Below are 57,382 nucleotides of genomic sequence, written 5' to 3' on the forward strand. Positions count from 1 at the left end.
TGAAGGGCCGTTGAAGACTACAACGTTGATAGGCAAGATGTGGAAGCATAGTGATATGTTAAGCTAACTTGTACTAATTACCCGTGAGGCTTAACCATACAACGCCAAACGCGTTTTATGTGATAGTGAAACAAGCGAAGAAGTTAATAGACTAAAGTAGATACTTGAAGACTTTATTATCAGAAATTCCAAATTTATGAGGTGACTCTTAGCGCGTAGCGTTAACATTGAGGCACCTTGCGCAAAGGAAATGTAAGCACTACGTGCTTTGTCATTACTCCTTTGCACCATATTTGCTTGGTGACAATAGCGTTTTGGACCCACCTGACCCCATGCCGAACTCAGTAGTGAAACGAAACAGCGCCGATGATAGTGTAGCATTTGTTATGTGAAAGTAGGTCATCGCCAGGCTCCAAATAAGAGAAACCCGTTACAGCGATGTGACGGGTTTTTTGTTGTCTGGAATAAAATTAGCGCTCTCAGCTTTAAGCCGTCAGCTGCACAGCGTCAACCTATACACCGTAGCGTGGGTTGAGTATGTGATACCCACGGAGAAAAGAACGCGAAGACCACCTCAGAGTCCAGTGAGTCCTTTTTAAATAATATTAAACGTACACTGTTATGTGTCTCTTTACCGCTGTGGGCACCATGGACTTCCCAGCTTTCACTAGACAGTTTTTAATTCAGAATAATACGCTTCTTCAAACTTAGCAGGTGAAACACCCCCTGTATGTGAGTGCGCTTTTTTGGATTGTAAAACATTTCTATAAAATTGAATATCTCACATTTCGCATCTTCGCGTGTCGAGTATATCTTACGCTTAACTATTCGCTTTTTAATTGTCGCAAAAAAGCTTTCAGCAACCGCATTATCATGACAGTTCCCAGCGCGGCTCATCGAAGGTACAAGATTATGTTCTTTCATAAATGCGAGATAGTCTGCGCTATCGTATTGACTACCTTGATCACTATGCACCATTACCTCAGCCTTCGGTTGACGTTGATATACAGCCATCAACAATGCGTTTATAACAAGGTGCTTATCCATATTTTTATCCATCGACCAACCCACAATACGCCGAGAGAATAAATCCATTACTGTTGCCACATATAAAAAACCTTCATAAGTTCTTATGTAAGTTATGTCGCTCACCCATGATTGATTCGGCGCAGGTGGGTTAAATTGACGCGCTAATAAGTTATCTGCAATCCGCGATGTCTTACCGGCTTTAATATGGCGACGCTTATACCCAATTTGCGCTTTAAGCCTATGTTGTCGCATGATCTTAGCAACACGATTTACGCTGCATTGCTCACCGGCTTCACGCAAGTCTGCATGTATCCAAGGGCTACCATACGTGCCGCCACTGGCTACATAAAACTCTTTAATGAGCTTCAACAAACGATTATCTTCAGCGCTCTATTGCTTAAAGGCTTTTTTAACCACGCATAAAAACCACTACGATGCAGTTTAAAAAGGCGACACATCGTCGTGATGGAAAACTCATCTCGGTGATCACGAATGAAGCCGTACTTTACTCGGGGTTGCTGGCAAAGTACCTTGCGGCCTTTTTTAAAATATCCCGTTCCTCCGTGACACGTTTCAATTGTGCCTCTAATTTAGCGATCTTCAATTTTTTATCGGATGATTGAACGGATTTAGGTTTATCTGATAACTGACTCTGCCAGTGATATAACGTTTTGGTGCAAATATCTAATCGCTCAGCGACTTCTGCAACTGAATATCCACGCTCAGTAATTTGTTTAACAGCCGCTTCTTTAAACTCTTGGGTATACCGTTTGCCTTTGCTCATAAAACACCTCTTATTAGAAGTTATAATGTAACTTATTGGGTGCCTAGCAAACTATGGGAAGTCCACCATGTCATTCTACTTCGTAGCGCACCATGGCTCCAAATAATACCAATGCTAGTTATTAAGTGATCAAGTTTGTCCATTCTCTCGAACAGATACGCTTAACGTTATCAATGTATGAGCGAAATACATTCCACGCCATAGTTACTTGTTCAACAATATCGTCATAACTTGCAAATGTGCGATTTGATAGCGCTCTGCTTCTCATCCATGCCCATACTTGTTCAATGGGGTTCAGCTCAGGTGAATAAGGAGGAAGTGGCATCACTGATACATTTTGAATGAACATTACCCATATGCCAGCTTGCGTGATCAACTATGATTACAGCGTGCTGTCCATAGCGCGTCGCATCCGTAATGTGTCCTAGAAGGTTGTTAAAATAAATTCGACTTCAATCAGCAAGCCATTGAAATAGAGTGTTATTTTCGGTTATATTGTTGACTCTGAGTTCTAAAAGGGAGCTTATTGAGTTAGATTTAAGATCTAATATTGGATTACCTTTATTTTCCTCTAAAGTAACATTGTTTTTAAGGCCTTTTTCGGTTACTTCACAGGTACCATTTTTACAAATAACATCAGGTTCTGGCCTAATTAGCCGCTTATCAGAAGTCGTGATAACATATCGATCATCAACCCCTGAAAAGCCTTCAAAAACCTTAAAATTTTCAGTTGAAAGACTTGGCTCTATTCCCGCTTTTATTTCTATCATATGTTGTAGAAATTGGTAACTACCCCGATGAGACAATGCACTTAAGCCTGGCTCAGTCATAAACGAAATGAACCCCTCATCTATACCAGATGAAGATAGTTTTTTTTGACTATCAAGGATATTATTTATGGTAGTTTGATCTTTATCCGTAAAGCTGACAGCAAGCTGGTATCCTTCACCGTTGAAGTGGCCATTATTAAAATTACTAAGTATCTTCCCATCGTCATGCATTCTGTAACCACCAAGATCACTGGCAAACTGACGTATATACTTAAAATCTATATTATTATTATCAGCATATTCATAGATATCAGCTAATTGTTCTCTATCTCCTTGTGTCAAAAACTCATAAGAACTTCGCATTAAGTTAGATAAGGACATCCCATCAGTGCCGCTTAAAATTTCTGATTCAGTACCACCAAAAATATCCGTCACCATAGTTTCATAATAATGCTCAGACCGGCTTATATTTTTGCTTTTTTCTAAATCCCGTTCATCTAAAATAGACTCGAACTGTGATGTTACTTGTGAGCTATATCCATCGGAAACCATCGCTTTACTAAAGGAAGAAAAAGAGTTCGTATGAGATGATAGTAATTCTTCAAATGATGCTAGTGCGGTAACGTTACTTTCGTACTTAAGGCTGTCTCGTTTTAGGTTTGATAGGTTTTGCTGATCAAGTGTGTGCCATCTTTCATATGCAGCTACTCTCTCTGAGCTGCTAAATGTATTACTTGTGTCTAATGCTATCGTCTCAAGTTTTGATTGGGATAAATGTTCAAATTCCCATTTTGCTGTGGCAACCTCATCACTATTTATTTCTGCATTTGAAGAGAGTATTTCCTTATGTAAAGATAAATTTTGCTGACTTAATTTAGAAATATCAATAGAGCTTTTTGCTTTACCTAATTTCGACGCTAATGAAGAAACTGATGCTTGTATTTCTATATCCTTACTTTTTTTGGGATCAGATTGTGGCTGAGGAAAAGCTTTTCTCGCATTTAACAAACTTCTCTTGATATCAGGTAGATCCATACAATTGACCCTCTAAACGAAAATAGACTCCTTTGATTAAATTTGGAGTCTAAGGTGTTAATTAGTTAGTTGTGTAGTTAAAAGTTATACTTTCTATTCTATTTGGTGTTGAATAATGGAAAGTACCAGTTGCTTCAACTCTATGAACAATTGATACTTGAATACCTGGTTTGAAGCTCTCACCATTAAATACTGTTACCTCTCCAGTAGAGTTTGCCACAATTGGTTCGCACTTAACGGGATTGTTGTTATATGCTCGATAAAAGCACAATTCAACAATCTCGCCAAAAGAATCTGGGTAATTTGCAGATGTGTAATTAATCCCAGTAATTTTACCTGTTTTACTCTCAAATGGAATATCTCTTAAATCGCCATGTAATATAGAAAATAGAGATGATGACAGACCACCGGCAGAGCTTAATACTAGCATCCTGCTAGGTTGCTTCTCTTTAGTTATACTGAAATCAGCGGCGAATGCTTGAGTGCTTAAAACTAGTGAAGACATTAGAAAAGCGGCAATAGACATTTTCTTCATTAAAACTTCTTTATTATATAATTGGAGAGTTTTCATTCTCTGTTTTGTACCTTTTTTACATTATTTTAATGAGGCAACATTGTCAATGTATTAAGAACAAATTATACAGTCTCGTTAGCTAGGGTCATACTATGTAATGGATATTTGTACGTTTAAGTATCCATTATTAAATGAGCACTTTTTTAAATTCAAATGAGAGGGCACCCAACTAAATTACAAAAACTATTTATAGGTTTACTCGCTGATCTTATGCTTATAAAGCAGAAGAGCTGAGCGCTTCATGTTTGTGTGGGAGTTTGTCGACTATGAATGGGGATCCCGTGTAGAGACTGTAGCTGTCATCTAGCTAATTAAAAGTTGAGTGCAGTAAAGCATAGCCTTTGACCCTTAGAAAATATTATCTTGTTGCAATTTCATTCTTGGTTTAATAAGTAAGCTGTGTAAAACTAGCTGAGTTAATTTAGTAAATCAGGTGACATGAATGTCGGATATAAAAGCTTGGAAACTTATAAGCCTGTTTTGTTTGATAAGCTTGCTTATGGGCTGCCAATCGAAAGAAGAGCAGTTACAACAAACAATTCAACAATCTATAACTAAAGCAGAGGTTGAACTAGATGGGCTTGGTAAAGCCTTAGATAATGGTTCAATGCGTAATGCTGTCTTATTGACTGAATATGCCCGCATAATCAGCAATGAAAAACCTCAGTTATCGCAAATCGCTTCTGTAATGGCTCAAGATGCAACGCGAAATGGTGCGCTTTATTCTGGCTTGCAGCAACGCTTGGCTGATATTAAAAGCACGTACCTTATACCGCCCTATGAAGAAACATTACGAAACTTAGATTTATTAAGAGATGCAGCAAAACCCACTCTGTTTTCTGATGCATTGACCGATCCTATCAATATGCTAGCTGATATGTCAGGTGGCTCACTTGCCCGTGTTGGGGCTATAAGCCAACAGGCTGAGGGTGCTGGTGAAGGCAATCAATTAGTTGGTAATCCAAATTACGGTAACTGGCAAACTAATAGTAATGGTATTAGTTTTTGGCAGTGGTATGGCATGTACCGTATTTTAGGTGATGTATTTGACCGTGTTGAATATGGTAGTTGGAGTAAACGCCGTAAGTACAGTTATTACAATGATTATGGTAGAGCGCGTTACACCAGCCCTAAACAAATGAAAGCGCAAACTGCAGTTGAAACGAGAACTCGTCAGTCTTATCAGCGTCAGGGTAAACAATTTACAAGTCCGTACGCGACGAAAAAAACAGGTGCTTCAGGGCTTAGTCGTAGCAGTTACACACCACCTAAAAGCAAGAGTAGTTACTCAAAAACGAGTAGTTACAGTAATAGCTCAGGATCGGTAAGAAACAGTAATAGTCGCACTTCTCGTGGTGTTAGCCGCGGTAAATAAACTGCCTCGTAAAGAATTAAGTGTTGGAGTTAAAAGAATATGTACGAATTTAATGGAATAACTATGTGGTCTCTGCAAGCGTTGGCAATTGATTTTGCAATTATTATCGCTTTATTTGTCAGTCTTAAATTTATTAAAGGTTGGGTATCTAACTTACATGCCAATGATGAAATCACAGAGCGCGATAACTTCGCCTTTGGTATCAGTTTTGCGGCGGGTCTGGTTGCATTGGCAATTGTACTCACTGGTGTAAGTAGCGGTGCATTTGCTGCAACCCTACAGCAAGAAGCACTGCAAATGCTAGCCTACGGGGTGTTGGCAATTGTCCTAATAAAACTAGGTCACTTTTTTCAAGATAAAGTAGCACTACGCAAAGTGAGCCTACATGACGAAATAGTTAAAGGTAATGCCACTGCCGCAATCATCGACTTTGGTCATGTTGTGAGTGTTGCAATAGTGATTCGCTCAGCGCTATTTTGGGTTGCAACAGAAGGGTGGCACGGCATACCGATTGTTATTGCAGCATTCATTATTGGTAGTCTCGCTCTGTTACTTGTTAGTCAGTATCGTGTGCAGTTATTTAAACGCACTAATCGCAGTGGTGACTGCTTACAGCAAGCTATCATTGATGGCAATTTAGCTGTTGGTATACGTTACGCTGGCTTTTTAATCGGCAGCGCACTTGCTATTACTGCGGCTTCAGGTATTGCGCCTTATGTTGCAGACAGTATTAATGCTAGCCTAGTGTATTGGGCTATTAGTGCGGTTGTGTGCTTAATTGCCTTTATCTTATTACATTTAATAACGATAAAAATAATCCTAACGGGTTGTGATATTTCTGATGAAGTTAATCGCCAAAAGAATGTTGGCGTAGCAACAATTTCGGCTGCAATCTCGTTTGCAGTAGGTATTACGATGGCTACGTTATTAGGCGCATAAGATTTGTCACACACAACAACGGCCCCAAGTAAGCACGCCTTACTTGGGCATGATTTTTTATTAATAACTGTTATGGCCGTACTCGCTGGGTGCGGCCTTATTTATGAATACCTCTTATCACATTATGCTGGGCGTGTACTAGGTTCGGTTGAAAGCGCTATTTATGCCATGATTGGTACTATGATAGTCGCAATGGGCATGGGGGCATTTTTAGCTCGTTGGTTTAAGGATCCATTTACTGCTTTTGCATGGCTTGAAAGCCTTATTGCGTTAGTTGGTATGGGCTGTATTTTAGCCATTGCTAGCGTGATTGCTGTGAGTTATTCATTACCACATATATTTTCCGAAATTTTTAACCTTCCCGCTGACACTATATTAAATGGCTATGTTTTTCAAAAGCTGCAAGAGTGGTCGCGTTTTCTTCCCTATGTATTCGGTTTGTTACTTGGTTTATTAATCGGCATGGAAATACCGCTTATTGCCCGAATTCGTCAACATGTATATGGGCGATTTTTAGAAAACAACGCAGGGACAATTTATGGCGCAGACTATATCGGCGCAGGGATAGGTGCGGCTATTTGGGTAAGTATTATGCTTGCTATGCCCATAATGCAAGCTGCGGCATGGACTGCTCTTTTTAATATAATTGCTGGCCTGGCATTTTTATGGCGTTATCACAGCTATGTACGCTTTGCTAAATTACTTTTAGTATGCCATGTAGCGCTGTTAGTTTTATTCGGCTTTATCTTAGTATTGGGTAGTAGTTGGATGAAAGATTTAAGCAACGTGCTGTATAAAGATAAGGTTATCTATTCTGAAGCAACTAAATACCAGCATCTCGTTTTAACTGAACGTTTAAGCCGTAATCAACCAGACCCAATAACTGACCTTTACTTAAATGGTCGTTTGCAATTTTCAAGTGTTGATGAACAAATCTATCACTCTATGTTGGTCTACCCTGCGCTATTAGCATCTAACCGCCATGATAAGGTATTAATCATTGGAGGCGGTGACGGCTTAGCGATGCGTGATGTACTTAAGTGGCCAGTTGATGAGGTGACGCTAATAGACCTTGACGCTCAGCTACTTAATTTATTTGGTCATCGTGATGAGGTATTTAATGCGCCTGCACATATAGTCAGTCGATTAACTAAATTGAACGCCGATTCGATGAATGATCCTAGAGCGAACGTGATTGTAGGTGATGCATTTATAGAGGTGGAACGATTACTTGATCAAGGTAAGCGATTCGATACGATTATTATCGACTTGCCGGATCCGAATCACCCAGATCTAAACAAAATGTACAGTGATTACTTTTATAACCATATTCGCCAGCTACTTGCAGCAGATGGTGCAATGGCTGTGCAATCGACTTCACCGTATCATGCAAAAAAAGCATTTTTAAGTATAGGTAAAACAGTCAAAGCGGCGGGCTTTAAACATGTTGAACAGTATCAACAAAATATTCCGTCATTTGGACAGTGGGGGTGGACAATAGCTACCACTAATGGCAAATCAGCCAGTGCACGAATACAAGATGTTACGAGTCTGCCTGTTACTTCAAGGTGGATCAGTCAAAAGTATTTACTGGCGACATTCGCTTTTCCAAACAGCTACTTTGAACAAATAAAAGATATTGAAGTCAATAGATTAGGGTCAGGCACTTTGTATGATTATTACCGTAGTGCATGGCAAGTAGAAAGCGAATTGTATAAAAATTAATAAAACCGGGTTGACATAATATGTCGCTCGTGCGAATCTTAACTCAGACATAATATGTCAGATAACAAAAAGGCAGAGACATGGAATTAAACGAACTTTCAATAAAGCTAGCATCTTTTGAAACTGAAGGCGCTAATTTTGAATCTTTCTTGATCGCCAACCAAGACGAGCAAGATGTGTTACAAGTTATTGTTGATGGAAATGATGAACTTCCAATTTTTGTTACGCAAACACAAGAGCAATTGTTATGTATTAGCTACTTGTTTGCAGATGACGAAGTAAAACCAGATTTACGTAATGAGCTAAACGAAACGTTATTACGCTTGAATGTACCAATTCCATTGAGTGCATTTGCCAAAATTGACGACAAATATGCAATTTTTGGCGCTTTGTCGGTGAACTCATCATTTGATGACATCACCCATGAGTTAGTAACATTAGCCGATAACGCTATCGATGCCCTAGAAGCTGTTACTTTGTATTTGAATGATTAATATCTCATTTATCAGTGCAATTAAATAACAGTTAGCTATTTTAAGTGGAGTTAAGATTATGAGTATATTAAAGAAATTATTTACAGCAGTTCGTGGCGGTGCGCGTGAAGCCGGTGAAGCAATCGTTGATGCTAATGGTATCCGTATATTTGAACAAGAGATTGCTGATGCGCAAAACGCACTGCAACGCGCTAAAAAAAGCTTAACAGAAGTTATGGCTAAAGAAATGCAAACTAAGCGTGCTTTAAGTGCACTTGATGCCTCAATTGCTGAGCACGAAGCCTATGCAGGTCAAGCACTTGAAAAAGGTAACGAAGCACTTGCTTTAGAAATTGCTGAAAAAATTGGCGACTTCGAAAACGAAAAAGCTGAACACGAGCAAGTGTTGGCAGGTTTTAGTAATCACATCGTGACATTAAAGCAGCAAGTAAAAGATGCTGAAAAATCGATTAAAGAAAATCAACGTCAGCTTACTATGGTTAAAACCACAGAAAGTGTGCAACAAGCGACTATGGCTGTTAATAGCACTTTAAATACGAATAGCTCGTCGATGACCAATGCTCGTCAATCGCTTGAGCGTATTAAAAAGCGCCAACAAGATCGTAGCGACCAACTAGGTGCTGCAAAAGAACTTGAAGCTGAAACCAGTGGCGGCGATTTAAAAGCTAAAATGGCTGAAGCAGGTATTGGTGATAGCAGCCCGAAAAGCGCAGATATATTAGCGCGCATTAAGGCTAAACAAAACGGCTAATCATCAGCTATAAATTTTAAAAGGTAACGCAGCACCAGCGCGTTACCTTTTTTGCTTAAGAGGCAGTCTATGTTTAATTTCTTTAAATCTAAAAAAGCCCCAGAACGTCAATTAACTCATGCTAGTGAGCTGCAAAAAGGCGATATGCTAAGCATCATTGATTCGTTTGCTTACCCTAGTTGGTTAAAAGGGCAAACGGTGCGAGTGATTGATGTGCAAACCTATCAATACCAGCACAGTAGCGATACCGAGTTTGTTTTAGAAACTAACAGCGGACAAGTTGTTTTTTTACAAATTGAAATGGAAGATGGCGAGCAGTGGGCTAATTTTTCAATAAAGATTCAACGTGATGAAGTAGATGATATTTTTACCCTCGACGAGTTTGCGCGTATTTTTGACGAAGAGTCTCTCACTTTTATAGAAGTAAAAAATACACCCGAGCGCTTTATGCAGTTTTTAGGCAAAAGTTATCAGCAAAGTGAATCGCCGTATGTTTGTTATTTTCATAAGCAAGATTATCGCAAGCAGCCATTACCGCGATATGAGCAAGAAGGTGGCGAGCCCTGTGAGATGATATGCTTAGCCTCTGACGATGAAAGCCACAGCTTAAATATTGAAATTTGGGATGGTGGTGAAACCGAAGTATCACTTACACTGACGAGACCAATTTCCGATATTGTGGATTTATTCCCTGGAGATGCAAAGTGAGTGATGCTAAGGCTAAATGGCAACGCCAAGAGCAAGCTGTAAGAGCAACGCAAATGGCCTTTGATTTAAGTAGCGAAGTGCAAAAATCAATCAAAAAGCAGGCGATTGATCAGGAGCTAACCCCTTCAGATATGATCCGTAAAATTTTAGCGCTCGATGTTAAATCAAAAAAAACGCGTCAAAGGTTGTCATTTAATCTCAATGATGAAGAAATTGCATTACTAGCTGAACGCTTTGGTGTTGCAGTCGATGACAAACGAGCAGTTAAGCAACAAGTCGCTGAATTACTTATTGCCCACAGTAATAAAAAATAGCCACAGTTTTGCCTTCTTAAATATAAGCCCTTACACTGAGGGCTCATATCCTAATAAAAAATGAGTTGCCGTGAATATCGTTTTAATCGCTTATTTAATTATTTTCGCTTTATTTGGTACTGCTGCGAGTTACTTTGTGCGATTTATTTACGCTTACTGGGTAAAAAAGCAAATGCCAATGCAGCATATATTTAAAGCGGGTGTGTGTATTATTGGCGTATTAGTAATATCAGCGCTAATCCCCTTGATGGTTTAGCGCAGTAAGAAAAGCGTTATTTAATTTCAAATGCTTGGCATTGTTGATTAATACACAGAGCTTGTACTGGTAAAACCGGTGAGCAATCGCTTGCTCCACTCGCTTGATTCTCAAGTGCTTCTTGTTCAGTTACTTGTTGAGCTAACTGCTCTGCGGCTTCTTGCTCAGTATTTAAAGCTGAATATACCAAGTACCTGCTGGGCCCGCCACACGCTCGTTGACCTACCTCAAGAACTTTACACTGAAAGCTTGCTGTACAGCTGGTATCTTCAACTAGCTTAGATAATGCGCTGTTTGCTTTAGACAAACTAACTGAACCTGATGAACTAGTATCAAACGTACTTTCACAGCCGGTAATAATAAATAGGCTGGCTGCAATTGCCAGCGCTCTAGAATATGAAACGCACTTCATATTAATTCCTTTAATAAACACTTGTTGCATTGCCAGTAACTTTAACACATTTATTGCTACTACACTGTGCTGCTGGTTTAGTTAAATGCTGGCATATACTGACCATGCCGGTTTGGGCATTAAATTGGCTTTCGAGGGTTGTTATGTGTTTTGCTGCTTGTTCAACTTTTTGACTATCGTTGTTTTTAGTTGAAAAAACAAGGTAGCTACTTGGCCCACCACAGGCTCTACTCCCTACAGGCAATACCTTGCATTGTGCGCTAGTATCGCAGCTAAGATCTTCGGTGAGTGTTTTTAATTGTCCGTGAGCTGCTTGAATTGCTTCTCCTGACGCGGCTTTGCTTTTATCACCTATAGCCACGGCATGATTATTTTTGGCTAAAGCGGTGGGTGCTGGTTTTAATTGCTCAGCCTCTGGTGTTGCAGCATCAGAGCAGCCAACAATAAAAAGAGGCAATATAACAACACATAATGAAAAGCGCATAACGAACCTTTATAGTGATTAACAAGTAATCACTATCATACACTTTGCACATAACACAGCAATAAAAACTATTACATTCAAAAGGTAAACCCGTTACTTAAATAAAATAACGGGTTTCATAGGTAGATTATAAACCGCCTTGGGTTAGCTTGGTGGGGTTGAGTAATTCTTCTAAATCAGCGCGAGATAGCTGCGTTTCTTGCTCTGCGACATCAATGATTGGCTGACCACTTTGATACGCTTGCTTGGCAATTTTAGCGGCTTTTGCATAGCCAATAACAGGGTTTAGGGCTGTGACTAAAATTGGGTTTTTTGCCAATGCTTTGTCAATGTTTGGTTGATTGACCTTAAACGTTCGAATTGCTTTATCAGCTAATGCGCGGCTACTATTTGCAAGTAACTCTATACTTTGCAATATATTGTAGGCAATGACTGGCAACATGACATTAAGCTCAAAGTTGCCAGATTGTCCTGCAACAGTAATCGTGGCGTCATTACCAATAACTTGCGCGCTGACCATTGCTGCGGCTTCTGGGATCACAGGGTTTACTTTACCAGGCATAATTGAAGAGCCTGGTTGTAATGCTTCAAGTTCAATTTCACCTAGCCCAGCGAGTGGTCCTGAGTTCATCCAACGTAAATCATTGGCTATTTTCATTTGTGCTACGGCAAGTACTTTTAGTTGCCCTGATAATGAAACAATGGCGTCTTGTGAGCCAATGTTATAGAAAAAGTTTTTACTGGGCACAAAGCGTATGCCTACATTAGTGCTTAAGTTTTTACAAAATTGCTCAGCAAATTGGGGATCTGCATTTACACCAGTACCAACGGCTGTTCCACCCTGTGCAAGTGCTGATACGCCATCTAAGCTATGGCGAATAGCCGCCATAGCGGTATCAATTTGATGTTGCCAGGTATTTAGAGTTTGACTAAAAGTGACAGGCATTGCATCCATTAGGTGGGTACGTCCAGTTTTAACTATATCGCCTACTTCAGCTTTTTTACGCTCTAGCATCTGTGATAGCTGATCAAGGGCTGGAAACAGCTCATAAACAACATTAATCACACTGCTAACAGCGATAGTCGTTGGGATCACATCATTTGAACTTTGACCCATATTCACATCATCATTTGGGTGAATTAGCTCGTCATTATAGCGACTAGCAAGTGTTGCTATGACTTCGTTGGCATTCATGTTGGTACTGGTGCCTGAGCCGGTTTGAAACACATCAATTGGAAAGTGATCTAAATGTTGGCCATCAATTATTTCTTGGCAGGCGCGTTCTATTGCCTGTGCTTTTTGTTTGTCTAAATGACCTAGTTCGCAGTTGCTTTGTGCGGCAGCTTGTTTAACGTATGCCAATGCCGTAATAAATTGTTTTGGCATGGCTAAACCACTAATACTAAAATTATTAACCGCACGTTGGGTCTGTGCTTGGTAAAGCGCATCGGCTGGTACTTGTAATTCGCCCATGCTGTCGGTTTCAGTTCTATACTCGCTCATAAAAGCTCCTAAAAAGGGTTGAATTCGTGACTGAGAATACGTGCTTCTCGTTCAAGGATAAGATATTTTTCGTTACCGTTATGGGTTCTATAAAAACGTTTTAACGCCAATAAGGGTTTGTATAGTTGCTCTGAACATTGCTTACGTATTGCGCAATGAATTAAAGAATCGCACATTTTGTTGAGAATTTCATGAAAAGTGCGTCTTAAATAGAGTTCTTGGAGCAAGACACTTTGGCTTTTTTCGTAATAGCGTGCGGCATTGAGGCCAGCTTCAATATAGTTTGCAACTAAAGCGGGGGCATGTAGTCCTGGACGTTGGCAAATACACTTCATTTGTTGTTGATAATAAAGCATTGCTTGGTGTTCGTGCATAATAAAACCGAATAGCTGTAACGATAATTGTTATCATTACAGCTATTCGGTTTTGGTGCAAGTTTGAATGTGTAAAACTTGTCGAAATTTTAGGGTATTAATTATAACCAAGAATGAAAATTTGATCTGTTTCATGCTTTTTCTGAGCCTTATTTAGTTGATTTGTTTGTGATAGTAAATCAATTACGGTAGCTCTTTCGTCACAGTTTGTTTTTTCGCTTACGGGCTTTTCACTCGCGGCGATAGCAGCATCGAGTGCGGTGTAGGGTGATATATACATTGTCTTCTCCTATTTATGGGTTCACATTACTTGTAGCATAAGCTATACCAACTTGAGTAATAACATATAACCGCATGATTTTTATGTGTTAAAAATAAATATCGTTTTTTTGACACGACAAAAGTAATTAAATTTGCTTTACTATTGTGCATAAATTCCTGATTGTGGTGCGTAAAAAAGAATGAATAAACCATTTTCTCAAGCTTGTGAAAATAATAAAGGGCCTATCTTGGCTGTTTTACAGCAATACCTAAGTGACACGCAAGATGTGTTAGAAGTGGGATCGGGAACGGGGCAGCACAGTGTGCATTTTGCGACGCATTTAACTCATTTGCAGTGGTACACCAGTGACCGTCCAATTAATCATGCTGGAATATTGCAGTGGTTAGATGATGCTAAACTAAGTAACTTACACTCACCTTTAACATTAGATTTAAATCATGATTGGCCAGTTGAAAAAGTGGAGGCTATTTACACTGCTAATACGCTGCACATTGTAAGTTGGTCATTAGTCGAGCAGTTCTTTGCAGGTGTAAAAAAGCACTTAGCGCCTGCGGGTATACTGTGTATTTATGGCCCATTTAAGTATCAAGGCCAATTTACCAGTGATAGTAATCAGCGCTTTGATGAGTTTCTAAAACAGCAAGATAGTCAAAGTGGTATTCGCGACGTTGAACTCATTATTAAACTTGCGCAGCAAGCTGGTTTAACACTTTTGAGTGATAACCAAATGCCTGCTAATAACCAATTATTAGTGTTTAAACATCTTGTTTAAAAGGTAATAGGGTCTCACAGTGTTGCTGGTAAGCTAGAGTGTGCCGTCGTTCTCGCTTTAAAAAATCAGCAATCGCGAGGCTAAAGTCTTGGTCTATTATAGTGTGAATCGAATGCGTAACAACAGGCTCAAAACCGCGGGCTATTTTATGTTCGCCTTGAGCACCTGAATGAAAGCAATTTAATTCATTGCTAATGCAGTACTCAATGCCTTGATAGTAACACAGCTCGAAATGCAGGCAATCTACTTCTTCACTGGCTCCCCAATATCGGCCATATAACGTGTCATCACTTTTAAAGCTCAGCGTTGCTGCGATTATTTTTTCGTCTTTCAGAGCGTGCATGATCACCAATTTATCTAACATTAAAGCATGTAATAAGATAAAAAATTCATGGTTTAAATAGCCCATGTGGCCAGAGCGTTTTAGATATGTACGCTGATAAAACTCACAAAATTGACTGACTACTTCGCGCGTAATCTGATTGCCTTGTAACCATTTAATCGTTATACCTTGCTGAGTGATTTTGTTGCGTTCTTTTTTGACTGCTTTGCGCTTTCTGGCGCTTAAGTTTTGTAAAAAGTCAGTAAAGCTTTTATAGCGGCGGTTAAACCACTGAAACTGTACACCGATACGGGCCATTGCATTAAGGTCTACAAAGTCATTAACTTGTTGTTTCGGGCAAAAGTTAATATGCCAACCAGACCAGCCATTTTGTTGGCAATGCTCGTTAAGTAACTGCGTAATGTACTCATTCACAGCATCTGAATCATTCGCATGTATCGCAATACGCTCCCCTTCAATAGGGCTAAACGGTGAGCCGCATAACCATTTAGGGTAATAGGCTATGCCATGTTGCTGATAGGCTTCTGCCCATGCCCAATCAAATACATATTCACCATAAGAATGACCTTTTAAATAACCAGGTGCGAGCGCGACGATTTCGTCATTTTCGTAAATAGCTAAGTGCATAGGCTGCCAACCACTGGCTTTACTCACGCAGTGGCTTTGCTCTAATGCAAATAAAAAGGCGTGATCAGTAAATGGGTTATCGCCAAAAAAAGACTGCCAAACGCTGGCATCTATTTCACTAATAGCGCTAAACCAATGGTGACGAAAACGTGACATAAACGGCTCTATTGTTGTTCAACTGCGTGTAAAAACTGCTGAATTTGCTGACTTAGTTCGTCAAAATAAGGATTATACGTTAAGCGCTGAAAAGGTTTATATTGAGCTAAGTTATCAGCTGTGCGTTCACCTATGTTAGGTTTCTCTATCGTTTTACATTGTTGGTAAAGTATTTCATCATCAAGGTGGCTGCCGCAATTACGATAAGCCCCTTTACTGCCATAATGTGGGTTATTCGGAGAATTAACCACAGCAATATGTGATATTCCACGAATGTTTTTACAATTTTTATTTACGCACTGAGGATTATAAATAGTGTAATCTTCAGCAAAGCTTGTCGGTATTGCTTGCTTATCACCGTATAAAATAAGGGTGTCTAAGTCGTTTTGAGGACGAGCTTTTTTATCGTGTAGTGTGTTAAGTAATGCCAGGGTTGCTTGGCTATCAATAGTGGTATCTATATCACTTAAAACACTAAAAACAGGAATGTTAGGTAAATTGCGTTTTTTAATACTTGTTAACTCAATCGTTGCCATTGCATCATCTGCGGCAGCAGCAGCATTCCAAGGGAACGACTCATACTTGGCAAAGTCGATGTCAGCGTCTTCATCTATCCAATCAACAAATGGAATTAAATCAATCCATTTTGCTAACCAACCATTTTTGTTATGAGGCTCACTTGCAGGAGAAAAGAGCATGAGCGCTTTGATTTTCTCATCAACAGAGTGAGTGGTTAAGTAGTTTATAAGTAATGCCGCACCCGTCGAATAACCACCTAGTACTACGTTTTCATAATCTTTTAACGTGCGTTTAATCGCGTAGTCAGTAGCGTCTTGCCATTGCTGTGCATTGATAGTTTGTAGGGCATCTGCAGCAGTACCATGGCCAGGTAATAGTATGGTTCTAACACTATAACCTTGTTGAAAATAAATCTGCGCTAGATCATGAAAAGTAAAAGGCGAGTCCGTTAAGCCATGAATTAGTAGGGCGACTTTATCATTATTCGGTTGGCGTAATTCGAAAGGGGCAATAATATCGGCAATATTTGCTTTTTCTGGCCGTGAACCTTGCTCTACAAGTTGTTTATAGGTTGGTGTTAACACAGGACAGGGCATTTTTGCTCGTGGGTTACTTTGTGTAATATATTGATAGGCAAAATCTAAATATTCTGAAAAGCTGATGCTAGATTGATATGAAAATATTTGCTCGGGTTGTTGCTTGGTAAAACGCAATAAACCTTGTTCTTTACTTTTTGCTATAAAGTCGAGATCTGTTAACTGGTTTACACAATTATCATTACTAGTTGCCAGCACTGGGCTGCTAAAACTGAGTGAAATGAATAAACCAAGTGAGCTGAAAAATCCTTTAATTTTCATCATTATCTACATATTGAGTAAGGCACAGTGTTAGCTTATCGAGTTCAAGCGGTTTTGCAAGGTGTTGATTAAAGCCGATGGCTAACGCATGCGCTTTATCTTGAGGCATTACGTCAGCTGTGAGCGCTATTATAGGTAGCTGCTCAACTGTTTTAAATTGGCGAATTAAGGCGGTGGCTTTGTAACCATCCATCACCGGCATTTGGCAGTCCATTAAAATAATATCAAACTCATTATTTTTTACTTGCTCAACGGCAAGCTCACCATTTTCAACTAAGGTCGGTTTTATATTTAACGAGTCGAGCATTGCTTTTATTACGAGTTGATTTACTGAGTTATCTTCAGCAACAAGTACTTTTAGCTTACTTAAATCAATATCGCTTTTGATTTGTTGTAATTTCATTTGTGCTGGACATGTTACAAGCTCAAGATTCAAAGTAAATGTGGAGCCTTCACCTTCCTTACTGTGCAAAGAAATATCACCAGACATTAATAAACTAAGTTCTTTAGCAATTGTTAAACCAAGACCTGTTCCACCAAAGCGCCTAGAAGTTGAATCATCCGCCTGAGTAAAAGCATCAAAAAGTTTGTCTTGTTCTGAATCTGGGATACCAATGCCACTGTCTTTTACACTGATAGAGATACCCATTTTATCATCGATTGTTTTGAAAACAGTTGCATTAATACTTACTTCACCTTGATGAGTAAACTTAATTGCATTACTACATAAATTTAAGAGTATTTGCTCAATCCGCATTGCATCACCTTCAAACCATGTGTCATGAGGTAGATTATTATTGCAATGCCAGCTGATACCTTTATTTTCAGCTGTGGATTTGAACATGCTATTAATACGCTCTAGCAGCCCATTTAAATCAAAAGGGCGGCTCTCTAAAACTAGCTTTTGAGATTCAATTTTAGATATGTCTAATACATCATTTACTAAGTTCAAAAGTGACTTTGATGCTAAATTAATTTGATTAAGGTAATGAGTTAAAGTCTCTATATTGTCTTCTTTTTTCGCTAAACTTGAAAAACCAATCACTGCATTTAAAGGTGTACGAATTTCATGACTCATATTTGCTAAAAAGCGACTTTTCGCTTTATTGGCTTCATCGGACTGTTTTTTCGCATTTTCAAGTGAACGGGTGCGCTCAGATACTAACCGAGAAAGTGCGATATGCTGGTGGTTAAACAACAATAAAACCATGAGGATAAGGCTACAAACCACGACCTGTAATACAAGTAAAAATAAAGTCAGTTGATTCGTGTAATGGGGGATAAACTCATCTTTTATGGTTAAATCGATAAACCAGGTTTGTCCAGAAAAGTTAACCTTAATCGTTGAAAATATGGCGTTCTTTTTATTGCTCTCTTGCCCATTAATAAAAAAAGCAGGGTGTGCTTTATCTTCATAAATAACGATATTGAACATATCGACTTGCTCTTGGGTAATTGCTTGCTCAATGATATTTCTTACTAGAAATACCCCTGTTGCATACCCTTTTATAGTCGCTTGTTCATTGTTTTGTTTAAACACGGGAGCAAAAAGTAAATAAGCTGGCTCAGGTTGATCCGTTTGCACCAGTTTTATTATTTTAGTTCCTACAGGCTGATATTTAATACTGGGATCTAATAACGTTTGACGCCTATCGGCACGCGAGAACACATTAAAACCAAGTGCAGATTGATTTTGAGTAAAAGGTGCTATGTACTTTACCACTACAAGTGGGTCGTTTGTGGATAAGGGGTCACCTTTGATTTCAATATCCACATGATAAATATCTTTTAACTCACTACGGAGTTTAGGTATTTGTTGTTGGTTGATTTTTTCATTCCAAGACAATGCTTTTATAAAAGCATGTTGTGAGAGTAACTCTGATGCATAACTATAAAATTCTTGTAATGTTAGGTTAGGATCAGATTGCATCTGGCTTGCGAGGCTTTGCACTGCAATTTGACTACGATTTAAATAGCGAAATAGGCTATTTTCAATGATCAGCGCTTCTCGATTCGCTATTTGTAACGCGTTAGAGCTACTTTCTTGATTATAGAGTTTTGTCGTCATTGCAACCGACACTAGCAATACCGAGCATACTAAAATGGTAGGGAGGGAGGTTAGGTTGTATCGCTTATTTTTAGTTTGTAGTAAAGCAAGTAATAAAGGCGTTGTTATTAACACACCTAAAGCATCACCCAGCCACCAGTACAATACATTACTCCAGTGATTATTAATGCTGTAAGCGGGGTTAAAGATACTTAGAGCGTATACGCCAATATTGGCAGAAATGAGGCTTACGACTATACCTACGATAAAGATAAAGAAGATGATCGCTTTTCGAGTTTTAAGGTAAAGAGGATGCCCTAACCAATACTTTAACAAGCTAGCCCCTACCATGGCTTGTAGCACTACTCCTAAGCCTATTAATAAAACCTCATTTAATGTATTACCAACAAGCACATTATCATTGATGCTGCTTTCTCCAGCACTGAGGTTAAATGCAACTGAGGCAATAAAAAGGGCGGGGATAAATCGCCACCACCAAATAAAGCAACCCACAAGTGCAATACCCGCTGGTAACCAGATAGGAATGACCTGAGATTGGAATGCGAAATTCGTGAGTAATTTTCCGCTCAGGAAATAGGCAGCGCAGAGAATGACGTAAAAGCATAAAGAACTTATTTTAGACTGAAATACTTTCACGTGCATCCTGTTGTATTTATTTTTATGTTCGTTTCAGTATAGCTAAATAGTACAAAAAAGGGGGCTTTTTATAATGGTAATTGCTTTTTACTAAAAGCTTGCTTTAAAACAATAGTTGACTCAATATTTGCAATACAATCAATGCTTCCAAGCTTATATTTAACAAAGTGTTCGTAGCTTTCTAAATCAGTAGCGACTATTTTTAGTAAATAATCATAGCTGCCAGAAATCACCCCACACTCTAAAACATAGCTTAGCTTTTCCACCTGCTCTTCAAAAGCATTGGCTGCATTGACAGAGTTTTGGCTTAATCTAACAAATGCATACACTAAAACATTTAAGCCAACCTTTTTTGGATTAATTGCGCCATGGTAGCCACTAATAACCCCAGTGTTTTCGAGCTTTTTTATGCGTCTTAAACAGGGAGTATCAGACAGGTTTACCTCGCTGGCCAATTGTGAAATAGGGCTACGCGCATTATCTTGCAGGCGAATTAACAGCTCTCTATCTTTTTTATCTAAACTCATAAATTGTAGGATTTCTTTGAAATTTCATTATTAAATGGTTAAAACCACTAATTTTACTAGTAATTTGTAGGGGTTTTGCTGATTACTACTCTATGCTATCTGTTAACATAAATGCAATAAAAAATACTGGATAAAGTAAATATGAGTAAAAATACTCAAGCATTTGACGAGTGGCTCAGAACTCGGTTTGTTGAAATAAATACTAACTTGGAGAAGTTATATTGGCAGCAAGATGATAAAGCTAATGTGGAGCTTGTAGGGGAGCAATATAAGCATCAACTAGAGCTTGAAGGGAATACTCATATAAGTAAATTGTTAGCTGAAGGCAATACAGATGAAGGCTTTGACAGCGCATTTGATTTACTCGGCAATGTGGGCTTATTTATGGCAGCGTGTCGTCGTCATGAAATCACTGAGCCGTCACGAGAAACAACATCGCCACTTGTTGAAGCGTCGGCTTTAGCAATGCACATAGGCGCTTCGATTGGGGTGACTCCACGTTTTGCTACTGCGCATTTAACTACGCACAATAAAGCCGTGAATGGTTTATATAAACGCTTTACAGACTTACCTGATGAGAAACTGTTTATTGATTACAACACGAAAGGTATCTTGGCGTATAAGCGAGCAGCCGATGCATTGTTAAAGATACAACCTTTAGGTATTTCACACCCTTTGTGCGGTGATTTACTTAAAGTTGCAAAAGCGGCACTGCTAGATGTTATTGAATCAAATAACGCGTTATATACACAGCTCGATACTGAGCGCTTCTTTTTTTGCGTTCGCCCTTATTACAAGCCGTACCGAGTTGGCAAGGAAGTTTATCGCGGCGCAAATGCGGGAGATTTTGCAGGAATTAATGTAATTGATATGCTGTTGGGGTTATGTTTTGCAAATGAGCCAAGTTACTCTCAAATGCTAGTGGATAAATTTTTATATATGATGCCAGAAGATCAACAAATACTTCGTGAATCAATGCGCATGCCAAGTATTATGGATGATTTTTTAGCCGCATCAGAAATGCATGAAAATGATTGGTTTCAAACCAATGTAAAACTGTTTATTCAGGTCTGTAAGCTTCATGGTGATACGGCAATTGGCCATCATAATCAGTTGGTTAGTAAATTTATAGCGCAACCTGCTCAGCAAATGCAGCAGCAACACATGCAAAAAGTGACGGCGAGTGGGCCACCACTGCATGTTTTGTTAGATTCACTTGAAAAACTGAGAGATCGCCGTGCTGCGGCTAAGCGAGACGATATAAAAACTCGCTATGATGATTTATCGCAGCTAAAAAAGTGGGTGAAAAAATAAATGTATAAAGAGGATTTTAACCTTAGCGCTGGGTGTTACTTATTAAATCACTCGGTTGGCCGCGCATTGAAAAGCAGTCAAAGCGATTTCAACGAGCACTTCTTTTCACCTTGGCAAACGACTAACAAAGAGCCATGGCAACAATGGTTAAGTGCTATTGAGCGTTTCACTCAGGCTTTGAGTGATTTATTTAACAGTAATCAAGCGCTTTTTTGTCCGCAGGTTAATTTATCCAGTGCATTAACTAAAATATTAATGTCGCACCCAAGGTTAAAGCAAAGTAAATGCAGAGTATTAATGGCGCAAAGCGATTTCCCGAGTATGGGTTTTGTTATGCAAAAAGCGTTGGCTGCAGACGCTCAGATTGACTATATACCCAGTGAGTTAGACTTAACAGATATTAATGTTTGGCAGCAATATATAAAATCAGATACTGACTTAGTGTTTATTAGTCATGCTTACTCCAACACCGGCCAACAAGCTCCTGTTAGCGACATTACACAGTTATGTAAGCGCAATAACTGCTTAAGTTTAGTGGATGTAGCACAATCTGCGGGTGTCTTAGCGCTCGACTTAGCAACCGTTGAAGTCGATTTTATGATTGGCTCCAGTGTAAAGTGGTTGTGTTCAGGGCCTGGCGCGGCCTATTTATGGATCAGTGAAGCGCAACTCGAACTTTGCCAACCGACAGATGTAGGTTGGTTTTCACATCAAAACCCCTTTGAGTTTGATATTAATCATTTTGATTATAATGCGACGGCACTTCGTTTTTGGGGGGGAACCCCTTCGATTGCTCCTTATGTGATCGCAGGACATAGCATTGCATACTTTGCAAAATTGGGCGCTGCATTTGTTCGTGAGCATAACCTTAAGTTGTTAGCCCAGCTAAATTTGGCTTTGAGTGAATATCAGGTTTCACCCAGTTCAGCACAAGCCTCTAGTGGTACAGCAATTCTTCATTTTGCACAGCAACAAACTGATGTGATGCATGCCCTCACAGCTGCGAATATCAGTGTTGACGAAAGAGCGTATGGGATCAGAGTTTCACCGCATATTTATAATGATGAAAAAGACATTGAGCAGTTTGTCGCAGTTGTTAAAGGCGTTCTAGAGACCTGATTGTTGACGTAAGTCATCTTTTAATGCGCTGAGAGCTTTAATTTGTTTTTCATGGCTGTTTATTTGTGGCTCAAAATAACTTTTTAACTCATCAGTGCGTTGAGCAATTGCAGCTGCAATGGAGCTGGCACCCATGCGATTGGCGGTGTCTTGGGTCATGTAGTTAATTTTTTGCTTTTTCTTTGCAACCGTTTCTTTTAGTTTTTTTATTGCCTGTTGATGCTCAGCAATCTCACGATCAACTTTTTGTATTGTGAGATAGCTATCCACAGAGTCTAGAGTGTTTTTTTGAGCTTGTTCATTTTGAGTTTGCGCTATATTAGGCGTTTTAATATTTACTTTTTTGGCATTTTCATCACATGGGAATTGACTAAATATAGCAATACCATTTTTTTCACATTGGAACACGGTGGTTGCAGCTTGGCTTGAGCCAGCTATGGTTAACACAAAAAAACATAACAACGCTCGCATTATTAATCCTTAGAATACACAAAACATAAATTTAGTTTACTTGGTGGTAGTTTAGCAATTGAGTAATTTATGTAACTTATTTATTGGATATATTTCGATTATTCTTAAGGCGAAAGTAGAGCCCTCGATATGAGCTATTAGCTGTAACATATTAAAAGAGTCTAATTCTCTGTTAGAATAGCGCTATTAAATCAAGCTGTGGCTGGTAAATGTCTTCAATTACTCCTGTAATTCTCGCTGGTGGAATAGGATCAAGGTTATGGCCTTTATCTCGCCAAGCAATGCCAAAACAATTTCTTCCTTTGTTAGATGAGCAATCACTATTACAAAATACCTTAACGCGGGTTAGTGGCGATAGCTTCAGTGACGCTATTTTGGTGTGTAATGAACAGCATAGATTTATTGCCAGTCATCAATGTGAAGCCATAGGCGTAGAACCCAGAGCGATTTTATTAGAGCAACAAGGAAGAAATACGGCGCCAGCTATCGCACTTGCTGCACAGTATGCATTAGCCCAGGGAATTGACTCACCTATTTTTGTTATTCCTGCCGATCATTATATCGTTAACTTTGAACACTTAGTGCAACAATTCCCAGATGCAATCGCAATGGCCGAACAAGGGAAACTGGTTACTTTTTCAATCAAGCCAGATACGGCGAATTGTGGTTATGGGTATATTAAGCAAGGCGTAAAAATAGCGAATTCAAATTGCTATCAAGTTGATGAGTTTAAAGAAAAACCAGATCTAAAACTGGCACAACAGTATGTGGCAAGTGGTGAATACTCATTTAATAGTGGCATGTTTTTGTTTACGCCAAAAAGCTACCTTCGCGAACTGGGAAGGTTTGCGCCAAAAATAGCCCGCGCTGTTGCCGATGCTGCCAATTTTAGCCAAGATTTAAGGTTTATAAGGGCAGATGAAACTGCACTTGAGAACTGTCCTAGTGACTCTATCGATTATGCAATATTAGAGCGTAGCGACAATGTAGTGGTGCTACCTTTGGCGCTTAAGTGGAGTGATGTTGGTAGCTTTAATGCGCTGTGGCAAAGTGCCAGTAAAGATAGTTTAGGCAATCATGCTAGCCATAACGACGTGTTGTTTAATAGCGAAAATAACCTTGTGCAAAGTGAAGAAGGCCACACTATCGCGGCTCTAGGTGTAAATAACTTAGCAGTTATTCATACCCACGATGCAACATTAGTGGCAAATAAAGCGCAATTAGATCAGTTACCACAGCTCCTAGCCCAGTTAGCGAATAAGCAAAGCGATAAGCTACTTAACCATCAGGCTGTTTATCGACCTTGGGGAAGCTACCGTGTGCTAGTGGAAGGAAGTGGCTTTAAAGTTAAAAAAATCACGGTTAATAGCGGCGGTAGACTCTCTACTCAGCGTCATCAGCATCGAGCTGAGCATTGGGTGGTGGTATCGGGGATTGCTGATGTCAGTATTAATGACAAAGCTAGAATTTTAACTGCCGATAAATCCTGCTATATCGCTGCAGGGCAAATCCACAACTTAGCAAATAATCAAGCTGAGCCGCTGATATTGATCGAGGTGCAAACAGGTAGCATACTTGATGAAAGTGATATTGAACGTTTTGATGATCAGTATGGACGAAACTAGCAGATTAACTCTCTTTGACCCAACCAATACTTAATATGTATCGATTTCCTTGTTCTATTTTAGACACTGCATGCTGAGCAATATCGGGTCTGAATAATTTTATCCGGCTGTTTTGGAATAATGTGTTATCGCAAATAAATTCACCACCTTGTTGGGCATGTTTTAAGATAATATTTAAGCGAAAGTGTTTACCGGTAAGTACTTTATCTATGTGCGGCTTTATTTCGCTACCTAGAGGAAACTTAATTAAGTAAGTGTCGAATTTTACCGGCCAATACGCGCCACACAACAGCATTTTGTCATAACCTGAAAGCTGTCGGCCACGCTGCCAGCGAAATAAGTTTTTAAAAATAGCCATTGTACTTGCTCCTAGTTACTTTAATCTCGCCAACTCGCCAACTCGCCAACTCGCCAACTCGCTAACTCAACTCACTTCTAACATACTTTAAGTATTGCTCTAAACTGCTTTGCCACAGCACGATGGCTTCTGTAAGTGAATCTTTAAGCGGCTTATTGTCTAGGAGCCTGCGCTCTATTTTTTTAAGTTCAATACCATAGCGGTTAAAGCCAAGCTGTAGTGCAGTGCTTGCTTGTCGATGCAGTACTTTAATGCATTGCTCTTTGTCTTCATCAAGCAACTGTTGAGCGCGAATAAGCTTATTGCGGGCTGAAAGTACAAACTCATTGTAAATAGAAGAGACTTCATCTTCATTAAATGAGCTTGTTAACGTTTCGGCTGCAGTTTCATCATACAGCACATCACTAAGTTCAACGGCAATAATCGGTGCTTGGTTATTTTGTGAGTCGCTCAGAGCTTGGCGTAGCTTATGGTGTTTTATTGGCTTGCCGACAATGTCTTTTATGCCAAGCGCAAAATATTCTTTTATTTCGTCAGGGCTCAAGCTCGCAGTAAAAGCAAGGACGGGTGTGCGTTGGTTTTTATGCTCAACCCCCTTTAAAGTCTTGAGTACTTCTTGTCCTGTTAGGTCGGGTAAATTCATGTCTAATAAAACCACATCAAAGTGGTGCTGTTGCATCAATTTAATAGCACTTTTGCCATCGCGAGCTAGTTTGATTTTATGTTCATCATCAGCCATAAATTCAATGGCTATTTTTTGATTCAGGTCTAAATCTTCTACCAGTAAAACATCAAGTCCCGTAATGTATTCTTTCGATTGATGGCGCTGTTCGACCAAGCTCAATTCACCTAATGCAAGCGTAATATCAAAGCTAAACGAACTGCCTTTATCTAATTCGCTGAAGATATCTAAGCGAGAACCTAGTTTGTCTAATAACCTGCTGGTGATCGCAAGACCAAGGCCTGTTCCGCCTTTTTCTTTACCTGCATTGCTTTGTACATAAGGCTCGGTGAGGTATTCAATTTCATCATCTTCAATGCCAGGGCCTGAGTCAATGACACTTATACGAATACGGTGTTCTAGCTGACGCTCTTCGAGCAATTCGACACGAATTTTTACTTCACCTTGATCCGTAAATTTAATTGCATTACCCATTAAATTTATGATTATTTGACGCAGTTTTTGTTGATCACAATAATAACAAGCTTGCTCAGGTAGGTTATAAATTAGCTCAAAGTGCAGGCGTTTTTGCTCTGCTAATGGCGTTAATAACAGGCATAAGTTGTGTAGCCAAGTTTTAAACTCCATGTCTTCTTCGTAAAGTGCTTCGTTGTGTTGGTCTAAGCTTGCGTAGTCGAGTACTTTATCTACTAGTAGATTCAAAGACTCAGCTGAATTAATTATCGCTTCGCAGTAAGGTTTATCGCGTGGATCACTTGATTGATTAAGAATTAATTGTGCACTGCCTAAAATACCATTAAGGGGGGTGCGAATTTCATGACTAATCGTTGATAAAAACAAGCCTCGTATCTCGAGATCTTTTTGTGCTTTAGCAGTGAGTTGGTTAAGGTTTTGTTCGCGTCGCTCATTACAAAGCAGCGCCATACCTGTGGTATAAAACATGGGGGCTATTACCCCATTGACTAATAAAGTAACACTAAACCAGTTCTCTTTTAACAGGGGGAAATTGTTGACGTCTTCCATTAAAAAGGCGCGCCCAGCATATATACAGCTCACAATTGAAAGAATAAATATATAAACAATACTGCCATTAGGGTAGGGCTTTCTGGCAAAGCGGATAAATAAGTATAATAAAAGTATAGCTTCACTTAGGTGCTGTAAATCAGCAGCAAGTATTCTGTTGCGTAAATCTGAGTCAACAACCGTGAAGTATACTAGTAGGGCTGCGCAGAACAGTGTACTGATGATAAAAAAGTTTAATTCTTTACCTCTGTAATCAAAAAACTGACTGATTGCTAATGCATGTATAACTGATGCACTAAACCAAAGTGTATTCGCGAGTATAACAATTGGCACGCTATCAATATTACCATGTAAGGCAAAACTCATAAGTGCGGCAAAAAGTACTAATGGATAAAAAATGAAAAGGAGTGTGCCTGGGGTGTGTTTGTTGGTACGCCACGTTAGAAAATTTAGCAGTGTCATCACAGCCATCATAGCTGCGCTGGCAAAGTAAAGAGTGAGGGAGTCGAGCATGTTTATTCCAAGCAAATCAGAGAGACTCGTTCAGAATAATAGGATTTTTAAAGCTTAGCAATTTATCAAAGTAAAACAGGCACAAAAGTACCTGTTTTATAATGGGGGCAAATATTTAACGAATTTCGTCAGGAATATTTTGTTGAGCCCAAGAAAGCAACTCAATTCGGTTACGACACTTAGTTTTTCTAAATGCACTGTATAAATGTGTTTTAACTGTGTGTGGGCTAATGCTAAGTGCTTCGGCAATTTCTTTATTTTTAGAGCCGTTACTCATTAATGAAATAATTGCTTTTTCACGCTTAGTTAATTTAACAGGCTCAATATCACCCTCTGTCAGCTTATGTAGCGCGTCTTTATTAAACTGCAACATACGGTTTAGTGCATTACACATAATATCGCGGCGATACCAAAGCTGATCTTCAAGTAATAAACGAATACCTTTCATTAATACATCTGCGTTATCAGTTGTATAAAATACACCGCGAATACCACTTAATAAGGCTCGATTAGCAAGCTCAGGGTTTTCATCTAAATTAAATAATACGATATCGCATTTAACGCGCAGATTTACTAATTGTTCTTTTAATTTTCCCCATGCATCGTTACTTGAAGTTTCAATAAACAATAAACGAGTGTTTTCAGGAACGTCTAAAATATTAGTTCCAGTTGTAACATTTAGCCCTTGGGTTTTTAACAATGGCTCTAATACATTAATACCAATTGTATTAATTGGCTCTAAATCTAGTAACAAAAAGGCTGAATTACTCATACTTACATACTCTTGAATAAAGTTGACTAATCAATCCTACCACGCAATCCACCCCTTTCGTATTAGAAATTTCCTAGATTCGTACAAGAAAAGTGCACTTTTCACGTTACTTGTTTATTAAATTCCGCCTCATATTTGTAACTAACTGTTAAATATAAGTTTTGCACTTTGGTGTTTTAGTATTAGCATTTTAAAGTTTTTACGTTGAAAAGTGCTAAGTTATAGTTTTGGCTTGTCTTGGTAAGGAGGCCACCCCATACTTTTACCTGCTAACATATGTAAATGAATATGGTAAACGGTTTGCCCGCCATGTTCGTTGCAATTCATGACTACTCTAAAGCCATCTTCACTAAATCCATGCTGTTTCGCGATTTTAGCGGCTACAACGTATAAATGGCCAACGATAGGCGCATCTTGCTCTGTAATATCGTTAATTGTTGCAATCGCTTTTTTTGGGATAATTAAAATATGAAACGGTGCCTGCGGGTTGATATCCTTAAAGGCAAGAGATAGTTCATCTTCGTAAATAATATCTGCAGGAATTTCACGATTAATGATTTTGGTAAAAATTGTTTCGGTCGTCATTTTTGTGGCTCTGTGTTGGCTTGTACTTAAGTCACTAATGACAAATTTTGCCTGCAGTGTCAAACTGAAATCAAACAGAAGGAGTTTTTATGCGTAAATTACTATTGGTAAGCACTATTGTATCGTTAGGTTTAAGTGCAACAGCGATGGCCGAAACTGTCTATTTCCCAGAAGAAATTGTCCCGCTACAAGTGGGAGATAAAGTAATTGAACATTCATTTTTTAGTCGCGTGGACGAGTTAGAACTCGCACCAGGCACATATAAATTTAAGCTTAAATACACAGATTTGTACGAACAAGGGTATGACGATCATCAAGTTGTGGACTCTGAACCGTTTTGGGTATCAGTCACTATTGAGCAGGGCGAAGATTATGACATTGTGTTTAATCGTGCAGACAATGCAGTAGCGGCTAAAGTATTTGCAGAGTCACCGCAAGTGAGCTTACAAGCTAAAGGATCATCGTTAGGTATTCCCTTAGATAGTGCAACAGAGCAAAAACAAAGCCACAGTTCGCACGTTGTTGCAGCACCTACTGCACAAGCTCAACCTGTTGCAGTTGCGCCTGTTGCTGTTAATGCACCTATCTCTCAGTCAGCTCCTGCACCGACGGTACAAGGTGCACCAAGTGCTGCGGCTATGTTAGATTTTTGGTGGCAACAAGCAAGCCCACAACAACAGCAAGCTTTCTTAGATAAGGTCATAAAAAAAGGCGCTAATTAAGCGCCTTAATTAAAGTGATTTATTTACTTAGCAAATAAATCATCAATAGTACCCTGTGCTAGCGGGTGGTAGCCTGGGCGTGCTTTGATGTATACATCATGTGCCCACTCACGCTTGCCATTTTTAATTAATGCTTTATACAGCGGCACAATTAGTTTACGACGGCCAATTCCTGACAAGTGCTTATCAAGCGAAGGATAAATTGGTTGATAACCATTGCCTACAGCTAGCATGTACCATGCAAAGGCACGTTCAGCATTGGTTGATTGAGTTAGATTAAATTCGTTGTCTAACTCAGTCATTTTTTCAATGCTTAAGTCTCGTGGTAGGTTATTTAGAAAGTGTAACCACTCGTGCACTGTCCAGTTTGCTGTTGGCAGCTGTGCTGCAGTTGTAGAGCCTTGTAACCATGTTGTGGTTGCAGCGTCTACTTTGTCAAACGCATCAGACGTAGGATTAGGTGCATCACTTGGTAAACCCGGCTGGAAAATCCACTCGTTAACTTTATCCATGCTAACAATACCTGGGTATTTTTTAATTAAGTTAGCTTCGATGTAAGTGACAAACTGCGCCGTTGTTAATGACTTAAAAGCAAATTCGTTAAAGTAGGTTTTCACGAAGTCATCAAATTTTTCACGACCAAATTGGTTTTCAAGGTAGATTAAGAAGAGCTGACCTTTGGTGTAAGGTACTGAACTAAAAGCATCATCTGGATCACGACCATTAAGCTTTAAGTTAAGGCGTGTATCTGGTGCATCAATAGTTTTAAGCTGTGCGCGAAGGCCTGCGGCATCAAGTGCTTGTTCCATTACGGCACGGTCACGACCAAAGACTTCTTCCATAATGCGGTTTTCAACGTATGAGGTAAACCCTTCGTTTAGCCATAAATCTTCCCACGTTGCATTGGTTACTAAGTTACCAGACCACGAATGCGCGAGTTCGTGGGCAATTAGATTAACCAAGCTCTTATCACCAGCTACTACAGTTGGGGTAATAAATGAAAGACGTGGGTTTTCCATGCCGCCAAATGGGAAACTAGGTGGTAGCATTAATAAGTCGTAACGACCCCATGCATATTCACCATACATTTCATTGGTTTTGTCGATCATTGCTTGGGTATCGTTAAATTCGGCAACTGAGGCATCAAGGATTTCTGGTTCAGCAAAAATCCCCGTTTGCTTAGACATGGCTTTAAATTCTAAGTTACCCGCACCAATTGCAATTAAGTAAGGCGAAATTGCTTGCGGCATATCAAAGTGGTAATCACCATCTTTATAGAGCGCATCTTTATTATCGGCACTCATTACCGCACGAATATCTTCAGGGGTATGAATACGTGCAGTATAAGTTACACGCATTGCTGGAGTATCTTGTACCGGTAACCAACTGCGGGCATGAATTGCTTGCGATTGGCTGTACATAAATGGGTGAGTTTTGCTCGCCGTTTGTTCTGGTGTTAGCCACTGCAGGCCAGAGGCTTCTGGTCGGCTATTATAGTAAATACGTACTTTTTGCGCTTGGCTTTTAAAGCTAATAGTGAGTTTTGAGCCTTTTACATCGTCGCGTTTAGCGAGAGTAAAATCTGCTTTTTTCCAGCCACCCTTGTGCGTTTTATACATGACTTTATCGATATCTAAGTCACGAGTATCAAGCACGAGCTTTTTACTGTTACTGTTTTGCCACTCAAGAGTGTGCTCAACAAAACCTTCTAATTGCTTGTCATCAAAGTCGATATCTAAATCAAGGTTTAAGTGGGTTGTAATAACATCGTTAAGGTTCGCGTATGAGTTTTGATCAACAGCACTGGCCATCGCTTGAGAACACATACCAGCCATTGCGAGGCTGAAAAAAAGAGGAGTGATTTTCATAATTACCCTGAACACAAATAAAAAGTGCTGGTTTTATAACACGATTGACTAACTACTTTGAACAATTTCTGCAATCTGATGCGTGTTTTGCGATGATGGGGTAAACTAATGCGATTAGTGGCAATTAACCTTTGAGGCATTTTGTGACTCACTCTGTGCAAGCTTTTCACACATTTTCATTACCGAGTCAGTGTTCACAATTAACTGAAATTACTGAGCTCGCGCAATTACAACAGCAATCATTTGATAGCCCTTTTTGTATTCTGGGTGAGGGTAGCAATACCGTTTTTTTAGCTGACTACCAAGGTCAGGTGATTAAAATGGCGACTAAAGGTATCACTGCGGGCGAGCGAAAGCATGACTATTTGCTGGAAGTTGCTGCAGGAGAAAGCTGGCACCAGTTAGTTATTTATACGCTTGAGCATGGTATGCCGGGCTTTGAAAATCTAGCACTGATACCGGGTACTGTGGGGGCGGCACCTGTACAAAATATTGGTGCTTATGGCGTTGAGCTGGCGAAGTTTATTGAATATGTTGAGTACTTTGATATCACCAGCAAGCAGTTTATACGCATTAATAATGTCGAGTGCCAGTTTGGCTATCGCGACTCTATTTTTAAACATAGCTTGAAAAATAAAGCGGTGATCACCCAAGTTGGATTTTGTTTACCAAAACAATGGCAGCCAGAATTAAGTTATGGACCATTACAGCAGCTTGAGGATATCAGTGCGAAAAACATTTTTAAGCAAGTGATCAAAACACGAAATAGTAAATTGCCTAACCCATATGAACTGGCAAATGCGGGGAGCTTTTTTAAAAACCCAATAATAACCAACTCCCAGCTGCAAACGCTGCTACAAACGCATCCACAATTACCACATTATATTTATGACACTAAACACCACAAAATCGCTGCAGGGTGGTTAATCGAACAGGCTGGTTTAAAAGGGTATCGAATAGCGGGTATTGAAGTGCACCAACAACAAGCGCTAGTGTTAGTTAACCATGGTAATAGTACTGGGGCTGACTTAATTGCCATGGTGCGACATATTCAGCAGCAAGTGTGGCAGTGCTATCAAATACAGCTACAACATGAAGTGCGCTTGATGGCAAGAGACGGTGAATGTCATATTGATTTAGAGGAAACGCCATGAAAGCGCCTGATGGAAATAGGTTAGCTATTTTAAATGCATTAAATAACGGTGGCTTTATCTCAGGGCAGTTACTGGGAGAGCAGCTTGGTATTAGTCGCGCTGCTGTGAGTAAACACATACAAAGTTTACAAGAGATGGGCCTTGATATTTTTAAAGTGAATGGAAAAGGTTATAGCTTGAATAATACCGTTGGTTTACTAGAGCAAAGTAAAATTCAACATTATTACCAAGCCCTTGGGGCGGATACAGCACAAATAGAAGTACAGCCTATAATCGACTCGACGAATAGTGAGTTAATGCGCCGTATAGCGGCAAAGCAACAGTTAGACTCTGGTACTGTGATTGTAGCCGAAATGCAGCAAGCTGGGCGCGGGCGTCGAGGGCGAGTGTGGCAGTCGCCATTTGGTGCAAACCTTTATTATAGCTATTACTGGTGTTTAGATGACGGCCTTCAAGCGGCAATGGGTATGTCAATTGCGGTAGGGCTTGCCGTTTACGATACGTTAAAAGCACTCTACCAGTTAGATATTGAGCTCAAATGGCCAAACGATATTTACCTCAATAAAGAAAAGCTAGCTGGTGTATTAGTTGAACTTGACGGGCAACCCCAAGGGCCATGTCAGTTAGTGATTGGTATTGGCATAAACTTACAGATGCCACAAAGCGTTAGTCAGCAAATAGACCAAGCATGGACAGATTTAAGCCAACATACAACGCAATTAGATAAAAACAAACTCGTTGCGCATCTTACCTCTCACTTAGAGCAGCGCTTGGCGCAATACAGCCAAACAGGTTTACAAGATATGTATCAACAATGGAATACCCTAGATGCCTTTTCAGGGCAATGTGTTGAGCTAAATACTGGGCATAGAAGCTGGCGAGGTATTTGTGAGGGAATAGATATGCATGGTGGTATTCGAATTCGCCAAGATGGTGAAGCAAAGAGTTATTATGGCGGTGAGATTTCTTTACGGAAAGCACAGCTATGAGACTGTTGATAGATGTAGGTAATACCGCGTTAAAAGCAGCGTTATTTAACCAAGGTAATATCACAAGCTGCAATGTAGACAAAGTACAGTGGCAACAAGTAACAGAAGTTGTGTATGCATGCGTAGGTAAGAGTGAGCAACTCGATGAGCTAATTAAACGAGCAAGTAGGCATAAGATTCCTTGTTTTGAAGCTGTAGTGACTAAACAACTTGATGGATTAAGCTGCGCCTATGCGCAATTTCAAAACTTGGGTATTGATCGTTGGTTAGCCCTTATTGCAGCTTATAAGTTATGGCCGCAGCAAGATTGCATCATTGTTGACACCGGCACTGCAACCACCATTGATGTACTAAACATTAATGGACAACACTTAGGTGGCTGGATCATCCCAGGGCTAGAACTGATGACCCGCTCACTGACGCAAAATACTCAACGAGTTTTTGACGATCAAGCAACGCCGTTTAACACTGAGCTTGGAGTTAACACACCCAATGGTTTAAAAAATGGCGCGTTAGTGGCGACAGTGGGAGCAATTGAACAAGCTAAATTACATATAACGAGTAAAAAACCGCAGTTAATTTTAGCGGGGGGGTATGCAAAACTGTTACAAACGCAATTTGCTGATGCTATTTTTGCTGAGCATTTGGTGATGTTGGGTTTAAACTATTGGCGCGAATTAAGCGAAAAGTAACAAAAAAACCTCGTTTTGCCTGATTTGTGAGCATTTGAGTTAAAAAATTACAATTTTTTCAAATTTATTGTTGCATCCCAATAAACCTTACTCTAATATCTCGCCCCGTACTAAAGCAGTGCCGACTTAGCTCAGCTGGTAGAGCAACTGACTTGTAATCAGTAGGTCAACCGTTCGACTCGGTTAGTCGGCACCACTTTCCTTTTACCGGAAGTGCTTAGTAAAGAATTATCGTGGAGGGGTTCCCGAGCGGCCAAAGGGATCAGACTGTAAATCTGACGGCTCAGCCTTCGCTGGTTCGAATCCAGCTCCCTCCACCACTTTATTCTTGACGGTTAGAGGTAGATTAAGAACAGGTTCCTAACGCGGGCATCGTATAATGGCTATTACCTCAGCCTTCCAAGCTGATGATGCGGGTTCGATTCCCGCTGCCCGCTCCAGTTTATGGTGTTGCTGATATAGCTCAGTTGGTAGAGCGCACCCTTGGTAAGGGTGAGGTCGGCAGTTCAAATCTGCCTATCAGCACCAGTCATACGAATCTTCTTGATTACTTCCTTTATCTGTCAGAAAATACTATTTGAAATTTGAAAAATTTAATTTAATCTACCTGCTGGTGGATTATTTTCATATGTAATCTAGATAAACAAAACTGATAGGTTCCGTCATGGCAAAAGAAAAGTTTGAACGCGTAAAACCGCACGTAAACGTTGGTACAATCGGCCACGTTGACCACGGTAAAACTACCCTAACTGCAGCAATCACTAACGTACTTGCAAAAGTATACGGTGGTGTAGCTAAAGACTTCGCATCAATCGATAATGCTCCAGAAGAGCGCGAGCGTGGTATCACAATCTCAACTTCACACGTTGAGTACGATACTCCTACTCGTCACTACGCACACGTAGACTGTCCTGGACACGCCGATTATGTTAAAAACATGATCACTGGTGCTGCTCAAATGGACGGCGCTATCCTAGTTGTTGCTGCAACTGACGGCCCTATGCCACAAACTCGTGAGCACATCCTACTTTCTCGTCAGGTTGGCGTTCCTTACATCATCGTATTCATGAACAAATGTGACATGGTTGATGACGAAGAGCTACTTGAGCTAGTAGAAATGGAAGTTCGTGAACTTCTTTCTGAATATGACTTCCCAGGTGATGACTTACCACTAATTCAAGGTTCTGCTCTTAAAGCACTTGAAGGCGAAAAGCAGTGGGAAGACAAGATCGTTGAGCTTGCAGAAGCACTAGATTCTTACATCCCAGAGCCAGAGCGTGACATCGATAAGCCATTCATCATGCCTATCGAAGATGTTTTCTCAATCCAAGGCCGTGGTACAGTTGTAACTGGTCGTGTTGAAGCTGGTATCATCAACGTGAATGACGAAGTTGAAATCGTTGGTATCAAAGAGACTACTAAGTCTACTTGTACTGGTGTTGAGATGTTCCGTAAGCTTCTTGACGAAGGTCGTGCTGGTGAGAACATTGGTGCACTTCTACGTGGTACTAAGCGTGAAGACGTTGAACGTGGTCAAGTACTAGCTAAGCCTGGTTCAATCAACCCACACACTACATTCACTTCAGAAGTATACGTACTTTCTAAAGATGAAGGTGGTCGTCATACTCCTTTCTTCAAAGGTTACCGTCCACAGTTCTACTTCCGTACAACTGACGTAACTGGTGACGTACAGTTACCAGACGGCGTAGAAATGGTAATGCCTGGTGATAACGTTAAAATGACTGTAACTCTAATCGCGCCAATCGCGATGGATGAAGGTCTTCGTTTCGCTATCCGTGAAGGTGGCCGTACTGTAGGTGCTGGTGTTGTAGCAACTATCGTTGAGTAATCAACAGTTGTAATGCATTAAGCATTAAAAAACCCGAGCTTTGTCTCGGGTTTTTTAATGTCTGCGATTTGAGCTGTCAGCTTTAAGCCGTCAGCCGTCAGGAAAGACAAGATTCTCTTGACACATAAGTTAATATGAACAAAATTTTGCAGCTGATAGCTGATAGCTGATAGCTGATAGCTGATAGCTGATAGCTGATAGCTGATAGCTGATAGCTGATAGCTGATAGCTGATAGCTGATAGCTGATAGCTGATAGCTTATGGCTTGTTCTTTTTCTGTGCGCGTTTTTGTTCTGCTTTTTTAACGTGTTTGCTGATCCACTTGGTCATTTTTGCCATTAATGCTGGCGGGAAGTCGTGGCCCATACCATTTACTATCTTTAATTTTGCCTTCCTGATTTGGGCTGCCGTTTTTTTACCAGCGGCTACTGGCATGACAGGGTCTAAACTGCCATGTATTACGAGGGTCGGGGCTTTGATTTTTGGCATTAAATGTTGCCGACAATCACTGGCGGCAATGGCTGCGAGTTGTCGGTTAAAGCCTTGCGGGTTGTGTGCTCTATCCACTCCTAGTGTAGCTTGTTTACGTAAAGCTAGTTCATCTTGTGGGTAGGCTGGACTGCCAATTAATTGATTTAGCTTTATATTATAATGTATAGCGCCATCACGACTAGATTGAGAGCGGCGATACTTTGCAAGCTGTAAAAATAGTTTTAAGCTAGAGGCCGACAGCTTAGGTTTACTTGAGCTCGACATAATTGAGGTTAAACTTAATACCTTCTTTTTATGCTGTGCAGCAATCAATTGTGCAATCATACCGCCCATTGAGGCGCCCACTAGGTGCGTTTTTTTGATTTTTAACGCAGCCATTAACTCCAGCACATCATTTGCCATATCATCCAAAGTGTAAGGGATGTGAGAAGCAGCAGGGAGGCGTTTACTTAACCATACTTTAAATAAATTAGGATTGCCTAATTGTTCAAGTTGACTTGAAAGCCCCGTGTCGCGGTTATCAAAACGGATTACCCTAAAGCCTTTAGCTACTAAGCCTAAATATAATTCATCCGGCCATACAGTCAGCTGTGCACCTAAACCCATAATTAAAATTATAACAGGCGCGGTTCTGTCGCCTGTGTCTTCATAATTAATGATAATCCCGCTCTTGGTTTGAACTGTCAGCATACTTAACTGGTTACAAGGTTTTGCGTAGTTTTAATAGAGTATAGCCATAATACGGTGCTGGATCATGACTAGAAATATGAACTTTATAAGTTAATAACCAGCACTTTTGCGTAACTCATCTAGTATATCTTGGTTGCCAATCATTTCATCAAGCGCTGCTCTGACCGCACTATCGGAGGTGTCGTTATATACTGCAAGTAGGTGTTGCGCCATTTGTTGCGTGTAGTCATCTTTCTGATTTTGGGATTGATAGTATTGCGCCACCAAACCTTGAGCGGCTAAGCGACGAACATAATCATTCGAGTCTCGTTCTAACAAGTTGGTAAACTGCTCTGCAAGGCGTTGATCCAGTATCGGTGCTTGAGTTGTTAACTCGATAGCTTGGATTTTAAATTTTTCGTCGCTACTGCTATTCGCTAAATTTAAAATGTTGCCTACTACTTCATAGTCATACTCAGGCATGCTCGATTTATTCAAGATAAACATATTCATTTGCAGCTGGCTCAGCGCCGCTAATCTATCTAAATCTGCCATATTTGGGTCTAGTATTTGCTCTCTTAATTGGGCGTTTATTTGTTTTGCATAATCAGGTTCTGATTTGATTCTTAAATCATAGTCTTTTGGTAAATCTGCGTAGAAGCCATAAAGCGGGTTCTGTTCGCGCAGTTCTTCAGCTTCTTGTTGCTGTTTTTCTTCTAGCACATTAAGTACTAGCTCTTTAAATTCGTCGGTATCTTGATCTTGATAAGAGCCCGGTGCCTGTAGCTTTAAGTTAGCTATTTGGCGCTGTAGCGAACTCACTTTCTTGTTTAGCTCGTCAATCAGGGCTTCATTAGATTGTTGGTATTGTGCAGGAATACTAACAGCAACAGTGGGACTCAAAGGTTGCTGCGTGGGGTCATCAAGCGAGCTTGGCTTGTCTTTAAAAAATGCTCCGTAGCAGGCAATTACCAAGGCAAGTGTTGCTATGGTGATCGCGATAGTTCCTTTGTTTATAGCCATAAAATAATCCGCCTCTAAAATGGGTAATTTATCTTTTTTGGTTATAAAAGTCTGTTAAAAAGTGTGTTAAATGAAGATAAAATATATGGGCCAATAAAAATGCGGTGTTCACAGAGGCTATAAGCGCTAGGCCCAAGCCTAGCGCATAAAATTTAATGTTGCTTTGCGTATTGCTCAGCTTGTTTCCAAACTCTAAGCATATTGCCACTTAAAATCTTTTTAATATCTTTGTCGCTATAGCCTCGATCCATCAAACCCTGCACTAGGTTAGGGTAGCTTGAAACATCTTTTAAACCAATTGGTAATGAGTCACCCACACCGTCATAATCAGAGCCAATCCCCACATAATCGATACCAATTAGCTCAACAACGTGATCAATATGATCAAGCACTTGCGCAAGGCTGGCAAACGGGAATGGGTTTTTAGCACGATACATCGCATCAAAATCTTTGCTTAATTTAGTGCCTTGCTTTTTCGCCGAGTCTTTTTTGTCATTTAATTGATCGTACCAATTACGCGAGCTTGATGTAACAAAGCTTGAACCAAAATTGATTTGGATAACGCCACCGTTCTTTTTCAGCGCTAATAGCATGTCATCATCCATATTGCGCTCAAAGCCAGGGGTGTATTTGCGTAATGAAGAGTGTGAGGCGATGACAGGCACATTTGAGATTTCCATTACTTGATAAAATGCATCATCAGAAATATGCGATACATCGACCAACATACCAATGTTGTTCATTTCAGTGACCAGCTTTTTACCAAATGGGCTTAAGCCTTTCCACTTACGACGTATATCGTAAGATGAATCAGAAATATGGTTACTTTGCGAATGAGCTAAGGTGATATAACGCACCCCACGGTCAAAAAAGTGTTTCAGGTTATTCATGTCACCTTCAATAGGTGAGCCGTTTTCCATACCCATCGCAATCGACATTTTCTTGTCTTTAAATTGCTGCTCGATATCTTGTGTTGAGTCTGCAATAGCAAATTTATCAGGAGCACGTTGCACAATTGCTTCCATGCTATCGATTAATTGATTCGCTAGCTGAAAGCTTTTACCTTTGCCTTCAAATTCTAAATTGGCAGGGATATAAATTGACATAAAAGGGGCATTTAAACCTCCCTCAACCGCGCGAGGGTAGTCAAAATCACCGCCATCGGTGGCTTTGGTTACATCGGCCCATTTAGCGTGAATACGGTAAGGTACATCGATATGTGTATCGATCAAAATGGTATCTTGCGTGAGTTTAATTGCTTTATCTGAAGGGGGGGTCGTCGTTGCTTGTGCTTGAACTGTAAGGGCAAGAGAAATAGCGATCACAACTGAGCTTAGTTTTATCATTTTAATGGCTCTTGAGGTAAAAGAACCATTGTGAAGTTTTATCGTGAAGCTGACAAGTTTACTCGTTAAATTGCTCTTCACTTTGCATAGCTTTGAATTCGTTTTTCGAAATAATGGTGACCGATTCGTGCAGTTCAGAGAAAAATACCATTGCATCGCCATTGTTTAATTGCTGGTTAACTTGTGCAACTTTACTTTCAATACTGAACTCTTGTTCACCGTAATCGGTGCCTTCACGTAAAACATAGCTTTCGATTAAGTTATAAAGTGTGTCTTTATCGAGTTGCTGGTGTGGAATGATCATAACTGCTCTTTATTAACTAGCTGATTGAAATACTCAGGCACGATTTGTTCTAACCAATACACAGGTTTAAATGGGTTGTTACCTGATATAAACCCAACGTGGCCGCCCTTTTCTGAGATGCGCAGCGTAACATGTTCACTCACATCTTGCCTACTTGGTACTGCTTTAATTGATAGCATAGGATCGTCTTTCGCATGCACAATTAAAGTTGGCGTAGTAATGTTTTTTAAATAGGGTTTAGCGCTGGCTTGTTGGTAGTAATCTTCTGCGCCGTCAAAACCATGTAGAGGGGCAGTTAGCTGATCGTCAAATTGCCATAAATCATCAATTTTCATTAATTGCTCTGGCGTTAAATCGATTTGTTGCTTAATTTGCGGTAATTTACGGTGCATTGACTTTTTCATTCGGTCGAGCAAATACTTTTGGTATATTTTACCAAGGCTCTTACGTATTACTTGGCACGATGGCGATAAATCATAAGGTGCAGAAACAACCGCTGCGCCTTCGAGCACACACTGCTTACCTTGCTCACCAACATACTTAGCCAGTACATTACCTCCTAATGAAAAGCCAACTGCAACCATAGGGCGATTTGGAAACTGCTGTTTAAGTTGCTTAACAAAAAAATCAAGATCGCCAGTTTCACCACTGTGATAAGCACGGGGAAGTTTATTGGCTTGCGTCGAACAGTTGCGAAAATGCATTAAAACAACACTATAACCCTGCTTTTTTAGCTCCTTCATCATGCCTTTGGCATAAAAACTGTTAATGTTGCCTTCAAGGCCATGCAGTACGATAGCAAGCGGAGCATCATCGCTTTTTGGTAATGACCAAGCGAGCTCTAAAAAGTCGCCATCTGGCGTATCAAGTAGCTCTAATTGGTAGCGAGTAGTATGAAAAGGCCTAAAAAACCGTGGCATAATAGTTTGTACATGACGATTACTCATCCACCATGCAGGCTTAAATTTTGAAAGCATTATTTAAAACTGTTCAGCTAATTTAATTATGAGTGTAACAAATTTTTCGCAATAAAAAGCCCCTAATCAAACAAGTTGATAGGGGCTTTGCGCGTCGTGCTTAATGTAGTTGGTTAGGAGTGTCATCGTCGTGTACTTTTTTAATAAAAAAATACACAAAGAAAAGGCATAAACTAATAACAACACCTAAAAAACCAAATGATAAAAATAGTACTGGGTCGCTAAAAAAATCTCTAAAGAATACGTCCATAACCGCCTCCTAATGTCTATGGGTTAATCATAGGCTGGTTTGACTGATGCTGATATGATCCAGATCAAGCTATTTTCCTAAGTTGATTAGCAGTGATATAGAAGTTGATTTGGATCAAAATTGCCAAGAGAAGTTAGCGAGTTTGCAAGGGGAAAGCTGAAAGTTACCAGGTAATGAATTTCAAGGTCGTCATTTATAGGACAATTTTTGCAGTAAGTTTGCTGAGCTAAATCACGGCTTTGTTTTCCTCTAAAGCGTAGCGCCTCCAAACCTCTTTGTGAGTAAGTTATTTAAGATCTTTTTGCACAAAGAGAACAGAATGAGAAGCAAATGAGGGGAATGAAAAATTTGATCCCTCGTGGGAAATGGCTTTAGCCATGAATTATGTCGTTAATAAAATTAACGCGCTAAAGCACGACCTACATGAGGGCTTTTACAAATAGAGCCTTGTGTTATTTGGAGTGCTGCAAGGTGTTAGAGCAAAGTTATTAATTGTGGTTATTAACATCTGTTGCTGCTGTTTTTCAAGCTTTAGCTCAGTACTGAGTAGCTCTTTACGAATTATAGCGTAATCTGAAATCTCGGTTTGATTGGCTTTTAAATAACCGCGGGTAGCACGTAGGGGAGTTAATACCTGCTGGTCAAATTCACAAATGGATTGTTCAAGCTTGTTTAGCTGTGCTTGGCTAATTGCTAGATTGAGAGAGTCTAGGTAATACAGCAACAAGCACAGGTTTACGTTTTTACCTTGCTGGTTTTGATAAGCCAACAGGCGCGTTTGCATGTCACCTTTGCCATAAAGGTCACATGCAAATTGCCAAAAGTCATCGCTGTTAAGCAAGTTCATCGGCAAACGCCTGTTCTTTTTCTTCCATCTCTTCAAGGGCCATGAGTAGCTCTTCTTCAATGTCGTTTACTTTGGGGGTTAACGTTGCTTGTTTTGCTATTAATTCTTTTAGCTTAGCTTTGTTGTCATCGTTATAGAGCTCGTTATCGCCAAGTGCTACTTCCACTTCGCTAAGTTCTGCTGAGTGTTTATCGAGTTGCTTTTCAAGTTTTTCAATCTGCTTTTTAAGGGGCTGAATTGATTTTCTAAACTCCGCTTCTAAGCGCTTTTGCTCTTTACGGTTAACTTGTGAGTTTGCTTTTGGTTCGTCATCAGTTTGTCCAACCTTGGCAGCTGCTTTATTGGCATTGAGTAGCCATTGATAGTACTCGTCTAAGTCATAACCAAACTGCGTGACTTCGCCGTTATCAACCAAGTAATATTCATCAGCAGTGTTTTTTAGCATATGGCGATCGTGCGATACGGTCACCATAGCGCCTTCAAAACCTTGCAACGCCATCACTAAAGCATGACGCATTTCTAAATCAAGGTGGTTGGTTGGCTCATCCAGCAGCAATAAGTTTGGCTTTTGATAAACCAGCATAGCTAAAACGAGGCGGGCTTTTTCACCCCCAGAGAATGGCGCAACTGGCTCAAGAGCTTTGTCGCCTATAAACGCAAAACCGCCTAAAAAGTCACGCAGTGATTGCTCACTAGCTTTTGGGTTTAAACGTTGTATATGTGTAACTGCGCTGGCTTTTAAATCAAGCGATTCGAGTTGATGTTGAGCAAAGTAGCCAATGTTTAAACCCTGGTGTTGAAATACTTCACCGGCTTGCGGCTGTAGCTCGCCAGCTAAGAGTTTAATTAAAGTCGATTTACCCGCGCCGTTACGACCGAGTAATGCAATGCGACTACCGGGTACTAAGTTAAGTTTTATGCTATCTAAAATAGTCACATCACCATAACCTGCTTTGGCTTTATCAAGTGTCATGAGTGGGTTAGGTAAAGCAAGTGGTTCAGCAAATTCAAAATCAAACGGCGAGTCGGCATGTGCTGGGGCAAGCTTTTCCATGCGCTCAAGTGCTTTAACACGGCTTTGTGCTTGTTTAGCTTTACTGGCTTTGGCTTTAAAGCGCGTAATAAATTGCTCAAGGTGGGCAATTTGCTCTTGTTGTTTTTCAAACATTGCTTGTTGTTGCAATAAACGCTCGGCTTTTTGGCGCTCAAATTGCGAGTAATGGCCTTTATATACGTTAATCTTTTGCTGGTCGATATGCCAAATCTGATCAACCACCGCATCCAAAAACTCACGGTCATGAGAGATCAATACCAGAGTGCCTGTGTAAGCACGTAAAAAACGTTCGAGCCAATAAACTGCGTCCAAGTCTAAGTGGTTAGTTGGCTCATCCAGCAGTAGTAAATCAGCATCGCGGATAAGGGCTTGGGCTAGGTTTAAACGCATACGCCAACCACCTGAAAACGCACTGACAGGATTTTCAATTTGGTTATTGGCAAACCCTAAACCGTGCAGCAGCTCGCCTGCTTTAGATTCAATGCTGTAACCTTTAATGTTCTCAAGCTGAATATGCACTTTAGCTTGGGTGTCGCCATCGTTATTTTGCTCGGCTTCACGTAGGGCAATCCGTAACGCGTAATAATCAGGGTGACCTTGTAATACGTAATCAATCGCGCTTATTTCAAGCGCAGGGGTTTCTTGTTTTACTGATGAAATAGACCAATCTTTAGGAATGGTATAATTACCTGCATCTAATGAAAGCTCTGACTTTAACAAGCTAAATAAGGTAGATTTACCGCAGCCATTAGCGCCTACTAAGCCTACTTTATGCTCCGGGAATAAGGTTGCTGAAGCATCTTTTAACAGTGCTTTACCGCCACGTAATAGTTCTATTTCTGAGATTTGGATCATGAATACGTTACTTTACTGTGCCCTGATTGAATTGCCTATATCATAGCACGGATCGACTTATGGTTATCAATCGTATCACCTAGGTAGATATTAGGATAAAATGATAGCAGTTAAAACTGTGGAGAAGTGGTGTGAAACAGAGAAAACGATTTATTGCGGGTGCAACTTGTCCTGAATGTAAAACCATGGACATGATGATGTTATATAAAGAGCATGACGTTGAAAAGGTTGAGTGTGTTCAGTGCGGTCATAAAATGACTCAGCCAGAGCAAGCAGTACAAGCATCAACACGCCAATTTGAACAAGTGATTGGCGTGTTTAAGCCGGGTGACTAACCGCTTGTTTAATAATGCGGTGGCGGTGGCTCTTGCATTTGCGACATCAAAGAGGGCTGTTGCGTCTCTTTTATTTTCTCAGCCAGTAGTTCTGTTTGGCGCTTCATTTTAGCCAACAGCTGCTGGTGAGCTTTAATTTCATCATTTAATATATCAATCGTTTCATCTTGAAAGGCCACTTTTGCCTCAAGCTCCATTAAGCGATGTTCAATTGTGTTCATTAGCTTCTCGTATAGTAAAGCGCTCAGCGATTCCGCTGGAGCTTTCGGTTAACAACGCAGTATCGTTATCAGTAAACGCGACATCTAACACCACCGCCGATTTAGGCTTACTGCCTTCGCGCGGAGTGACTCGCCAGCTTTGAATATTTTCACCATCGGCTATTTGCCATAAATCAACTAAGCGGTTAGGTGATCCAGTTAACAGCAAAGTTGCTTGTTCGTTAAATCGAACCGCAGTAAAAATTTTCTGACGGGCAATATACTTTAGTTTGCTAACAAGATCACCTGTTGTCAGCTGCCATACATGTGCTTGTGCCATACTGTCTGCGGTAAAGGCGTAGCGACCTTGTGGATCAAGGGCTACTTGGGTTACGCGGTTAGGGTGGTTAAAGCGGTGAATGACTTGGCCGCTTTGGGTATCCCAAAAGTAAGCAACGTAGTCGTTTGAGCCACTTAGTGCAAAGCGACCATTGGGTGAGAGATCAACCACGTTAATTTTTTCTTGGTGACCAAGGAACTCAATGCGCCGGCCGGTCTCTAAGTTAAGATAAACAACAACATTGTCGCTACGGCCATATAAAACACTGCGGCCTTGGTTGCTAATAGCGATATCGCGAATGGTGGCGGTTTTTATTTTATAGTAACCAACGTTGTCACCAGTGTTGATATCCCATACGGCAAAGGTAGTTTTTTCGGCGGTAACGGCATGGCTGTTATCAAAGGCTATGGCTACGGTGTGTACCAGGCTATCCTGGTCTTGTTGCTGAAACCATTGATATTTTAGTACCTGTTGTTGATTATCCCATAGGGCGACCCCATGGTGTATAGATGAGATCAGGCTATACTGGCCATCGTGAGAAAGTGCAGAGGCAAACGCGCCACGAGCTGCATGCTCATAGCTGGCAGTCGCGTGTTCTTTTTGTTCTGAGCAAGCAATTAATAAAGTGCAGCTCAGAAGATACAAAAAAGTACGAAATATCGACATATTACAGGTATTTCCCCTTAACTCTTGTTGACTGAGAGGTTAGACTAGGACGCGATAAAGGTCGAGGTCGTTTATCTAATGATTTGAAATTGGCATATCGCCGTACTCAGTGATTAGATAAGCAGCCTACCATGTAGGCCGTTAATCTTTAACTAGTAATAATACAATAAATGACATCTGCAAAGTGTGTCGGAGATTTAAAATGAAAAAGACGATTAAATTGTCATTGATTGCAGCGTCAGTTTTAGCGCTTACGGCTTGTAATCAAGAAGCAAAACAAGAACAAGCAGCACCAGTTAAGCTAGAAACTGAAGCACAACAACAAGCATATGGTATTGGTGCATCAGTTGGTAACTTCTTGAATAAAGATTTAGCTGATAAAAAAGAGCTTGGTGTTGAGCTTGATCAAGCGCTACTTATGCGCGGTTTTGAAGATGCACTTGTTGGTGAGTCTAAGCTTGATGAAGAAAAAATCCGTGAAGTGTTAACGGCACTTGATACATCAGTACGTACTAAGCAAGAAGCTCACGCGAAAGTAGAAGCTGAGAAAAGCAAAGCTGACGGTGAAAAATACCTAGCTGATAATGCTGCAAAAGAAGGCGTTACAGTGACTGAGTCAGGTCTTCAATATGAAGTGATCACTCAAGGTGACGGTGAAAAACCAGTGGCGACAGACGTAGTTAAAGTACATTATCAAGGTACTTTATTAGACGGTACTGAGTTTGATAGCTCTTATTCACGTAATGAGCCTACGACTTTCCCACTTAACCGTGTTATTCCTGGTTGGACTGAAGGTCTACAGCTTATGCCTGTTGGCTCTAAGTACAAGTTCACAATCCCTGCTGATCTTGCTTACGGCGACCGTGACTTAGGTAAAATTCCAGCTAACTCTACACTTGTTTTTGAAGTAGAACTACTTGAAATTCAAGATGAAGAGCAAGCTGCAGCTGCTGAGTAATTTACTCAAGTTAGCAAAAAGGGGCCATTTGGCCCCTTTTTTAATGCAACTTAATAAGCTTAATCAGTGTGATTAGAATATAAGTTGTCGATGAGTTCATCTTCAAGCTCAAAACGTAGCTCTAATGCTTCACCTAATTTAGATAAGTCATTATCAAAATCATTTAATAACTCATCTTTAGTCACCTCTGCGTATTTATCATTAAAATCCAAAGCAATATCTGTAGTATCAGAAATACGAGGGTATAGGTCGTTGGCAAGCTGTTGGCTTTTTGGGCCTTTTTGCTCACATGCTTTTGCTATATCGTCATAGACTTCAAAGTGCCCAGCTGATAAATAATCCATTAAGATTTGGCAAAAGCTTTGAATTTGAAGTTGATCAGGTAAGGCATGATCTTTTTGATCATAAGGAGCAAAACCGGCAATTTTACAATAAAGTACTAATAGCTCTTGGCGCTCTGTTAACCATTTGTCGATTATTGTGTGGCTACCGCCCCATTTTTGTTGAGCTTTTTCCAAACGCGTCAGCATGATTATTCTCCTAAGCTGGGTTGGTTTTCTTTATATAACAATGAAATATGCAGCAAAGATCAACACATTTTTTTATTATTTCGGTAACAAAATTTGAACTGAATGATATATAAGCAGTTTTTATACACTATTAGTATTATTTCAGACAAGAAAAAACCACCATAAAGGTGGTTTAATTTCTTTTCCATGACTTGTTTAAACAAGCTTTCTTTTTGTTATGGGAAGATTTTTATTATTGTTGTTATATAATTTTTATTGTTGTTATTGTTAACGCAGGACAAGTTATACCAAGCTTTTTGCTATGTTGCAAACTTATTAATAAAAAAGTTTAAATGTTATTTTTTGTTGCTTGTTTTTTAAACGTTAAATAAAATCCTTGATCTGCATCTATCAATCTATGTTTTAGCTTCAATGCAATAGAGCACTTGGCGATATGGTGGTACAATCTGCGCAATATATATCAGCTTTAGGATCCTTTACGCTATGAGCGAATTAAAAAACGACCGTTATTTACGTGCACTACAGAAACAACCCGTTGATGTGACTCCGGTATGGATGATGCGCCAAGCTGGCCGTTATTTACCTGAATACCGCGCTACACGTGCACAAGCGGGCGATTTTATGAGCCTGTGTAGAAATGCTGAATTAGCCTGTGAAGTGACTTTACAGCCTCTTCGCCGCTACCCGTTAGATGCCGCTATATTATTTAGTGATATTCTAACTATCCCAGATGCAATGGGCTTAGGCTTATATTTTGAAACCGGTGAAGGTCCTAAGTTTGAACGTCCGATTTCATCATTAGCTGATGTTAAAAAGATTCCAAAGCTTGACCCAACGGATGAGCTTGGCTATGTAATGAACGCTGTAAGTACCATTCGTCGTGAGCTAAAAGGTGAAGTGCCACTAATTGGTTTTTCTGGTTCACCGTGGACTTTAGCCACTTATATGGTTGAAGGTGGAAGCAGTAAAGTATTTGGCAAAATCAAAAAAATGGCGTTTGCAGAGCCGCAAACATTGCATTTATTGCTTGATAAATTAGCTGATTCAGTGATTGATTACCTTAATGCACAAGTAAAAGCAGGTGCCCAGTCACTGATGGTTTTCGATTCATGGGGTGGTGTATTAAGCCCACGTGATTACAACGAGTTTTCATTGCAGTACATGCATAAGATTGTTGATGGTTTAATTCGTGAATATGACGGCCGTAAAGTGCCTGTAACCCTGTTTACTAAAAATGGTGGTCAATGGATAGAAGCAATCGCAGCAACGGGCTGTGACGCAGTAGGCCTTGATTGGACTATCAACATTAGTGATGCTAAACGTCGTGTTGGAGATAAAGTGGCGTTACAAGGTAATATGGACCCATCAATGCTGCACGGTACGCATGATCGCATTCGCCAAGAAGTCGGCACTATTTTAGAAGACTTTGGTACTGGTAATGGTCATGTATTTAACCTAGGTCACGGTATAACACCAGATGTAGACCCTGAAAACGCAGGTGTATTCATTAACGCAGTACACGAGTTAAGTGCACAATATCATAAGTAACCTGAACTCTGGATAATACATCTATCTCCAGCGGCTACTTTCAACGCTAACTGCGTTGAATTTACTTGCAATAGGCTAGCTATTGACGCGTAAATTCGCCTTGTTATCGCTAAAAGTCTCCGGCTGGAGACTAATAAATATATTTGTGATTTAGTATCAATACTTTAGTACATCTCTTAACCAGAGTTCAGGTTAAGTAATAAATAGCTATTTATACTCTTTATTAAAAAGCCCGCTAATGTAGCGGGCTTTTTGTTGTCTTTTAAACCCTTTTAAATGTGAGTTATTTAAATAGGCGGTTTAAACCATTTAACGCAGCAACACGATAGGCTTCAGCCATGGTTGGGTAGTTAAACGTGGTATTTACAAAGTAGTCGATATTATTGCCACCATTTTTTTGTTCCATAATGGCTTGGCCAATGTGAACGATTTCAGAGGCACGTTCACCAAAGCAGTGAACGCCAAGTACTTCTTTAGTTTCAGTATGAAATAATATTTTTAAGCTTCCTACCTCAGTGCCGGCAATCTGTGCACGTGCTAAGTGTTTAAACTGTGCACGGCCGACTTCGTACGGTATTTTAGCCGCAGTAAGTTGTTGCTCGGTTTTACCGACTGAACTCATTTCAGGAATAGTATAAATACCCGCCGGAATATCAATGATCAGCTTTTCATCGCAATTACCACAAGCGATGGCATCAGCTGCAATTCGGCCTTGATCAAATGCAGCACTGGCGAGACTTGGATACCCAATTACATCACCCACTGCGTAAATGTTATCAACCTCGGTTTGGTAGGTTTCATTTACTTTTAATTGCCCACGGCCATCCGCGTTTAAACCCACTGCTTCAAGGTTTAAACCATCGGTGTTACCCGTACGGCCATTGGCAAATAAAATACAATCAGCTTTAACGCGTTTGCCTGATTTTAAATGCATTACTACACAGTCATCACGGGTTTCGATACGGTCAAATTCTTCATTATGACGAATAACAATGCCGCTATTCCAAAAGTGGTAGCTTAATGCGTCTGATATTTCAGCATCCATAAACGCCAATAAGCGATCACGGGTGTTCACTAAATCAACCTTCGCGCCTAAACCTTTAAAAATAGACGCATACTCACAGCCAATTACACCAGCGCCATAAATTAATACGCGATGTGGGTCATGCTCAAGGCCTAAAATTGTATCGCTGTCGTAAATACGCGAGTGATCAAAGTCGACTTCTGGCGGGCGGTAAGGGCGTGAACCAGTTGCAATAACAATGGTCTTTGCTGTTAAACGCTCAGTTGAGCCATCAAGGCGAGTGATTTCAACGGTATTTTTATCAACAAAGCTCGCATCACCTTGAAACAAGTGAATACGATTGCGATCGTAAAAGCTACTACGTAAATTGGATTGCTTTGAAATAACCGAACTTGCATGGCGCAAAATATCAGGGAAGGTTAAGCGGCTTGGTCGCTCGCCCACATTAAATAGTGGGTTGGCTTTATACTCAATATAACGGCTAACAGAGTGACGTAGCGCTTTTGATGGAATAGTGCCCCAATGTACGCAACCGCCTCCAACACCTTCTTGGCGTTCGATCACCGCTACTTTTTTGTTGCTTTTAGATAGGTTCATGGCGGTACCTTCACCGCCAGGACCTGTGCCTATAATAATCGCATCATATTGAAACGATTGTTGTTCTTTCTTTACTTGTTGTTTGGCCACAGCCACTCCTACATTAACTAAAAGAGGCTTTTAATAACCTCGCATTCAGTGCTAGCCATGCTTGCTTTTGTGTTTCCCAAGCGGCTTCTAGCTCATGGTATTGTGTAATTAAAGCTGATTTTTCGCATTGTTGCAGCATGTTATTCTTTTTAACTTCGAGTACCTGTTTTTTTAGGGCACAAAAGTGTTGTAGCTTTTTCAACAATAAATCATATTCTTGCTGCAATAATGTAAGCTTATCTTGCGCTAATGGCAATTTAGCTAAGCGAATTTGCGTTTTGTTCATTAAAGTTTCGGCTTTTGCTTTTTCAATACGCTCTACCGGCGTGCGCTTAAGCTTTTTAGCTAAGCCAACAGTAGCTAAAGAGCGGATCATCCACTTAGTGGGATCATAATGAAACCACCTAATGCCATTGCGATAATCGCTGGCAAAAATATGATGGAAGTTATGATAACCTTCACCGTAAGTAAACAGCGCTAAAAAGCCGTTGTCTCTTGCTGTATTTTTTTCAGTGTAAGGACGAGAACCCCAAATGTGCGCCACTGAATTGATAAAAAAGGTAAAATGCTGACTTAACACTAAACGCAATAATCCTGCTAATAATAGCATACCAAACACATCGCCGACCATGAAACCAAGCGCTAATGGAATACCAATATTAGTAGCAAGTACTAGTTTCATGTAATGACGGTGTTGCCACATCACTACTTTATTACGTTGTAAGTCACGGCAGTTGCTGTAATCATCATAACTGTCACCTTGATAATCGCGCAGCATCCAACCTATGTGGCTATACCAAAAACCATTGGTTGCAGCGTATGGGTCTTTGATTGGGTCATCTACTTGGCCATGATGAATACGGTGATCGCTACTCCAATGCAATGCACTGTTTTGTAATGCAAAGGCCCCACCTAGAGCAAAAAAGGCTTCAATAACAGGGTGTGCATCGTAGGTTTTATGAGCCCATAAACGGTGATAGCCAGCGGTTATCGACATACCGGCGTAAAACATACAGCCGACAAATGCAATCCAGTGCGAGCTGGTAAATCCGTAGGTAATTCCATACCAAGGGACTAAAGTAGCCGCAGCTAAAAAAGTTAGGCTGAAGAACAGGACATTGGTCCAAATAATAGGTGGTTTTTTCATCTTTTAAAATCTGAGCGTACACTTGTAAGCTAAAATAATATTTCATTCTCTCGCCGTCAAGTATTAGACTGACGAATTCACATAAAAGTCATCATAAATTGATTTAAATTAAATCAGGAGTAGTTCATGTCGGGTGTTCGCGCGCAACAGAAACAAAAAACACGACAAGCTTTAATTGAGGCGGCATTTAATCAACTAAGTGCTGATCATAGTTTTTCTAACCTCAGTTTACGTGAAGTTGCTCGTGAGGCTGGTATTGCGCCTACCTCGTTTTATCGTCATTTCAAAGATATGAATGAGTTGGGTTTGACCATGGTAGACGAAGCCGGCCTAACACTTCGCCAATTAATGCGCCAAGCGCGACGTCGTATTGCCAGTGGTGGCAGTATTATTACCACCTCAGTGGTGACCTTTATGGAGTTTATTGATAACTCAAGTAACCAATTTAGGCTATTGTTGCGTGAGCGCTCTGGTACTTCAAAAGCATTTAGAGCCGCCGTAGCCCGAGAAATAAAGCACTTCATTTTAGAGTTGGCCCATTACCTTGAAAGCGAAACCCCATGCGATGCGACGCATGCCTATATTCAGGCTGAAGCTATGGTCACACTGGTGTTTAATGCTGGCGCAGAAGCCCTTGATATAGAAGGTCAGCAACGTGATGAACTGGTAGAGCGAGTAATTTGGCAACTACGTTACATTACTCGCGGCGCAAGTAATTATGTAAGAGAGACCAAAGCTGAAAGTGAATAATTAGCGTAAATGCTTGTAGATTTTTTGTTCCTATTTCTTTATTATTGGCAACTACATTTGTACCTAGTTAATTAAAGCTAAGTAATAAAGAAAGCGAGGATGCACATGCTCACCAAGGACGCGGTGAACTTTCAACATGCCCATATTTTTGATGAAGTAAAAGACGAAGTAATGACACCTGATGTCACATTTACTTATGTCAGGCGTGCTGAATTCTTTTCATTACCAAAAAAACTACAACGGCTTATCCAAGATAATCAGTATGGTGTTATTGATAAACGCCAAGCCGCACGACTTCGTGACGATCCCCGCAGCCAATTTTGGGCAAATGACAAAGCATGGCGAAAAGTCAGCTACAACACCTATAAACATTCTGCGCAAGGCTTAGCTGTTTATCCAAAAGAACCGGTGAATACCACTAAGTTTTCGTCATCCAGTGGAGTAAATACTGCACCTGATTATTTTGCTTCGGAGCATTTTTTAAGTGACTCCCAACAAGCAAACTTTTTAGCAAACCCCGCGCTACTCAATAGCCAATATGGCGAAGGCCAAGCAAACTATATTGCGCAATCAATGCAACAAAATAGCCGTGCATCAAGACCAACCGTTGTTGAAGTTCACTTACCCGCAGTGTGTATATACAAACCCGTTGTGCAAAGCACCGTGTTGTTAAAAGCCTCGCATCAAGTTAGGCAAAACTTTTCAAATCATCTTTTACAAGCCAGCGAAACCGTAGAGCAACTTGCCCAGCAATATACCGGCTATAAAAATGCTAATTTAATTTACGACTACAACTTAGGCTTCAGTAATCGTAAACCGGCTAGATCAGGTACTAGCTTACGTGTGCCAGACGGCTGGAAACTCAATATTGAAGGTTCAAGTAGCAACAGTCGCACTGTGGTTATTAAATGGCAAGGGCCAACTAACGGGCAGGTAACCTTACAACTCGATAAAAAGCGCCCAGATGAAGTATCGTTTTGGCAGCATTATTTTTCTGTAAAACCAGGTGTTTATACCGTGGTTGTTGCTGCCAGTGGTGCAGTAGACACCACCACGTTTACAGTTGAACAGCCGACATTAGCGTATGAAATCGAATTGCTCGACGAAGCCGGCGCACCGCAAGCCAACATGGGTTATAAAATTCGCCTGCGTAATGGCCATGTTATTACCGGGCAACTTGATCAAAATGGCTATACCAATGTCTCAGGCCCCGACTTTGAAAACGCCAAAGTGAGCTTTTTTGAACTCGACAGCGAAGATTGGTCTGTAGGTAAGGTTTAAGGACAAATAATGACCCAACAACACACGGTAGCTCAAGGTGAAACACTATTACGTATAGCTAGGCAATATGGCTACCAAACATCTAAAGCGCTTTACAACCACCCAAGCAATGCAGAGTTTAGAGCATTACGCCCTGACCCAAATTTAATTTATCCGGGCGATAAACTAACTATTCCACCTAAAAAAGAAAAGTTTATGCCACTACGCACTAACAGCCTCAATAGTTTTGTAGTGCAAAATGAACAAGAATATTTTCGCTTAAAAGTAGCTTACGACGATGGCGATGATATTACCGGTAAACGTGTAGTGCTTAATATAGGTGACCAAACTATTGATACCGTTTTAGAAAGTGACGGTCTGATTGAAATTAAGCTAGAACATAGCGATGCGCTAACTGGTAGCGTAGATTTATATCTAAAAGATGGTGAAGCCACACCAAGCAAAAGTTTTACAGTACAAGTAGGCAACCTAGATCCAATCGACACGCTTTCAGGCGTGCAAGGTCGGTGTAATATGTTGGGGTTTAATTGCGGCAAGGTTGATGGCATTAATGGCGCAAAAACCAAAGCCGGGGTGAAGGAATTTCAACAAGCGCAACAACTACAGGTAGACGGCATTGCAGGGCCAGTTACTAAAAGCCGTCTTGTTTATGTTTATGGAGCCTAAGTTATGAGCCAAGCAATGCCCATGGCAGTCAATAAAGTTAACACACTGGTTATAAAAACAAATGTTGGTGCGTTACAAAAAAATATTATAGTTAAAGTGGTTGGTGATGTAGATATAAGAGCGCAGTTGTTTAGCCAAGGTAGTGCGGTTAACTTGGAGCAACAGGGTAATCAACAATACCACTTTAAAAACCTGTCACAACAAGCGCTTTATACCTTAAAAGTAATTATAGCGGGCGAAGCAGAGTTAACCCTTATTAACGAACAAAGCTTTGCAGATTATTTTGACCTGTTAAAGGTTCAGTCATTCAACATTGGTGAAAAAGGCGGGCCGCAATTACTCGAGCATAAAATATTACCAAAAGGCCATATTGAAATAACTTTACTTGCAGAGCCCCCTAGCTTTGGGGTGTTCTTTGATGGCACAGGGAATAACCGCCTTAATGACATACAAGATTCAACCGATGCGAATGAACCAACTAATGTGGTTAAGTTGTTTGAGTTATATCCAGTAAAGGCATTTCAAGATAGGCATTATGAAGAAGGTATTGGTACTAAAGCAAATGAAAGCGATTCAACCTTAGATATGGGCTTGGCGTTTAGTTTTGATGAGCGCATTAAAAAGTCTTTACTCGAAATGGAAGAATATTTGATTCGCAATTTATTTAAAACTATTAAAGTTTGCTTAATAGATGTATTTGGTTTTAGCCGTGGCGCAGCGCAAGCGCGGGCATTTGTTAATCAAGTGAATGCGATTTATAAAAATAACCCACACTATTGGGGCGGTATTAAGCCCGTAATTCGCTTTGTTGGTTTATTTGACAGCGTTGCCTCTATTGGTGGCGATGGTGACAACAACCACAGTGAGTTTTATGCCAATGATGAGCTTGATTACCCCGTTAATTTAAACCTAGCAAGTAGTAGTGCGGGGTTTGTAATGCACTTGGCGGCGTTTGATGAAAAGCGTGATAAATTTCCACTCAGCTCATTACGTACCCGTAATAAGCAGCTCCTTAAAAACCAGCAGGAAATTGAATTACCCGGTGTGCATTCAGACATTGGCGGCGGTTATGGCCCCGTAGAAACAACTATACTATATCCGTGGCAATATATTGCTGGGCAAGCCGGAGAGCCAGAGCATGATAAAGAGTTAGCACAGCTAAAAAAGTCGCTTGAGCAAAAATATTATTGGCCAACCATTAATATTGAATTTAAAGCAAGTAGGCCAAGAGTAAACAGGCAACCAAAACGCATTCGCAATAAACCAGAGGATACAATTTACACAGGTTATAAACCGTATTGGCGGCGTAATTTAAATAATACCTTACCCCACTATAGCCTCGCGCTAATGCACGAAATGGCGGTTAGCCAAGGGGTGCCACTACAAAGCTTAACGGAACTTGCAAACCGTAAACAAGCTGACGGCCAAGCTATACCCTATATTTTACCTAACGAGCTTAAAACACTGGTTGATAGTGCCCGCAGCTTTGGCCCACAAAGTGATGCCTGGCAGGCTTTATATAAAGATTACATCCACCACAGTGTTAAATATTCAGCAACGATTGATGCGATTGCTCATGGCCCTGAAGAAGACGCTGAATTTACCACCAAAAACCAACAGCGCGAGCTTTTTTATAACCAGCCAGAGCAAGCTGAAGCAAGTGTACAATGGCAATCACAATTAATAAATGGATATAGATTATGGACAAGTTCATAAAATTACTCATCACACTCACTTTTACATTATTTGTAATGGGTTGCTCGTCAATAGGTAAAATTGATTACATGGTCGCAGGTGTCGGCACCGAAAATGGTAATGCAATTTGGGGGCGCTCAATAGTATTTGATGATGAGTGGGGGATTCCTTCTGGTGCAATCGAATGCTGTTACGCACAAGCTGGCGGTACTGTAAGTGTTTACGATCAAAAATTCCCAGAAAAAGTCGCGGTTGAATGGTTAGATAAGTCAGAAAATAGAATTTACTTTGGTGAAGTGGCAATAGACAAAAAAGGTTATCAATTAGCTAAAAAATTACCTTCATACACAGCGCATACGGGTAAGGTTTTTAAAGATGTAAAACCTTATTTAATTATTGGTATGGGTGAGACAGGTGAAATCAAAGTTTGGTTATCTAATACCCGTTCAGCGGGATTTACAGGCCGTGTATTACACGAGCTTGGCTCAGGGCAAGCCCAGTGGCGTGAGAATAAATGACCAGTTTTAAACACCTTTTTACAATCAGCCAGAACAAGCTGAAGCAAATGAGCAATGGCAATCACAATTAATTAACGGATATAGGTTATGGACAAAACCTTAAAATTACTTCTTATTAGTCTGTTTGCTGTATTACTAAGCGCCTGTGCAACAACAGGTGAAATAGATTATATGGTTGTATCGGGTTCAACGGATGAAGGTAATGATATATTTGTGACTTTAATTAAGTTTGATGACCAGTGGGATGTACCCGCAGGAACTATGTCTTGTTGTCGAGCCACAGCGGGAGCTATGGTTGGAGTATATGATAGGGTATTCCCAGAAAAAGTAACCGTTGAGTGGTTAGATAAGTCCGAAAATAGAATTTACTTTGGTGAAGTGGCAATAGATAAAAAAGGTTATAAGTTAGCTAAAAATTTACCTACTTATACATGGATAAGCACAGGAGAAATAGAAGAAAATATCAGGCCTTATTTAATTGTTGGCATGGGGGATAGTGGCGAGATAAAAGTATGGTTATCAAATGCACGATCTGATAGAAATAGAACAGGCCGTGTATTACACGAACTAGCCTCAGGGCAAGCACAGTGGCGTGAGAATAAGTAACTAAGCCATTCCTCAAGGGCTGCTTGAACTTAAATGGATATCAATTATGGACAACCTCATAAAATCACTCATCGCATTGACCTTTACATTATTTGTAATAGGTTGCTCGTCAACAGGTAAAATTGATTACATGGTTGCAGGTGTCGGCACCGAAAATGGCAATGCAATTTGGGGGCGCTCTGTGGTATTTGATGATGAATGGGGCATTCCGTCAGGGGCGATTGGGTGCTGCTATGGTGAAACAAGAGCGACAGTAAGTGTTTACGATCAAAAATTCCCAGAAAAAGTCGCGGTTGAATGGTTAGATAAGTCAGAAAATAGAATTTACTTTGGTGAAGTGGCAATAGACAAAAATGGTTATCAATTAGCTAAAAAATTACCTTCATACACAGCGCACACAGGTAAGGTTTTTAAAGATGTAAAACCATATTTAATAGTCGGTATGGGTGAATCAGGTGAGATAAAGGTTTGGGTTTCGAATACGCCATCCGCTGGATTTACAGGTCGTGTATTGCACGAGCTTGGCTCAGGACAAGCACAGTGGCGTGAGAATAAGTAATTA

General features: G+C 40.2%; 58 protein-coding genes, 4 tRNA genes, 2 rRNA genes and 1 pseudogene. 33 read left to right on the forward strand and 32 right to left on the reverse strand.

The annotated features are described in order from the left end of the window. Positions 1-98 (forward strand): 23S ribosomal RNA (locus AAEU30_RS08115); the annotation flags it as partial. Between the two features lie 198 nt (positions 99-296). After that, positions 297-411: ribosomal RNA gene (rrf, locus tag AAEU30_RS08120) — 5S ribosomal RNA — on the forward strand. A 256-nt stretch (positions 412-667) separates the two neighbouring features. On the opposite strand, the pseudogene AAEU30_RS08125 reads toward rrf, so the two are convergent. The 4 genes and pseudogenes from AAEU30_RS08125 to AAEU30_RS08140 all read right to left on the reverse strand — a co-directional run bounded on the left by AAEU30_RS08125 (position 668) and on the right by AAEU30_RS08140 (position 4,189). Further along, positions 668-1,813: pseudogene (locus AAEU30_RS08125) on the reverse strand (IS3 family transposase). 121 nt (positions 1,814-1,934) lie between these two features. After that, entirely contained in the window at positions 1,935-2,162 is a 228-nt protein-coding gene (locus AAEU30_RS08130) for a transposase (protein ID WP_421960089.1), read from the reverse strand. Between the two features lie 103 nt (positions 2,163-2,265). Continuing rightward, positions 2,266-3,618 carry a hypothetical protein gene (locus AAEU30_RS08135; RefSeq protein WP_421960090.1) on the reverse strand — a complete coding sequence of 451 codons (1,353 nt, stop codon included), beginning with the start codon at positions 3,616-3,618 and terminating at the stop codon, positions 2,266-2,268. Positions 3,619-3,679: 61 nt separating this feature from the next. After that, positions 3,680-4,189, reverse strand: coding sequence for a hypothetical protein (locus tag AAEU30_RS08140; RefSeq protein ID WP_421960091.1), 510 nt, complete (start codon positions 4,187-4,189; stop codon positions 3,680-3,682). Positions 4,190-4,634: 445 nt separating this feature from the next. Here AAEU30_RS08140 and AAEU30_RS08145 point away from each other — a divergent pair, with 445 nt between their 5' ends. The 8 genes from AAEU30_RS08145 to AAEU30_RS08180 all read left to right on the forward strand — a co-directional run bounded on the left by AAEU30_RS08145 (position 4,635) and on the right by AAEU30_RS08180 (position 10,754). Next, entirely contained in the window at positions 4,635-5,567 is a 933-nt protein-coding gene (locus tag AAEU30_RS08145; RefSeq protein WP_421960092.1) for a CHAD domain-containing protein, read from the forward strand. A 39-nt stretch (positions 5,568-5,606) separates the two neighbouring features. Then, complete coding sequence (locus tag AAEU30_RS08150) at positions 5,607-6,506, forward strand: DUF350 domain-containing protein (protein WP_421960093.1); 900 nt, start codon at positions 5,607-5,609, stop codon at positions 6,504-6,506. Positions 6,507-6,509: 3 nt separating this feature from the next. Beyond that, positions 6,510-8,231: a polyamine aminopropyltransferase gene (locus AAEU30_RS08155; RefSeq protein ID WP_421960094.1), complete on the forward strand. Its 1,722-nt coding sequence runs from the start codon at positions 6,510-6,512 to the stop codon at positions 8,229-8,231. An 80-nt stretch (positions 8,232-8,311) separates the two neighbouring features. Beyond that, positions 8,312-8,725 carry a YjfI family protein gene (locus tag AAEU30_RS08160; protein WP_087534556.1) on the forward strand — a complete coding sequence of 138 codons (414 nt, stop codon included), beginning with the start codon at positions 8,312-8,314 and terminating at the stop codon, positions 8,723-8,725. A gap of 58 nt (positions 8,726-8,783) precedes the next feature. Continuing rightward, a complete protein-coding gene (locus AAEU30_RS08165) occupies positions 8,784-9,476 on the forward strand; it encodes a PspA/IM30 family protein (protein WP_087534555.1) in 693 nt (230 codons plus the stop codon). Between the two features lie 69 nt (positions 9,477-9,545). Next, the gene (locus AAEU30_RS08170; protein ID WP_421960095.1) at positions 9,546-10,184 is read left to right on the forward strand and encodes a DUF4178 domain-containing protein; all 639 of its coding nucleotides are present in this window, start codon (positions 9,546-9,548) and stop codon (positions 10,182-10,184) included. Then, a complete protein-coding gene (locus AAEU30_RS08175; RefSeq protein ID WP_421960096.1) occupies positions 10,181-10,498 on the forward strand; it encodes a hypothetical protein in 318 nt (105 codons plus the stop codon). The genes AAEU30_RS08170 and AAEU30_RS08175 overlap by 4 nt, the downstream gene beginning before the upstream one ends. Before the next feature lie 70 nt (positions 10,499-10,568). Further along, a complete protein-coding gene (locus tag AAEU30_RS08180) occupies positions 10,569-10,754 on the forward strand; it encodes a hypothetical protein (RefSeq protein WP_256829238.1) in 186 nt (61 codons plus the stop codon). Between the two features lie 16 nt (positions 10,755-10,770). Here the strand turns inward: AAEU30_RS08180 and AAEU30_RS08185 are convergent, their stop codons facing one another. The 5 genes from AAEU30_RS08185 to AAEU30_RS08205 all read right to left on the reverse strand — a co-directional run bounded on the left by AAEU30_RS08185 (position 10,771) and on the right by AAEU30_RS08205 (position 13,808). Beyond that, positions 10,771-11,166 (reverse strand): hypothetical protein, encoded by a 396-nt coding sequence (locus AAEU30_RS08185; protein ID WP_421960097.1) that lies wholly within the window; start codon positions 11,164-11,166, stop codon positions 10,771-10,773. A gap of 10 nt (positions 11,167-11,176) precedes the next feature. Further along, positions 11,177-11,650: a hypothetical protein gene (locus tag AAEU30_RS08190; protein WP_421960098.1), complete on the reverse strand. Its 474-nt coding sequence runs from the start codon at positions 11,648-11,650 to the stop codon at positions 11,177-11,179. A gap of 127 nt (positions 11,651-11,777) precedes the next feature. After that, positions 11,778-13,154: a class II fumarate hydratase gene (locus AAEU30_RS08195; RefSeq protein ID WP_421960099.1), complete on the reverse strand. Its 1,377-nt coding sequence runs from the start codon at positions 13,152-13,154 to the stop codon at positions 11,778-11,780. Positions 13,155-13,162: 8 nt separating this feature from the next. After that, positions 13,163-13,528: a hypothetical protein gene (locus AAEU30_RS08200; protein WP_254911261.1), complete on the reverse strand. Its 366-nt coding sequence runs from the start codon at positions 13,526-13,528 to the stop codon at positions 13,163-13,165. 97 nt (positions 13,529-13,625) lie between these two features. After that, positions 13,626-13,808 (reverse strand): hypothetical protein, encoded by a 183-nt coding sequence (locus AAEU30_RS08205; RefSeq protein ID WP_087534549.1) that lies wholly within the window; start codon positions 13,806-13,808, stop codon positions 13,626-13,628. 181 nt (positions 13,809-13,989) lie between these two features. Here AAEU30_RS08205 and AAEU30_RS08210 point away from each other — a divergent pair, with 181 nt between their 5' ends. Next, positions 13,990-14,583, forward strand: coding sequence for a DUF938 domain-containing protein (locus AAEU30_RS08210; protein ID WP_421960100.1), 594 nt, complete (start codon positions 13,990-13,992; stop codon positions 14,581-14,583). Here AAEU30_RS08210 and AAEU30_RS08215 read toward each other — a convergent pair. The 4 genes from AAEU30_RS08215 to AAEU30_RS08230 all read right to left on the reverse strand — a co-directional run bounded on the left by AAEU30_RS08215 (position 14,567) and on the right by AAEU30_RS08230 (position 20,316). Next, complete coding sequence (locus tag AAEU30_RS08215; protein ID WP_421960101.1) at positions 14,567-15,709, reverse strand: GNAT family N-acetyltransferase; 1,143 nt, start codon at positions 15,707-15,709, stop codon at positions 14,567-14,569. The two genes, AAEU30_RS08210 and AAEU30_RS08215, sit on opposite strands and share 17 nt — an antisense overlap. 8 nt (positions 15,710-15,717) lie before the next feature. Beyond that, positions 15,718-17,088, reverse strand: a complete 1,371-nt coding sequence (locus tag AAEU30_RS08220) for an alpha/beta hydrolase (RefSeq protein WP_421960102.1) — start codon at positions 17,086-17,088, stop codon at positions 15,718-15,720. Further along, on the reverse strand, positions 17,075-19,789 hold the full coding sequence (locus AAEU30_RS08225; protein ID WP_421960103.1) for an ATP-binding protein: 2,715 nt from the start codon (positions 19,787-19,789) through the stop codon (positions 17,075-17,077). The genes AAEU30_RS08220 and AAEU30_RS08225 overlap by 14 nt, the downstream gene beginning before the upstream one ends. A gap of 68 nt (positions 19,790-19,857) precedes the next feature. Beyond that, entirely contained in the window at positions 19,858-20,316 is a 459-nt protein-coding gene (locus AAEU30_RS08230; protein ID WP_421960104.1) for an Lrp/AsnC family transcriptional regulator, read from the reverse strand. Positions 20,317-20,457: 141 nt separating this feature from the next. Between AAEU30_RS08230 and AAEU30_RS08235 the strand changes: the two genes are divergently transcribed. Together AAEU30_RS08235 and AAEU30_RS08240 are read left to right on the forward strand one after the other, a co-directional pair. Beyond that, positions 20,458-21,630 (forward strand): PrnB family protein, encoded by a 1,173-nt coding sequence (locus tag AAEU30_RS08235; RefSeq protein ID WP_421960105.1) that lies wholly within the window; start codon positions 20,458-20,460, stop codon positions 21,628-21,630. Next, entirely contained in the window at positions 21,631-22,749 is a 1,119-nt protein-coding gene (locus AAEU30_RS08240; protein ID WP_421960106.1) for an aminotransferase class V-fold PLP-dependent enzyme, read from the forward strand. Here the strand turns inward: AAEU30_RS08240 and AAEU30_RS08245 are convergent. After that, positions 22,738-23,220 carry an RNA-binding protein gene (locus tag AAEU30_RS08245; protein ID WP_421960107.1) on the reverse strand — a complete coding sequence of 161 codons (483 nt, stop codon included), beginning with the start codon at positions 23,218-23,220 and terminating at the stop codon, positions 22,738-22,740. The two genes, AAEU30_RS08240 and AAEU30_RS08245, sit on opposite strands and share 12 nt — an antisense overlap. A 209-nt stretch (positions 23,221-23,429) precedes the next feature. Here AAEU30_RS08245 and AAEU30_RS08250 point away from each other — a divergent pair, with 209 nt between their 5' ends. Next, positions 23,430-24,845, forward strand: coding sequence for a mannose-1-phosphate guanylyltransferase/mannose-6-phosphate isomerase (locus AAEU30_RS08250; RefSeq protein ID WP_421960108.1), 1,416 nt, complete (start codon positions 23,430-23,432; stop codon positions 24,843-24,845). Positions 24,846-24,849: 4 nt separating this feature from the next. Here the strand turns inward: AAEU30_RS08250 and AAEU30_RS08255 are convergent, their stop codons facing one another. From AAEU30_RS08255 to AAEU30_RS08270, 4 genes are all read right to left on the reverse strand, one after another. Continuing rightward, complete coding sequence (locus AAEU30_RS08255; RefSeq protein ID WP_421960109.1) at positions 24,850-25,203, reverse strand: 2OG-Fe(II) oxygenase; 354 nt, start codon at positions 25,201-25,203, stop codon at positions 24,850-24,852. 61 nt (positions 25,204-25,264) lie between these two features. Beyond that, positions 25,265-27,421 (reverse strand): ATP-binding protein, encoded by a 2,157-nt coding sequence (locus AAEU30_RS08260; protein WP_421960110.1) that lies wholly within the window; start codon positions 27,419-27,421, stop codon positions 25,265-25,267. Between the two features lie 115 nt (positions 27,422-27,536). Next, entirely contained in the window at positions 27,537-28,193 is a 657-nt protein-coding gene (locus AAEU30_RS08265; protein WP_421960111.1) for a helix-turn-helix transcriptional regulator, read from the reverse strand. A 219-nt stretch (positions 28,194-28,412) separates the two neighbouring features. Further along, positions 28,413-28,778, reverse strand: a complete 366-nt coding sequence (locus tag AAEU30_RS08270) for a histidine triad nucleotide-binding protein (protein WP_421960112.1) — start codon at positions 28,776-28,778, stop codon at positions 28,413-28,415. A gap of 89 nt (positions 28,779-28,867) precedes the next feature. On the opposite strand from AAEU30_RS08270, the gene AAEU30_RS08275 reads away from it, so the two are divergent. Next, a complete protein-coding gene (locus tag AAEU30_RS08275; RefSeq protein WP_421960113.1) occupies positions 28,868-29,500 on the forward strand; it encodes a DUF2057 family protein in 633 nt (210 codons plus the stop codon). A 23-nt stretch (positions 29,501-29,523) separates the two neighbouring features. Here the strand turns inward: AAEU30_RS08275 and AAEU30_RS08280 are convergent, their stop codons facing one another. Next, positions 29,524-31,368, reverse strand: coding sequence for a M1 family metallopeptidase (locus AAEU30_RS08280; RefSeq protein ID WP_421960114.1), 1,845 nt, complete (start codon positions 31,366-31,368; stop codon positions 29,524-29,526). 143 nt (positions 31,369-31,511) lie between these two features. On the opposite strand from AAEU30_RS08280, the gene murB reads away from it, so the two are divergent. The 8 genes from murB to tuf all read left to right on the forward strand — a co-directional run bounded on the left by murB (position 31,512) and on the right by tuf (position 36,052). Further along, positions 31,512-32,522 carry a UDP-N-acetylmuramate dehydrogenase gene (murB, locus tag AAEU30_RS08285; RefSeq protein WP_421960115.1) on the forward strand — a complete coding sequence of 337 codons (1,011 nt, stop codon included), beginning with the start codon at positions 31,512-31,514 and terminating at the stop codon, positions 32,520-32,522. Continuing rightward, entirely contained in the window at positions 32,519-33,511 is a 993-nt protein-coding gene (gene birA, locus AAEU30_RS08290; protein ID WP_421960116.1) for a bifunctional biotin--[acetyl-CoA-carboxylase] ligase/biotin operon repressor BirA, read from the forward strand. The genes murB and birA overlap by 4 nt, the downstream gene beginning before the upstream one ends. After that, positions 33,508-34,203, forward strand: coding sequence for a type III pantothenate kinase (locus AAEU30_RS08295; RefSeq protein WP_421960117.1), 696 nt, complete (start codon positions 33,508-33,510; stop codon positions 34,201-34,203). The genes birA and AAEU30_RS08295 overlap by 4 nt, the downstream gene beginning before the upstream one ends. Before the next feature lie 120 nt (positions 34,204-34,323). Then, positions 34,324-34,399, forward strand: a tRNA-Thr gene (locus tag AAEU30_RS08300). 39 nt (positions 34,400-34,438) lie between these two features. Next, positions 34,439-34,523, forward strand: a tRNA-Tyr gene (locus AAEU30_RS08305). Positions 34,524-34,568: 45 nt separating this feature from the next. Then, positions 34,569-34,643 (forward strand) — tRNA-Gly (locus AAEU30_RS08310). A gap of 12 nt (positions 34,644-34,655) precedes the next feature. After that, positions 34,656-34,731 (forward strand) — tRNA-Thr (locus AAEU30_RS08315). Positions 34,732-34,867: 136 nt separating this feature from the next. After that, a complete protein-coding gene (gene tuf / locus AAEU30_RS08320) occupies positions 34,868-36,052 on the forward strand; it encodes an elongation factor Tu (RefSeq protein ID WP_087532496.1) in 1,185 nt (394 codons plus the stop codon). A gap of 258 nt (positions 36,053-36,310) precedes the next feature. On the opposite strand, the gene AAEU30_RS08325 is transcribed toward tuf, so the two are convergent. The 8 genes from AAEU30_RS08325 to AAEU30_RS08360 all read right to left on the reverse strand — a co-directional run bounded on the left by AAEU30_RS08325 (position 36,311) and on the right by AAEU30_RS08360 (position 43,869). Further along, the gene (locus tag AAEU30_RS08325) at positions 36,311-37,234 is read right to left on the reverse strand and encodes an alpha/beta fold hydrolase (RefSeq protein ID WP_421960118.1); all 924 of its coding nucleotides are present in this window, start codon (positions 37,232-37,234) and stop codon (positions 36,311-36,313) included. Positions 37,235-37,324: 90 nt separating this feature from the next. Next, the gene (locus AAEU30_RS08330) at positions 37,325-38,236 is read right to left on the reverse strand and encodes a hypothetical protein (RefSeq protein ID WP_421960119.1); all 912 of its coding nucleotides are present in this window, start codon (positions 38,234-38,236) and stop codon (positions 37,325-37,327) included. A 152-nt stretch (positions 38,237-38,388) separates the two neighbouring features. Further along, complete coding sequence (locus AAEU30_RS08335) at positions 38,389-39,582, reverse strand: dipeptidase (protein WP_421960120.1); 1,194 nt, start codon at positions 39,580-39,582, stop codon at positions 38,389-38,391. Between the two features lie 58 nt (positions 39,583-39,640). Then, positions 39,641-39,886 carry a YheU family protein gene (locus AAEU30_RS08340; protein ID WP_421960121.1) on the reverse strand — a complete coding sequence of 82 codons (246 nt, stop codon included), beginning with the start codon at positions 39,884-39,886 and terminating at the stop codon, positions 39,641-39,643. Further along, a complete protein-coding gene (locus AAEU30_RS08345) occupies positions 39,883-40,863 on the reverse strand; it encodes a hydrolase (protein WP_421960122.1) in 981 nt (326 codons plus the stop codon). Before AAEU30_RS08345 ends, AAEU30_RS08340 begins: the two co-directional genes overlap by 4 nt. 100 nt (positions 40,864-40,963) lie before the next feature. Further along, entirely contained in the window at positions 40,964-41,113 is a 150-nt protein-coding gene (locus AAEU30_RS08350; protein ID WP_176372536.1) for a hypothetical protein, read from the reverse strand. Positions 41,114-41,546: 433 nt separating this feature from the next. Further along, a complete protein-coding gene (locus tag AAEU30_RS08355; protein WP_421960123.1) occupies positions 41,547-41,960 on the reverse strand; it encodes a TIGR02444 family protein in 414 nt (137 codons plus the stop codon). Next, positions 41,947-43,869 carry an ATP-binding cassette domain-containing protein gene (locus tag AAEU30_RS08360; protein WP_421960124.1) on the reverse strand — a complete coding sequence of 641 codons (1,923 nt, stop codon included), beginning with the start codon at positions 43,867-43,869 and terminating at the stop codon, positions 41,947-41,949. Before AAEU30_RS08360 ends, AAEU30_RS08355 begins: the two co-directional genes overlap by 14 nt. A gap of 131 nt (positions 43,870-44,000) precedes the next feature. On the opposite strand from AAEU30_RS08360, the gene AAEU30_RS08365 reads away from it, so the two are divergent. Beyond that, on the forward strand, positions 44,001-44,204 hold the full coding sequence (locus tag AAEU30_RS08365) for a YheV family putative zinc ribbon protein (protein ID WP_087532624.1): 204 nt from the start codon (positions 44,001-44,003) through the stop codon (positions 44,202-44,204). Positions 44,205-44,212: 8 nt separating this feature from the next. Here the strand turns inward: AAEU30_RS08365 and AAEU30_RS08370 are convergent, their stop codons facing one another. Beyond that, positions 44,213-44,425, reverse strand: a complete 213-nt coding sequence (locus AAEU30_RS08370) for a SlyX family protein (protein WP_421960125.1) — start codon at positions 44,423-44,425, stop codon at positions 44,213-44,215. Continuing rightward, on the reverse strand, positions 44,412-45,410 hold the full coding sequence (locus AAEU30_RS08375; protein ID WP_087532622.1) for a WD40 repeat domain-containing protein: 999 nt from the start codon (positions 45,408-45,410) through the stop codon (positions 44,412-44,414). The genes AAEU30_RS08370 and AAEU30_RS08375 overlap by 14 nt, the downstream gene beginning before the upstream one ends. Positions 45,411-45,612: 202 nt before the next feature. Here AAEU30_RS08375 and fkpA point away from each other — a divergent pair, with 202 nt between their 5' ends. Continuing rightward, positions 45,613-46,368 (forward strand): FKBP-type peptidyl-prolyl cis-trans isomerase, encoded by a 756-nt coding sequence (gene fkpA, locus AAEU30_RS08380; protein WP_421960126.1) that lies wholly within the window; start codon positions 45,613-45,615, stop codon positions 46,366-46,368. A 59-nt stretch (positions 46,369-46,427) separates the two neighbouring features. On the opposite strand, the gene rsd is transcribed toward fkpA, so the two are convergent. Beyond that, positions 46,428-46,898, reverse strand: a complete 471-nt coding sequence (gene rsd / locus AAEU30_RS08385; protein ID WP_421960127.1) for a sigma D regulator — start codon at positions 46,896-46,898, stop codon at positions 46,428-46,430. Between the two features lie 483 nt (positions 46,899-47,381). Between rsd and hemE the strand changes: the two genes are divergently transcribed. Beyond that, on the forward strand, positions 47,382-48,446 hold the full coding sequence (gene hemE, locus AAEU30_RS08390; RefSeq protein WP_087532619.1) for a uroporphyrinogen decarboxylase: 1,065 nt from the start codon (positions 47,382-47,384) through the stop codon (positions 48,444-48,446). A 283-nt stretch (positions 48,447-48,729) separates the two neighbouring features. On the opposite strand, the gene sthA is transcribed toward hemE, so the two are convergent. Continuing rightward, positions 48,730-50,157 carry a Si-specific NAD(P)(+) transhydrogenase gene (gene sthA, locus AAEU30_RS08395; protein WP_087532618.1) on the reverse strand — a complete coding sequence of 476 codons (1,428 nt, stop codon included), beginning with the start codon at positions 50,155-50,157 and terminating at the stop codon, positions 48,730-48,732. A 13-nt stretch (positions 50,158-50,170) separates the two neighbouring features. Then, on the reverse strand, positions 50,171-51,304 hold the full coding sequence (locus tag AAEU30_RS08400) for an acyl-CoA desaturase (RefSeq protein WP_421960128.1): 1,134 nt from the start codon (positions 51,302-51,304) through the stop codon (positions 50,171-50,173). A gap of 126 nt (positions 51,305-51,430) precedes the next feature. On the opposite strand from AAEU30_RS08400, the gene fabR reads away from it, so the two are divergent. From fabR to AAEU30_RS08435, 7 genes are all read left to right on the forward strand, one after another. Further along, on the forward strand, positions 51,431-52,054 hold the full coding sequence (gene fabR, locus AAEU30_RS08405; RefSeq protein WP_087532616.1) for an HTH-type transcriptional repressor FabR: 624 nt from the start codon (positions 51,431-51,433) through the stop codon (positions 52,052-52,054). Positions 52,055-52,159: 105 nt separating this feature from the next. Further along, entirely contained in the window at positions 52,160-53,335 is a 1,176-nt protein-coding gene (locus AAEU30_RS08410) for a hypothetical protein (RefSeq protein WP_421960129.1), read from the forward strand. A gap of 9 nt (positions 53,336-53,344) precedes the next feature. Beyond that, entirely contained in the window at positions 53,345-54,001 is a 657-nt protein-coding gene (locus tag AAEU30_RS08415) for a PGRP and LysM peptidoglycan-binding domain-containing protein (protein ID WP_421960130.1), read from the forward strand. A 3-nt stretch (positions 54,002-54,004) separates the two neighbouring features. Next, positions 54,005-55,717, forward strand: a complete 1,713-nt coding sequence (locus AAEU30_RS08420) for a T6SS phospholipase effector Tle1-like catalytic domain-containing protein (RefSeq protein ID WP_421960131.1) — start codon at positions 54,005-54,007, stop codon at positions 55,715-55,717. Further along, positions 55,702-56,214, forward strand: a complete 513-nt coding sequence (locus AAEU30_RS08425) for a DUF2931 family protein (protein ID WP_421960132.1) — start codon at positions 55,702-55,704, stop codon at positions 56,212-56,214. The genes AAEU30_RS08420 and AAEU30_RS08425 overlap by 16 nt, the downstream gene beginning before the upstream one ends. An 87-nt stretch (positions 56,215-56,301) precedes the next feature. Next, positions 56,302-56,820, forward strand: a complete 519-nt coding sequence (locus AAEU30_RS08430) for a DUF2931 family protein (protein ID WP_421960133.1) — start codon at positions 56,302-56,304, stop codon at positions 56,818-56,820. Between the two features lie 46 nt (positions 56,821-56,866). Beyond that, complete coding sequence (locus AAEU30_RS08435; protein ID WP_421960134.1) at positions 56,867-57,379, forward strand: DUF2931 family protein; 513 nt, start codon at positions 56,867-56,869, stop codon at positions 57,377-57,379. Positions 57,380-57,382 lie beyond the last annotated feature (3 nt).

The organism is Pseudoalteromonas mucoides (assembly GCF_049257175.1).
In the GTDB taxonomy this organism is placed as follows: domain Bacteria; phylum Pseudomonadota; class Gammaproteobacteria; order Enterobacterales; family Alteromonadaceae; genus Pseudoalteromonas.

Coding starts and splice junctions, on each gene's coding strand:
- AAEU30_RS08355 (WP_421960123.1), bottom strand. CDS start 41,960: ATGAACTTGCTTAACAGCGATGACTTTTGGCAATTTGCATGTGACCTT.
- AAEU30_RS08250 (WP_421960108.1), top strand. CDS start 23,430: ATGTCTTCAATTACTCCTGTAATTCTCGCTGGTGGAATAGGATCAAGG.
- AAEU30_RS08410 (WP_421960129.1), top strand. CDS start 52,160: ATGCTCACCAAGGACGCGGTGAACTTTCAACATGCCCATATTTTTGAT.
- fkpA (WP_421960126.1), top strand. CDS start 45,613: ATGAAAAAGACGATTAAATTGTCATTGATTGCAGCGTCAGTTTTAGCG.
- AAEU30_RS08260 (WP_421960110.1), bottom strand. CDS start 27,421: ATGCTCGACTCCCTCACTCTTTACTTTGCCAGCGCAGCTATGATGGCT.
- AAEU30_RS08400 (WP_421960128.1), bottom strand. CDS start 51,304: ATGAAAAAACCACCTATTATTTGGACCAATGTCCTGTTCTTCAGCCTA.
- AAEU30_RS08270 (WP_421960112.1), bottom strand. CDS start 28,778: ATGACGACCGAAACAATTTTTACCAAAATCATTAATCGTGAAATTCCT.
- AAEU30_RS08150 (WP_421960093.1), top strand. CDS start 5,607: ATGTACGAATTTAATGGAATAACTATGTGGTCTCTGCAAGCGTTGGCA.
- AAEU30_RS08435 (WP_421960134.1), top strand. CDS start 56,867: ATGGACAACCTCATAAAATCACTCATCGCATTGACCTTTACATTATTT.
- AAEU30_RS08235 (WP_421960105.1), top strand. CDS start 20,458: ATGAGTAAAAATACTCAAGCATTTGACGAGTGGCTCAGAACTCGGTTT.
- AAEU30_RS08345 (WP_421960122.1), bottom strand. CDS start 40,863: ATGCTTTCAAAATTTAAGCCTGCATGGTGGATGAGTAATCGTCATGTA.
- AAEU30_RS08160 (WP_087534556.1), top strand. CDS start 8,312: ATGGAATTAAACGAACTTTCAATAAAGCTAGCATCTTTTGAAACTGAA.
- AAEU30_RS08170 (WP_421960095.1), top strand. CDS start 9,546: ATGTTTAATTTCTTTAAATCTAAAAAAGCCCCAGAACGTCAATTAACT.
- AAEU30_RS08200 (WP_254911261.1), bottom strand. CDS start 13,528: ATGCACGAACACCAAGCAATGCTTTATTATCAACAACAAATGAAGTGT.
- rsd (WP_421960127.1), bottom strand. CDS start 46,898: ATGCTGACGCGTTTGGAAAAAGCTCAACAAAAATGGGGCGGTAGCCAC.
- AAEU30_RS08330 (WP_421960119.1), bottom strand. CDS start 38,236: ATGGCTATAAACAAAGGAACTATCGCGATCACCATAGCAACACTTGCC.
- AAEU30_RS08265 (WP_421960111.1), bottom strand. CDS start 28,193: ATGAGTAATTCAGCCTTTTTGTTACTAGATTTAGAGCCAATTAATACA.
- AAEU30_RS08185 (WP_421960097.1), bottom strand. CDS start 11,166: ATGAAGTGCGTTTCATATTCTAGAGCGCTGGCAATTGCAGCCAGCCTA.
- AAEU30_RS08425 (WP_421960132.1), top strand. CDS start 55,702: ATGGACAAGTTCATAAAATTACTCATCACACTCACTTTTACATTATTT.
- AAEU30_RS08415 (WP_421960130.1), top strand. CDS start 53,345: ATGACCCAACAACACACGGTAGCTCAAGGTGAAACACTATTACGTATA.
- AAEU30_RS08360 (WP_421960124.1), bottom strand. CDS start 43,869: ATGATCCAAATCTCAGAAATAGAACTATTACGTGGCGGTAAAGCACTG.
- AAEU30_RS08205 (WP_087534549.1), bottom strand. CDS start 13,808: ATGTATATATCACCCTACACCGCACTCGATGCTGCTATCGCCGCGAGT.
- AAEU30_RS08215 (WP_421960101.1), bottom strand. CDS start 15,709: ATGTCACGTTTTCGTCACCATTGGTTTAGCGCTATTAGTGAAATAGAT.
- AAEU30_RS08295 (WP_421960117.1), top strand. CDS start 33,508: ATGAGACTGTTGATAGATGTAGGTAATACCGCGTTAAAAGCAGCGTTA.
- tuf (WP_087532496.1), top strand. CDS start 34,868: ATGGCAAAAGAAAAGTTTGAACGCGTAAAACCGCACGTAAACGTTGGT.
- AAEU30_RS08420 (WP_421960131.1), top strand. CDS start 54,005: ATGAGCCAAGCAATGCCCATGGCAGTCAATAAAGTTAACACACTGGTT.
- AAEU30_RS08280 (WP_421960114.1), bottom strand. CDS start 31,368: ATGAAAATCACTCCTCTTTTTTTCAGCCTCGCAATGGCTGGTATGTGT.
- AAEU30_RS08370 (WP_421960125.1), bottom strand. CDS start 44,425: ATGAACACAATTGAACATCGCTTAATGGAGCTTGAGGCAAAAGTGGCC.
- AAEU30_RS08195 (WP_421960099.1), bottom strand. CDS start 13,154: ATGAGCGAGTATAGAACTGAAACCGACAGCATGGGCGAATTACAAGTA.
- AAEU30_RS08140 (WP_421960091.1), bottom strand. CDS start 4,189: ATGAAAACTCTCCAATTATATAATAAAGAAGTTTTAATGAAGAAAATG.
- birA (WP_421960116.1), top strand. CDS start 32,519: ATGAAAGCGCCTGATGGAAATAGGTTAGCTATTTTAAATGCATTAAAT.
- AAEU30_RS08350 (WP_176372536.1), bottom strand. CDS start 41,113: ATGGACGTATTCTTTAGAGATTTTTTTAGCGACCCAGTACTATTTTTA.
- AAEU30_RS08240 (WP_421960106.1), top strand. CDS start 21,631: ATGTATAAAGAGGATTTTAACCTTAGCGCTGGGTGTTACTTATTAAAT.
- AAEU30_RS08130 (WP_421960089.1), bottom strand. CDS start 2,162: ATGTTCATTCAAAATGTATCAGTGATGCCACTTCCTCCTTATTCACCT.
- AAEU30_RS08430 (WP_421960133.1), top strand. CDS start 56,302: ATGGACAAAACCTTAAAATTACTTCTTATTAGTCTGTTTGCTGTATTA.
- hemE (WP_087532619.1), top strand. CDS start 47,382: ATGAGCGAATTAAAAAACGACCGTTATTTACGTGCACTACAGAAACAA.
- AAEU30_RS08255 (WP_421960109.1), bottom strand. CDS start 25,203: ATGGCTATTTTTAAAAACTTATTTCGCTGGCAGCGTGGCCGACAGCTT.
- AAEU30_RS08340 (WP_421960121.1), bottom strand. CDS start 39,886: ATGATCATTCCACACCAGCAACTCGATAAAGACACACTTTATAACTTA.
- fabR (WP_087532616.1), top strand. CDS start 51,431: ATGTCGGGTGTTCGCGCGCAACAGAAACAAAAAACACGACAAGCTTTA.
- AAEU30_RS08375 (WP_087532622.1), bottom strand. CDS start 45,410: ATGTCGATATTTCGTACTTTTTTGTATCTTCTGAGCTGCACTTTATTA.
- AAEU30_RS08135 (WP_421960090.1), bottom strand. CDS start 3,618: ATGGATCTACCTGATATCAAGAGAAGTTTGTTAAATGCGAGAAAAGCT.
- AAEU30_RS08220 (WP_421960102.1), bottom strand. CDS start 17,088: ATGATGAAAATTAAAGGATTTTTCAGCTCACTTGGTTTATTCATTTCA.
- AAEU30_RS08190 (WP_421960098.1), bottom strand. CDS start 11,650: ATGCGCTTTTCATTATGTGTTGTTATATTGCCTCTTTTTATTGTTGGC.
- AAEU30_RS08275 (WP_421960113.1), top strand. CDS start 28,868: ATGCGTAAATTACTATTGGTAAGCACTATTGTATCGTTAGGTTTAAGT.
- AAEU30_RS08325 (WP_421960118.1), bottom strand. CDS start 37,234: ATGCTGACAGTTCAAACCAAGAGCGGGATTATCATTAATTATGAAGAC.
- AAEU30_RS08145 (WP_421960092.1), top strand. CDS start 4,635: ATGTCGGATATAAAAGCTTGGAAACTTATAAGCCTGTTTTGTTTGATA.
- AAEU30_RS08335 (WP_421960120.1), bottom strand. CDS start 39,582: ATGATAAAACTAAGCTCAGTTGTGATCGCTATTTCTCTTGCCCTTACA.
- AAEU30_RS08230 (WP_421960104.1), bottom strand. CDS start 20,316: ATGAGTTTAGATAAAAAAGATAGAGAGCTGTTAATTCGCCTGCAAGAT.
- AAEU30_RS08165 (WP_087534555.1), top strand. CDS start 8,784: ATGAGTATATTAAAGAAATTATTTACAGCAGTTCGTGGCGGTGCGCGT.
- AAEU30_RS08210 (WP_421960100.1), top strand. CDS start 13,990: ATGAATAAACCATTTTCTCAAGCTTGTGAAAATAATAAAGGGCCTATC.
- AAEU30_RS08245 (WP_421960107.1), bottom strand. CDS start 23,220: ATGCGAGCGTTGTTATGTTTTTTTGTGTTAACCATAGCTGGCTCAAGC.